The sequence below is a fragment of the Tenacibaculum piscium genome, from assembly GCF_021390715.1.
In the GTDB taxonomy this organism is placed as follows: domain Bacteria; phylum Bacteroidota; class Bacteroidia; order Flavobacteriales; family Flavobacteriaceae; genus Polaribacter; species Polaribacter piscius.
Genome location: NZ_JAJGWT010000007.1, coordinates 57,967 through 115,637 on the forward strand (window position 1 = coordinate 57,967; position 57,671 = coordinate 115,637).

Below are 57,671 nucleotides of genomic sequence, written 5' to 3' on the forward strand. Positions count from 1 at the left end.
TACAAAAATTACGTGTACTTCAACAACAAGTACGATAACACCAACAGCAAGTGGCGGAAATGGTGGAACTTATACTTATACTGTTGAATCTTTGGATAATTTAGGAAATTCATTAAGTCCTAAAGTTATAAGCTCAACTCTTACAGGTTTATCCGCAGGAAAATATAATGTTGTAGCAAAAGATAAATTAGGATGTCCATCAGAAGCTCTTGAAGTTGTTATTGCTGATAAAGAAGATGTTGAATTTACAGCAACAGCATCAGCTTGTCATACAGGAAGTGATGCGTCAATTAAAGTTACAAATATTACAGGAAATGACACGAATTTTACTTTTAGTATAAATGATGGAGTAACAACAAAAACACAATCATCAAATGAATTTAAAAATTTATCCGCAGGAGATTATAAAATAACAGTTTTTGATGGTTTTGGTTGTAAATTAGAAAAAGATGTTACAATTAAAGAAAAAATTACAGCAACAGTAACTCAAATAGATGAAACTTGTACTAAAGGAAGTTTAACAATATCAAATGCAAAAGGCGGAAGCGGTTCGGGTTATGTTTATGCCGTTGTAAAAGATGGAAATACACTTGGTGCTTTCACTCTAATAACAAATCCAATAACAAAAATTGAAAATTTAGATGCAGGAAAATATCATATTTATGTAAGAGATAATAACGGAACAGGAACTTTAGGAACTGATTATTGTGAATATCCAGAAACAAAAGAAATAACTAAAATTGCAGAATTAAAAGCAACAGCAAAAACGCCAATACAACCAAAATGTAATGGTAAAACTGGTAGTGTTGTTTTTGAAATATCAGGAGGAAAAACGCCTACTTATGTTTTAAAGAAAGGAACAACTGTAATAAATTTAGTATCACCAATATCAGTAAATATAACAGGAAATACACATACAATTTCTGGTTTAGCTGATGGAAATTATACAATTACTGTAAAAGATGAAAATAATTGTTCTAAAACTATAACTCAAATAATTGAAGCTCCAGATAAATTAACTGGCGGTTCAGCAACACCGATAGATTTTACTTGTAAAACACTAAAAGGAGGAATTGATTTTGTGAATCCTAACGGAGGAACAGGCGTTTATACTTTTTCTTATAAATTAGACACAGCACCTGTTACAGATTTTCAACCAGTTGTAGGAAATCAGCAGTTAGGTCTAGATGCAGGAACTTATAATATTAAAGTAAAAGATGCTAATAATTGTGAAATATCTTTAAACGATGTTACAATTAATCCAGAACCAATAGCACCAACATTAACAAAATCGGTAGCTTATAATTGTGATGGAAAAGGAACGATTACAGTAACAGCAACGCCATCGGCAGTATTGCCAATAATATATACGTATAGTTTAGACGGAGCAACGCCACAAACAGGAGCTAATCCAAATGTTTTTGCTGATTTAGATGCAGGTTCTTATACGGTATCTGTAGGTTATGGAAGTGATTGTTTTACAGATATTGATGTAATTGTAGCGGTAAATCAAGAATTTACGGCAAGCATAACAGGGCAAACAAATCCTGTGTGTAAAGATAAAACGAACGGTAAAATTGAAGTAACGGCTTCTTTTCCATCAGTAACACCAACATCTTTTGAATATTCTACGGATAATGGAACAAATTGGAATACAGCAACTATAAACCCATTTATAATTGATGGATTTAATGGAGGAACTCACACAATAAAAGTTCGCCCAACAGGAGAAACATCAACAGCTTGTGATGTTACTTTAACTAAAACATTATCAAACCCAACAGCGGTAGTTGTAAGTCTATTAACAAAAGTAACTAAAGAAATTACTTGTGATCCAGCAACAGGTGCTACCATAACATTATTCGCGGGTGGTGGAAACGGAACTCCTTATACTTTTGAATTGTTTGATGGAGCTACTTTAAAAGAAACGACATTAGCAGGTGTAAATACATTTACTGATGTTGCAGTCGGAAATTATACGATTAAAGCAAAAGATTCAGCAGGTTGTAAATCAGATGCTTTCCCGATAGAAGTTAAAGCTAAAAAAGACATCGAATTTACATTAAAACCACAATATTGTTATGATGCAACTATCGGAAACGGAACTATCATTGTTGAAATAACTAATGGAAATGGCAATTATCAAATTAAAACAAATACAGGTACTTGGCAAAATTTAACGCCAACATCAACTACGCCTTTACAATACACACTTACAGGTTTATCGCCAAAAGAACATACAATTACAGTAAGAGATAAATCGAATTGTGAAGTAGAAAAAAAGGTAACTATTTATCCTGAATTATCGGCTAAGGCAACACCAACAAATATTAGTTGTAACGATGGTAAAATTACAATTACAGCAAAAGGCGGTGATGGAAATTATCAATATACGGTAACATCAGCAACAACGACAGATATTGTAAGTAATACTAATGAAATAACAATAACAAAGCCAGAAACTTATACGGTTACTGTAAAAGATAAAAATGGCGGTACAAATGCGTGTTCAGTTTTTTTATCAATACCTATAAAAAATATAACGCCTGTTGCAATTACAACAACAGCAAATCAACCACAATGTAACGGAAATAAAGGAAGTATTGATGGTAAAATTACTGCAAATACTGGGCAAGCTCCTTTTACAATTACATTAAAAGATAATTTAAATGCTGTAATAGAAACTTTAACCAATCACACGTTACCAGAATTTAGTTTTAATAATATTCCTGCGGGAACAGGTTACAAAGTAGAAATTACAGATAATCTTACTTGTACAGATATTAAAACATTTGATTTAATAGAATTACCATCAATAGTTCTTAATATTGAACCTGTCTTACCAGATAATTGTACTACAGATATAGCAAATACAGGTTTTGACTTTAATTTTGGAAGTTTAACTTTAGCTGATTACGCTCCTTATACTTTACAATACACTTTAGATGGAGATAACGGTACAGGTTGGACAAATATGAATACGCTTACGTCTTCATTAAGTGTAGCACCACATCCAACACCTGGAGATAATTTATATAGTATAAGAAATTTAGCCCCAGGTTCACAACATACACCAGCAATTAGAATTTTAAATGCAGATGCTACTGTACGTTGTGAATTAAAAAACGGTGTTTTTGTGATGCCTTATAGTGTAAATGGTGTAAAAATAGATATTCAAGTGGTTGCGGGTGATTGTACAACAGGATATACTATAACAGTTGAAGCAATTGATGGAGTTGGTCCTTTTGAGTTCTCTTTAACGCCAGACCCTATTTATCCATCAACACTTCCAGGTGATTTAACTTGGTATGATGCTGAAGACACTACTTTATCACCAACTAATACAAATGCCCCTGGTTCTAATTATAGAAGAAAAATATTTACAAATATAATTCCAGAAGTCGAGTATGATTTTTATGTAAGAGATAAAAGTACTAGTTGTATTGCTGAAGCAAAAGATCAGGCAATGACTCCTGCATCAGATTTTGATGTTGCTATAACACCAATAGTTACAAGTCAATCATGTCCTGGAATTACTAATAACGGTGAATTATCATTTAAAATAGAAGATACTGATGGCGTTTTAAATGGTAAAGAATTAAATTGGCAATTATATGATGGTCTTAATGATATTCCTTTAACAGGAATAAATGGTACAATATCAAATACACAAGGATATCCTTTTACATTAAATACAGTATTAGCACCAGAGCCTTTATTACAAGGGTTGTCATCTGGTTTATATTTTATTGTTATTGAAGATGCAAATAACGGTACAGCTCCTAATGTTTGTAAGTGGGGAAGTAAAGATGTCCAAATATTTAAAGGAACTCCTTTTGTTGGTAACTTAAATAAACTAAAAGATATTACCTGTGCTTCACCTGGTCAAATCAGAATTGATGGCGTAACAGGAGGTTTTGGAGATTATACTTATACCGTTACAGGAATTACAAATTCAACACAAGTAACGCCAATAACAATTCCAACAGGAAAAAGTACTTTTGATGTTACTTATGCCGATGTAACAGATAAATCTTTAGATGTTGAAGTTACTATTTTAGTTACTGATAAAAATCAATGTTCTTTTGAATTACCTAAAGTAACCTTAAAAGTAAGCGAAAACCCAACAATTAATTCTGTAACGGTAAATAGTTGTGGAGCTGTAAATTCTATTGATATTAATACAACAGGCGGATTAGCTCCTTATCAATATTCATTAGATGGAATTAATTTTCAAGCACCAGTAAGCACAGCAGACCATACAATGAATGTTGTTGATGGAAATCAAACATTAACAGTAAAAGACGCAAACGGTTGTATTGCTACTGCTACATTTAATGTTCATCCTGATATTACTTTTGATATTGATAACATAACAGTACCAGATTGTAATACTATCAATAATTCAGCGGATAATGCAACAGCAACGATAACCGTAAATACAGGTTCAGGAGATTATCAATATAGTTTAGATGGTGTTTTACCGGCTGTAGATATTACAGGAACTACGGTTACTTTTCCTACAACTTTAACACCAGGGAATCATACTATTAAAATTATTGATAAACTGAATATTGCTTGTACATTAGAGAAAACATTTACAGTATCAGAACCGATAAAACCTAGTTTTAAAGCGAATATCACAAAAAATAACAGTTGTAATGGAGCTAATGGCGGGGAAATAACGGTAACAAGTACTGAAGCTTTAACATATACTATAAATCCAGCAGTAGTAGGAAGTTTTGATAATATAACAAATATATTCTCAGCTTTACCACCAAATACCTACACTGTAACAGGAACAGGAACTAACGGTTGTACAACTGAAATTAAAGATATAATAATAACAGAATTTAAAGCAATAAAAGTACCTACACCAACAGTAGCAAATGGAGGTATAACAGAGTTTGCGTGTACAACAGGAAACACAAGAAACAGTGCAATTGTAAAAGTTGATAAAACAGCCATAACAGAAGGAAGTGGAACTTATACAAAAGCAGAATTTGTATTTACGCCAAACGGTGGAGGAGCAGTAGTAACACCACCCGCTTCATCAAACTTTGAATTTACTACGGATAATGTTTTAGGTGGAACAGTTGATATTACTGTTTATGATGACCAAGGGTGTAAAGGAAAAACATCAGCAACAATAGCTGCTTTTACACCGATTGCAGATTTATTAGCAATACCAAAAACAGCAATCACTTGTTCAACAAATGAAAGTATTGAAGTAACATTTACAGGAATTGCAACGGAAATTAAAGTCGTAGATGCTAATGGAATTAATTATGATTCAACGCCAGCAACAGCAACAGCAACAGCATCAGTATTTACAAATTTACCAGTAGGAAAATACACGATAACTATTAAAAATGATAAAGGTTGTGAATTAACTACTTATCATACAGTAACGGCAATTCCTGCTTATACTATTCTTCTTTCAGATAAAATAGATACATCTTGTATAAATTCAAGTACAGGAAGTATTAAGTTTGATGTTAAAGATTATGTAGGGAATTATGATTATACAATAACAGGAGCTACATTAGGAACTGCAATTACAGGAACAGGAACAGGGACAATACCAGCAGGAACACCAAAAGAAATTACAGGTTTAAAAGCTGGAGATTATACTGTTAATATAACAACAGGAACTATAAACTGTACAGTTACTCCAATAGATTTTAAAATTGAAGATGCTCCAGCAGTTTTAAGTGTAGAAGCAGAAGAAACATCAGCAGTACAATGTAAAGATGATGCAAATGCAACAATTACTGTAACCGAAACAAAAGGCGGTTGGGGTCGTTATGAATATCAATTAGAAGATGCTTCGGGAATAGTTTTAGGTTATGATTTCACAACAAATACAACGAATAAAATATTTACAGGTTTATCTCATGGAACTTATAAAGTTAGCGTAAGAGATGCTTTAGGTTGTATTGTTCCTTCTAATGATATAATAATTACAAACCCAACAGAAGTTAAGTTTACAGTAACCAAAGATGATACGGTTTGTGATGTAAATATCGCAGGAAGTATTACTGTTGATTTAAAAGATGCAGTATCAGGATTAGCAGGCGGAAAAGCTCCTTATACTTATACTTTAACAGATGATGCCTCAACGCCAAATGTAAAAACAGTAACTATAACCGATACAGAATACACATTTACAGGTTTATCAAAAGCAAATTATACGGTAAGCGTAAAAGATGCGAATTTATGTAAAGGAACAGGTGCGGATATAAAAATCTTTGATGATATTGTATTTACATTAGAAGAAACAAAGAAAATTGATTGTTCAGTATCGACTGACGCAGTTTACAATATAAATGTAAGTGGCGGAAGTGGAAACTTTACCTATGAAATTAAAAAAGGTACTGATGTAAAAGTAAAAGCAGGAACAACTTTATCAACATCAACAACAAATCCTCCAACTTTTAAAACAAGCGTAGCGGGAGATTATACGATAACAATTACAGATACAGACGCAGCACCAAACTGTACAATAACAAGAGATTTTACAGTTCAAGAATCTGTTAAGCCAAAATTTACAGCAACTCCTTCAGATAAAATCTGTAACGGAACTGCAACAGGTGTAATTACAATTAATGAATTACCTAAAGTTGGAATTAATTCTGTAACATACGTAATCAATAATGTAGCGAATACATTTACAGCAACACCAGTAGGAACAGAGTTTAAAAATTTACCTGCGGATGATTATATTATTACAGCAACAGGAGATAACGGTTGTACATCAACTCAAAATGTAACAATTGGGGAATTAGATGAAGTTAAAATTGGATTAGATGCAATTGATGTTGCATATAGTTGTACAAATCCAATGGCAAAGATAACTGTTGATAAAGATAGTATATCAGGTGGAAATCTAAATAAAAATTATAATGTAGCATTTGTGTTTACGCCAACAAGCGGAACAGGAAAAACTCAACCCGCTTCATCAAACTTTACATTTACTACGGATAACACTTCAGGAGGAAAAGTTAAAATTATCGTTTCTGATGACCAAGGATGTTCATCTGCGGAAGAAGAAGTAACAATTCCAGCTTTTGCACCGATTGGAGATTTAAAAGTAACTCAGAAAACTCCAATAACTTGTTCAGTAAATGAAAGTATTGAAGTAACATTTACAGGAACTGCAACGGAAATAAAAGTTGAGCAAATTCCAACAATAGGAACTGGTTATTCACAAACAAAAACTCCAGTAAGTCCTGCAACATCATTAACATCACCAATAGAATTTACAGGTTTACCAGTAGGAAATTATACCATATCAGTAACCGATGCAGTAACAAATTGTGTTGCAACAACATTCCATACGGTAAGTAAAATACCAGTTTATGATGTTGTTCTTTCTGATAAAAAAGATATAGCTTGTTTCAATGGTAAAGGAAGTATCAAAATTGATGTTAAAGATTATACAGGAAATTATAATTATGAAGTTGTAGATTCTGTAACAGAGAGTTCATTGAATACTTCAAAAACAGGAACAGGAACATCAGGAACATCAGAAGAAATTACAGGTTTAGAAGCAGGAAAATATAAAGTTAAAATAACTTTAATAGATTCTAATGACAAAAATTGTAGCGTTAATTTATCTGCAGAATTTGAAATTATAAAACCTGCAATTGCTTTAAGTGTAACAGCAGATGTTACAACAAAAATTAGTTGTACTGATGAAGCAGATGGAACAATTACTGCAACAGCAACAGGCGGTTGGAAAAATTATGAATATCAATTAGAAGATACTTCGGGAACTGCTATTACAGTAAAAGATGCTTTAGGAGCTGATGTTATTTATGATTTTGCAAATAACGGAAGCAACAACATCTTTAAAAACTTACCTGAGGGAACTTATAAAGTTAGCGTAAAAGATGCTTTAGGTTGTGTTTTTGAATCTGCTGAGGTAAAAGTAGAAAATCCAAAGAAAGTAGAATTTACAGTATCAAAAGATGATACTGCTTGTGATAATAAAATCGGTGGAGAAATTACGGTAACAGGTTCTGGCGGAACAGGAACTTATACCTATACCTTAACAGATGATTCAAATCCTGTAAAAGTAACAACACAAACAGGAGTTACAGGAGCTTACACATTTACAAATTTACCAGCAGCAGTATATACGGTAAGCGTAACAGATACTAATTTATGTGTAGGAAAAGAAAACCCAACAAGTATAAATCCAATAACAATTAATCCTGATATTGAATTTACATTAGTAGAAACAAAGAAAGTTGATTGTTCAACATCTCCAAATGGAGAAGTTACTGTTACTTTAAAAAATTGGGTAAATGGAATATCAAATTATAAAGTTGTAGATTCAAATAGTAATGCGTTGAATATTGGAGGTAATATTATTAATGATGTTCCTAGTCAAATATTTACAATTTCAATTCCAACGGCAGAAACTTATACTGTAATTATTAGTGAAAAAGGTTCAACCTGTGGGATTTCAAATACAATAACAATAGCACCGAAATTAGAACCAATTTTTAAGGCAACTCCTTCAGATAAAATCTGTAACGGAACTGAAACAGGTGTAATTACAATTACGGATGAAGTTTTTAACGGAATTAAGAATGTAACTTATACAATAAGTTTAAATGGTGGAGCTTTAACTCCAGCTCAAGAAACTTTTGATGCAGCAACAAAAACTTTCTCAGGTTTACCAGTAGGAACTTATACAATAACAGGAACAGGAGATAATAAATGTCCGACATCTAAAAAAGATGTGAAAATTGAGCAATTAGATAAAGTTACAATTGGAGCAAATGCAATACAGAACGTTACTTATACTTGTGATGTAGCAAACCCAAAGGCAACGATAACTGTTGATAAAACAGATATTAAAGGCGGAAACGGAGATGTAAATAAAAATTATAATGTAGAGTTTGTATATGATAATGGAACGCCAACGGATAATACAGATGATGTAACACAAATCGCTTCATCAACCTTTACGTTTACTACGTATAATGTTTTAGGAGGAACAGTTGAAATTAAAGTTACAGATGACCAAGGTTGTGATTCAGATACAAAAACAGTTACTATCCCTGCTTTTACACCGATATTACCAAGCGATATTCAAATATCACATACACCAACTTGTGAATTTGAAAAGCAAAGTGTTACTGTTAAATTAGATAATTTAGACGCTTCAATAGCTCCTGTTATTTTTATTGAAATAACAAAGCTTGATGGAAGTATTTTGTCTAAAAAATTACCAAGACCACAAGATGGTAGTGGAGTAGTTTTTGATAAATTACCTTTAGGAGATTATGAAGTTTCAATTACACATCCAATAACAAACTGTATAATAACAAAAACCTATACAATTAAAGAACCAGTTTATAATGTTCTTTCTTCTAGTGTTGAAAACACAACTTGTGTAGGTTCGCCAACAGGAAGCGTGGTTATAGATGTTCAAAAAGGAAACGCATTTACATCAGCATTTTATACAGGAAAGTATGATTATGAAGTTTTCAACTCGATTGGAAATTCATTAACACCTGTAAAATCAGGAAATGTACAACCAGCAACAGGAACAACAAACCCGCTTACAATTTCAGGTTTAAAAGCGGGAAGTTATGTTGTGAAAATTACAGATATTGATAATGCTACAGCGTGTAGTTTTACATCCGCAGTATTTAAAATTGAAGATGCTCCAGATGGAAAATTAGAAGTAACAGCAGATATTTCATCAGAAATAACTTGTACTAACGATAACAATGCAACAATTACTGCAACAGCAATTGGCGGTTGGGGAGCTACTTTGTATCAATTAGAATATGCTGTTACCAAAACAGGAACTTATACGATTGTAAAATCTTTTGAAACAAATAAATATAATAACAGATTTACAAACCTAAAAGAAGGATTCTATATCGTAAAAGCAAAAGATAGCCACGGTTGTAGTGATGCAATTTCTGATGTAAAAGAAATTATAAACCCAAAACCTGTTACTTTTGAAACGGAAATGATTGCCAATATTTGTTCAGATACAAAACCAGCAATTAAAGTAACCGCAAAAGGAGGTTCAGGAACGTATATTTATATTTTAACAGACAAGGATGGAAACGAAATAGAAAATATCAAAAAAACTTCTTTAACACATACTTTTGAAAATTTATCTGTAAATAATAACGAAGATTATACGGTAAGCGTAAACGATGTAAAAGGTTGTATCGGAACTCCTGAAACAGGAAGTACAGCTGTCGTAACAATTTATCCTGAACTTCAGTTTTATTTAACTCCAGATAAATTAAGCTGTCAATCTGATGGAACAACTACTGAAAGTGCCGTGTATAAAATAAATGTAACAGGCGGAAGTGGTGATTTCAGTTATTCAGTTGTTGATAAAAATGATGCGACTAACATAGTTGCAGTTATAAAAACAACAAATCCACCAACTTTTAGCATCGCAGATGCAGGAACGTATATTCTGAAAATCACAGACAATAAAGCAGAAATTACCTGTAATTCAATTGAATCATCAGAGATTGTAGTTGGAGAACCGATAAAACCAGCTTTTGAACCAGAAGCAATTGTAAATAATATTTGTTTCGGAAGTTCTGATGGTGTTATTTATATTCCAAACGGAGCTAATCCTTTAACATATACGATAAATTCAAATCCAGTAATAGGTTTCAATTCAACAACAAATAAATTTGAAGGTTTATCAGCAGGAACTTATACTATTACAGGAAAAGGAACAAACGGCTGTACAACAACTAAAGATGTAACGATTATTCAAAAATCAGAAATTAAAATTAATCCTGATGATATTAAAGATAAAATAACCGTTACTGATTTTACTTGTACAACAGGAAATACAACAAATACCGCTTCTGTAAAAATTGATAAAGAAGCAATTCTTGGTGGAATTGTAGGAACAACAAAACCTAACTTTAATAGAGTCGTTTTTGTGTACGATAACGGAACAACAGATACTGCAGACGATATCAAACAAGATTCAGAAAGTTTTGATTTCTTTATTTATGATGAAAATAACAATACATCAGGCGGAAAAGTTGCAATTACCATTTATGATGCACAAAATTGTTCGTCAGCAAAAACAACAATTATTAAAACAATAAAAGGTTTTGAGAAAATAACAGATGCAACAATTACACAAACTCAAAAATTAGATTGTAGCAATAAAGAAACAATTACGGTAAAAGCAAATCTTGATATTGCAAATTTAAAATATACCATAATAGGAACTGATAAAACATCAAACTATACTGATGAAAAAACAATTCCTTTAGGAACAGATTCTGCAATATTTACTGGTTTAAAACCTGATAATTATATCATAAAAATTACAAACCCGATAACAGGTTGTGTGTATCCTACTTATAATACTGTAAAAGATGTACCATTATTTTTAGTGGAAATTGATAGTCAAAGAACTTGTTTTGACCAAGCAACAAGAAAAGAAACAGCATCGGCACCTTTAAATGTGAAAACTATAATTAGAGATGCTTTAGATGTTCCATATACAGGAAATTATACTTATGAAGTTGTAGATGCTATAACAGAAAGTTCATTAACAGCTCCGATAACAGGAACAGGAATTGGCGGAACTCAAAATATAATTTCAGGTTTAGAGAAAGGAACTTATAAAGTGAAAATAATTATGACGGATTCTCCAGAATGTGAAGTTTTATCTGAAGAATTTAGTATAACATCGCAACCTGAATTAACTTTAGAGGAGAATAGTATTGTAAATCATATCAGTTGTAATTCTAGTGAAGGAAGTGTTATTTTAAAAGCCGATGGCGGTTGGGGTAATTATGAATATCAATTAGAAAAAACCAAAAATAATATAACAACAATAGAACAAGTCTTTGGTAAAAATTCTAAATTTGAGGAACTAGAAGAAGGAAGCTATACCGCAACGGTAAGAGATATCAATAATTGTGAAGCTACGCTTAGTTTTGTGTTAGTGAAAGGAATAAAATTAACTGCGGAAACTAAAGTAAATAAAAATGTTTGTGAAGGCGAACAAAATGCGAGTATTGAAATTATAAACGTAACAGGCGGACAAATACAAGATGCTGGAGTAACCTATAGTTATATTTTAAAATATCCGACGGAATTAGGCGGATTAGAAGTAGAACAATCGTCAAATATTTTTGATGGCTTATTAGCAGGAAATTATCAAGTAAGAGTTATTGATAATAAATATGGTTGTAACACGGGTAATTTTAAAAATGTTAAAGTTACAATTGAAGATCCAATTAAAGTAGAAGCATCTGCAAATATTACAGCAGATATTACTTGTGATATTACAACAGCAAGCGTTGAGGTTACAGCAAAAGGCGGAAAAGCACCATACGAATTTAGTATCGATGGAATTACTTATAATCCATCTAATACATCAACAAGTACTATGTATGAATTTACAGGGCTTACCGCAGGATTACAAACATTTTATGTAAGAGATGTTGAACAATGTGTAACAACGACAACCGCTACAATTGGAGCTTATGTGGCTTTAGATGCAACTTTAAATGTAGTTTCAGGATTTATTACGTGTAAAGATGATAGTAATGGTGTGTTATCTGCGGATGTAACAGGTGGTTTTGGAACTTATGAATATCAATTATTAAATGAAGCTGAAACTCCAATTACGGGAGATTGGCAAACATCAAATACTTTTGGAGGTTTAAATATCGGAACCTATAAAATAAAAGTAAAAAGTACGAATAGATTTAGTGAAGTTTGTGAAACAATAACCACAAATAAACATACCATAAAAGAACCAACAGTTTTAATTCCTGATGCAAAGGTAACTCAACATGTAACCTGTGCTGGAGGTGATACAGGAATTATTCAAGCATCGGCAACAGGTGGAAATGGACAATATGAATACAATATTTTCACGATTCCATCAAACCCTGAATATCCAGAGAATAAATTTATTCAAAATGGCGAGTTTACAAACTTACCTGCAGGAACATATTATATTATGGTAAAAGATGTCGTTGGTTGTATTTCACCAGATACCGATAAAGCACCGATAAAAGTTGTTATTAAAGAACCAAATGGATTAACCATGAACTTAACAAAAGTTGTTGAACAAACCTGTATCAATGATGATACGCCAACAATTACAGTTGATGTTCAAGGAGGAACACAGCCATATTATATCAGTATTAACAATGTGGAATTACCGAATCCGTATTCTTTAAATGAAATTAAATTAGGAGCATCCGAAGGAATTAAAGCTGGGGGAGTTTACTTAATAAGTGTTCGAGGAAAAGATAAAGGTTGTTCATCAGTAGCGTTGCCATCGGTTATAAAAATAGTAGAACCGATTGATTTACAATTAACAGTCGATTTTGAATATACTTGTGAATCAGGAAATATTATCAAAGCAATTGTTGATGATTTATATAAAGATGCCGTAAGTTTTACGTTATTTAATGAATCGGGAATTGCCATAGCAACCAACACAACAGGAGAATTTATCGATATAGAAGCAGGTGATGGATATAGCGTAACAGCAACGAATACGGCTTCTGGTTGTTCGGAAAGTTCTACGGATGTATTTGATATTCAAGATATCCGAGCTTTAGAAATGACCATTGATGATACGGAGAAAAATAAAATAATCGCTAATGTAGCTTTCGGTTTACCGCCATATAATTTTACGCTTGATGGCATAGATTATGGAACAGATAATGAGTTTACCTTGTTACAAACCAAAGATTATGAAATTAAAGTAACCGATGCAAGAGGTTGTGAAGTAACTTTAACTGTAACAGGTGAATACATCACGATAACTGTGTTAAATTTATTTACACCAGATGGCGATGGAATTAATGATTTCTGGTATCCATTAGAGGTGGAAGGTTACCATAAAATAAAAGTGTATATTTATGATAGATATGCTCGTAAAATAGCAAATTACCAAGGACAAAACCAAGGTTGGGACGGAACGTATGATGGTAAACCATTACCAGCAGGAGATTATTGGTATACTATTTATTACAGTGAGTTATCAGGAGAACAGAAGAAAATAATGGGTCATTTTACATTATATAGGTAAATTGTAAACAGAATGTAAGATAAGTTTACAAGTAAAATAATAGGAAAATGATAAGTAAGATGACAGGTAATTAAAGAATGAGAAACAGCATGAAAAAAATAATTATAACAATATGTTTACTGATACTTAGTAGCGTAAAATTAGTGGCTCAAGAGATTAATTTACCTCAGTATATAACTCATATGGCGGATAATCCTTTTTTAATATCGCCAAGTTATGCGGGAATTGGAGCAGGTTTTCAGGTTCGATTAAATGGCGTGAGTCAATGGGTTGGCGTTAAAGACACACCTGATACACAATCTTTAGTAGTAGAGGCACGTATTGCTGATAGATTTGGAGGAGGAATTACCGTTTTTAATGATAAAAATGGCTATACCAGTCAAAAAGGAGCAAAATTTTCGTTAGCAAGTCATTTAACGTTAAGCCAATTTCATGATAGTTTTTTATCCTTAGGAATGAGTTTTAAATTTGTTCAATTCGGAATTGATACTTCTGAAAATAATTCAGGACAAACTGTTGAAAATAGATCTTTAACAAGTTCAAATTTTGATGTAGGTTTGCTGTATCGTTACGAACGCTTTAGTTTTAGTGTAAATGCCAATAATATTTTAGATAAAAAAATAGAAAATTTTTCAACCAATGAGCCAGAAGGTTTAGGACGTTTTACATTGTATACATCTTATGTTTTAGCAAGAATTAGTAATATGATAGAGGTAGAACCGTCTCTTTTTGTAGAATATTATGCCGAAGATGGGCGTTCAAGAACCGATTTAAACATCAAAGTTAGAAAAGGAATTGATAACGGATATATGTGGGCAGGATTGAGTTATACCTTTTTAAATGACCAATTTTTTGTGCCCAATGCGATTGCGCCATTGGTCGGAATTAAAAAAGATAATATTTATATGTCGTATGGTTTTAGCGTAAATTTAAACGAATTACAAGATTTTAATTACGGAACTCACATGATAACACTCGGTTTAGATTACGACAGAAGACCAAGTTTAGCACGTTGTACACAGGATATGATTATCTTTTAAAAATCAAAAATACTCAAGAGTAATTAAGAGTAACCCTGAATAATTAAATTAAGAATAAACAAATATAATTAAACGAAATAATTAAAAAAGAAGAATCAAGAATCATAAAATAAAAGTATCCTCAAGCTATAACTTGAGGATTTTCTTTTTTCTTTACAGCATCAGCAATGGAAAATAAAAGCAATAAAAATACCCAAAATACGCAAAGTAAAACGAATAGCAAATCGATAAATCTTAATAAATTTATCAGTAGTACAGGGATTTGTTCTCGTAGAGATGCCGAAAAATTTATAAATTCAGGAAGAGTAACGATTAATAAAAATATCGCGCAATTAGGAAATAGAGTTTTTAAAGGTGATAAAGTTCGAGTTGATGGACGCTTATTAACAGTCAAAGAAACGACACTTTACATCGCATTATACAAACCTGTTGGAATCGTTTCTACAACCGATAGTAGAGAAAAAAATAACATCGTAAAGTTTGTCGGACATCCTGAAAGATTATTTCCAATAGGACGCTTAGATAAACCATCCGAAGGCTTAATTTTTTTAACCAATGATGGCGATATTGTTAATAAAATTTTACGCGCAGGAAATAATCATCAAAAAGAATACAGCGTTACTGTTGATAAAAAAATTACCGATGAATTTATAACCAAAATGAGTAACGGAATCCCGATTTTAGGAACGGTAACCCAAAAATGTAAGGTCGAAAAGATTACTGATTTTAGTTTTAAAATTATTTTAACACAAGGTTTAAATCGTCAAATCCGTAGAATGTGCGAATATTTAGAATACGAAGTTACCAAGCTAAAACGTGACCGTATTATGAATGTTTCTTTAGGAAATTTAAAATCGGGCGATTGGAGAGAATTAACCGAAGAGGAAATGAAAGAAATTAATGAAATGATTTCAAGTTCTTCTAAAACCGAAGAAGCATCAGAAACAGCTTTTAAAAACAATTCTAAAAAAACAGTAAACGCTACTAAATCAACCAACAAATCAACAAGTAAGTCAACAAATTCAAGAAAAAAAACAGCTGAAAAACCAGACAGCTTTAATAGAAAAAGTGCTGCTTTTAGAAAAAATTCACCCAAAACAAAACGAAACGCAACTTCTTCAAAATTTGGAAGAAAACGTACCTAAAAACTTATTTTTGATGCGATGTTTAAAATAAACTCAGCATGGCCGATACCTAAATTGATTGTATCTGTAGAAAAAATAGTAAAGAAAAAGTAGTAAATAAATGTATCTTTGCCAATTATGGAATTTGACTTAAAAATAACCGACCCAAAAAGTAAAGCTCGAGCAGGAGTTATTACTACCGATCACGGAACTATTGAAACACCAATTTTTATGCCCGTAGGTACTGTGGGTACTGTAAAAGGGGTGCATCAATCTGAACTAAAAGACGAAATAAATCCTGATATCATTTTAGGAAATACCTATCATTTATACTTGCGTCCGAAATTAGAAACCCTAGAGGCTGCCGGAGGTTTGCATAAATTTATGAACTGGGATCGTAATATTTTAACCGATAGTGGCGGATATCAAGTATATTCATTATCTGGAAGAAGAAAAATTAACGAACAAGGCGTAAAGTTTAAAAGTCATATTGATGGCTCAATGCACTTTTTTACGCCCGAAAATGTTATGGAAACACAACGTACCATTGGAGCTGATATTATCATGGCTTTTGATGAATGTACGCCTTATCCATGTGATTATAACTACGCAAAACGCTCGATGCACATGACGCATCGTTGGTTAACACGTTGTATAAATCATCTGGAAAAGTTGCCTTTTAAATACGGACACGAACAAACTTTTTTCCCGATTGTACAAGGAAGTACGTATAAAGATTTAAGACAGCAATCTGCAGAATATATAGCATCCGTAGGAGCGCAAGGAAATGCTATCGGTGGATTATCCGTAGGAGAACCCGCTGAAGAATTATACGCAATGACCGAAATTGTAACCGCTATTTTGCCTGAAGATAAACCTCGTTATTTAATGGGCGTTGGTACGCCAATTAATATCCTAGAAAATATCGCATTAGGTATTGATATGTTCGACTGTGTAATGCCAACTCGAAATGCTCGTAACGGAATGCTATTTACAGCACACGGTTCTATCAATATTAAAAATAAAAAGTGGGAACAAGATTTTTCGCCTATCGATGAAATGGGAATTACCTATGTTGATACGATGTATTCTAAAGCATATTTACGTCATTTATTTGCCGCTAAAGAAATGTTAGGAAAACAAATTGCGTCGATTCATAATCTAGGATTTTACCTGTGGCTGACAAGAGAAGCCCGAAAGCATATTATTGCTGGAGATTTTACGCAATGGAAAGATAAAATGGTCAAACAAATGGACAATCGTTTATAAAATTTTATAAAACATATTTTTTGAAAATACTTGATTGGTACATACTAAAACGTTTTTTGGTAACATTTTTGTTTACCTTATTAATATTGATACCCATTGCGGTAGCAATCGATATTGCCGAAAAAATAGATAAATTTTTACGTGAAGAAACCTTAACTTTTTTTGAAATTGTTAATGATTATTATGTAAATTTTATTATCTATTATGCCAATACTTTTATGCCGTTGGCATTGTTTATAGCGGTGATATTATTTACCTCAAAATTAGCAGGAAATACCGAAATTATCGCTATTAACGGCGCACAAATATCGTTTACACGTTTTTTATATCCGTATTTTATAGGAGCGACGATTGTTTGTTCGGTTGCTTTATTGATGAATCATTTTTTTGTGCCATCAAGCAGTAAAACACGTAAAACTTTTGAAAGAACCTATCTGAAAAAACGAAAATATTCAGATACAACCATTAGAGAATTTAGTTTACAACTAAATGATAGTACGTATATTTATGTTCAAAGTTTTGATTTGAAAAGAAATACAGGCTATAATTTCACCACAGAAATTTATGACGGAATCCAATTGAAACAACAATTAACCGCAGATAATATCAATTGGAGTGAAAAAGATAGTACTTTTAAACTCTATAATTGGAAAATTAGAAAAATTTTTAAAAATCGAGATAGTATTTTTTCAGGGAATAATATCGATACCACTTTTGCTTTTACGCCTAAAGATTTTAATTACAAAAATGTAATGGCACAAGAAATGAAAACACCTGAATTAATAAAATTCATAGAGATTTCTAAAACACGAGGAATTAAAAACTTAAATATTTACTTGGTAGAATTGTATAAACGTACGAGTTTGCCAATTGCTTGTTATTTTTTAACCTTAATTGCCGTCGCATTGGCGTATAAGAAAAAACGTGGAGGTGTAGGAATAAACTTAACTTTAGGTATTTTCTTAATGTTTTTATATGTTTTCTTTTTAAAAGTAGCAGAAGTTTTAGGAGCAGTTGCTGGTGCAAATGCGTTATTAAATGTATGGGTTCCGAATATTGTCTTTGGATTATTTTCATTTTATTTATATTTTAATGCAAGAAAATAAATTAAAAAACTATCTTCATTTACATCTTATTGTATTTATTTGGGGATTTACTGCCATATTAGGTGCGTTAATTTCGATAGATTCCGTACCATTAGTTTGGTATCGAATGTGTTTGGCGGTGGTTTTTATAGTTATTTATTTTTTATTTCGAAAAATATCGTTTAAAGTTGATAAAAAAGGACTTCTGAAATTTGCTGTTTCAGGAGTCATTATAGCAGTGCATTGGGTTACTTTTTTTGAAGCCATAAAAATATCAAATGTTTCGGTAGCCTTAGTAACGATGAGTACCGGTGCTTTTTTTGCCGCACTTATTGAACCGCTATTTTTTAAAAGAAAAATTGCATTCACAGAAATCATCTTAGGATTGCTAATTATAGGCGGTTTATACCTAATTTTTAATTTCGAAAGTCAGTATACTTTAGGAATTATCTATGCCTTGATATCGTCTTTTTTATCAGCATTATTTGCGGTTTTAAATGGACTTTTTATCAAAAAATATGATGCTAATATTATTTCATTTTATCAATTATTATTCGGAGCTTTAGGCATTACGCTATACTTGATTTTTGCACAAAAATTTACCGTTCAGTTTTTTCAAATAACAACAAACGATTGGGGCTATTTAATACTATTGAGTAGTATCTGTACGGCGTACGCCTTTATTGCATCTGTAAAAGTGATGAAGTATATAACGCCTTATACCGTAATGCTAACGATCAACTTAGAACCTGTTTACGCAATTATTTTAGCCTTATTTATATTTGGAGAAAAAGAACAAATGAGTCCCGAGTTTTATTACGGTGCTTTTATTATTTTAATAATCGTTTTGTTAAACGGAATTTTGAAAAATAAGACCATCATAAAAAACAAAATCAGTAAAAAATAGTATTTTAAGAAAAAGTAGCACACTAAAGAATACATTTTTTTAGTATGTTTGCCTCTACAAAGAACTAAATGATATAATCAAACTATATATAATGGAATATTTAGATTTTGAATTGCCAATAAAAGAATTAGAAGATCAGTTGGTAAAATGTGTTGCTATAGGAGAAGAAAGTGAAGTTGATGTAACAGAAACCTGTAGTAAACTAGAAAAAAAATTAGAAAAAGCTAAAAAAGAAATATACAAAAATTTAACTCCTTGGCAACGTGTACAATTATCGCGTCATCCGAATCGCCCATATACGTTAGATTATATTAACGCTATTTGTGGAGATACCTTTATGGAGTTGCACGGAGATCGTAGTGTAAAAGATGATAAAGCAATGATTGGTGGATTAGGTAAAATAGGCGATCAATCGTTTATGTTTATCGGTCAGCAAAAAGGATATAATACTAAAACACGTCAATATCGTAATTTCGGAATGGCGAATCCAGAAGGATATCGCAAGGCATTACGATTGATGAAAATGGCGGAAAAATTTGGTATTCCTGTAGTAACTTTAGTTGATACGCCAGGTGCATATCCAGGTTTAGAAGCTGAAGAGCGTGGGCAAGGAGAAGCAATTGCACGTAATATCTTGGAAATGACTCGTTTAAAAGTACCTGTTATTACTATTATTATTGGTGAAGGAGCATCAGGAGGAGCTGTTGGTATTGGTGTTGGAAACAGCGTGTATATGATGGAAAATACTTGGTATACGGTAATTTCACCAGAATCATGTTCTTCTATTTTATGGCGTAGTTGGGAATATAAAGAACAAGCTGCTGAAGCTTTGAAATTAACTGCAGAAGACATGAACCGTTTAAAATTAATTGACGGAATAATTAAAGAACCAATCGGTGGTGCTCATGCTGATAGAGCAGGAGCTTTTAAAGCAGTAGAAACTCATATCATAAATACTTTTGATGCTTTAAAAGATTTAACTGAAGCAGCATTAATCACTCAGCGTATGGAGAAATATGAAAATATGGGGATTTATAAAGAATAATAAAATCGTTATTTTCTAGATTTAGAGAACAAAAAAAGCAATCAAATTTGATTGCTTTTTTTGTTTTACTATGTGAATACTAAGGAATATTTAAAAATTTATGCGTTTGCAATGAAATTCGCCATTTTGGATTTTTCATTACATAATCAATAATTAAAGGCGTCATTTCTTCTTTTTTACTCCATTCAGGTTGTAAAAATAGTTGACATTTTTTTCCTACTTTTTCCGCTTGTTCTTCTGCAAATTGAAAATCATGTTTATTATGAACAATCATTTTCAACTCATCTGCTTCTTTATAACATTCCTTTGTAGGTAATTTTGTTTTTTTAGGAGATAAGCAAAACCAATCCCAAACACCAGAAAAAGCATACGCTCCTGAAGTTTCAATATGCGTTTTCATACCGTTATCTTGCAGTTCTTTCGTAATATAATCTAAAGACCACATTAAAGGCTCTCCACCCGTAATTACTACAGTTTTAGCTTGTTCTTTAGCATTAGAAACAATAATGTCGGTTTTAGTTGGCGGATGTAAACTAGCATTCCAGCTTTCTTTCACATCGCACCAATGACAACCCACATCGCAACCTCCAATTCTAATAAAATAAGCCGCAGTACCTGTGTGCGATCCTTCTCCCTGAATAGTATAAAATTCCTCCATTAATGGAAGCATTTCACCTTTATCAATTAATTCTTGTACTTCTTTTTTCAACATAAGATTGCAAAGATAGTCAACATTAAAATTTTATGAATCATTTTTGTTACTTTTACGTTATTTATCAAGAAAAAAGAAAAAAATAAAAAAGAAAAAAAAAGCGATAATAATGAATAAAGCGAACGATTTTTTCAATTACATTAACCAAGGATATAAAAGTAACGGAGATTTTATCACCTTAGGAGCAGGAATGTTAGGGGAACAAACCATTATAGATGCTCTGGTGAAAATTCCTTTAAAAACGTTAAATCGTCACGGATTAATCGCAGGAGCTACTGGTACAGGAAAAACAAAAACCTTACAAATACTGGCAGAAAATATGTCTGAAAAAGGAATTCCCGTACTATTAATGGATATTAAAGGTGATTTAAGCGGATTAGCAGAACTAAGTCTTGGGCATCCAAAAATTGAGGAACGTCATCAAAAAATAGGAATTCCTTTTAATCCAACGAAGTTTCCTGTTGAAATTTTATCTATTTCGGAACAAGAAGGAGTCCGTTTACGTGCAACAGTATCGGAGTTTGGTCCTATTTTACTATCTCGTATTTTAGATCTAACTGAAACACAATCGGGAATTGTAGCTATTATTTTTAAATATTGCGATGATCATAAATTACCATTATTAGATTTAAAAGATTTTAAAAAATTACTTCAGTTTATAACCAACGAAGGAAAAGAAGAACTTCAAGCAGAATACGGACGTATTTCGAGCGCAAGTACAGGCGCTATTTTAAGAAAAATAGTAGCCATAGAACAACAAGGAGGTGATTTGTTTTTTGGTGAAAAATCTTTTGAAGTAGATGATTTAACTCGTGTCGATAAAAACGGACGTGGCGTAATATCAATATTACGTTTAACCGATATTCAAGATAAACCTCAATTATTTTCTACTTTTATGATGCAATTGCTAGCCGAAGTTTATGAAACTTTTCCAGAGCAAGGCGATAGCGATAAACCTGAACTAATTATCTTTATTGATGAAGCACATTTGGTTTTTGAACAAGCATCAAAAGCCTTATTAAATCAGATTGAAAGTATTGTAAAATTAATCCGTTCAAAAGGAGTTGGATTGTATTTTGTAACCCAAAATCCGAAAGATGTTCCAGAAGATATTTTAGCACAATTAGGAATGAAAATTCAGCATGCTTTACGAGCATTTACAGCAAAAGATAGAAAGGCAATTAAATTAGCTTCTGAGAATTATCCCGATTCGGAATATTACGATACTAAAGAGGTATTAACACAATTAGGAATTGGTGAAGCATTGGTATCGGTATTAAATGAAAAAGGAATTCCAACGCCCTTAGCTAGAACAATGTTGCGTGCTCCCATGAGTAGAATGGGCGTGCTTACTGATGCAGAAATTAAAGCAGTTTTAAATAAATCAGCTTTAATAAAAAAGTATAATAATACTGTTGATAGAGAAAGTGCTTATGAGTTATTAAATCAAAAAATTGACGTAATTAATACCCAAAAAAATACGGAAGCTCATCAGCAAGAAACTAAAAAAATAAGCCAAAAAGCAACAACAAGAACCAGTACACGTCAAAATCCACTAATTAAAGTACTAACAAGTGCTACTTTTATCCGTAGCGTATTTGGTATTTTAAAAAAAGTATTGAAATAAAATAAAACAAATACCCTCTTAAAACGTTTTGTAAAAAATAACTAACTAAAATCAGAATAAACAACTAATCCAAATTAAAAAGTAAATTAAAAAGTAAATGAAAAACATAATTAAACCATTAATAATCGCTTTAATCTCCGTAGTATTTATACAATGTGAAAATAGTAAATATGATATTTCGAAAGGAAAAATAGGTGAATTAACCACCAAAACAACCATGCAACAAGTAGAGGCAATTTTTAAAAATGATTCAATTGTAAAAGTTTTAAGCGAAGGAGCAAAGGGAAATAACTTTTTTCAAGAAGATGATAAATACTTAGTTTTTGAAAAAGGAGGAAAGCATTTAATAACGATTGTTCCAAAAGAACAATTAGATTCGATATCAACTATTAAAAGTGTTGAGGTTTTTGACGCCCGTTTTAAAACCAATACAGGGTTGAATATTAATTCTTCATTTCAAGAAATTAACTCGAATAATACGATTAGTAAAATTGAATCGTCATTTTTATCCGTAACCTTATTTATTGATGATTTAAACGCAACAATCTCTTTAGATAAAGAAGATTTAGGATTAAAAGATTTCAGTACTCAAAAAGTAACTATCGAGCAAATTCCTGATTTAGCAAAAATTAAATCATTCACAATTTGGTTTAATTAAATCTTGATATCAAGCAAAAAAACAAGGAGTTTAAACGTTTAAACTCCTTGTTTTTTATTTTATATAATCTTTACATCAAAATTAAACCGTAAAAATGGTGAGCAAAACACCTAAAAGAATTGCGGTAAATTTCTTTACATTAAATTTATGATTTTCAGAACTTTCAAAAAGTATAATCGTTGAAATATGAAGAAATACTCCGATAATTAAAGCGGTAATTTCTGTATGATATTCAGTAAAAAAAGGAACTTTATCAGAAACTAAAACGCCTAACGGACTCATTATCGCAAAAATACTTAAAAATAAAATTATTTTAAGGTTACTATAATTCGTTTGTAATAAAAAAGTAGTTAGCACAATTGCAATCGGAATTTTATGGACAATAATTGCACCAAGTAAATTGTCGCCAGCATGATGTATCGGCAAACCTTCCGAAAATGCGTGAATACATAAACTTATAAATAACAACCACGGAAATTGTGATTCATCTGAATGTAGATGAATATGTCCGTGTTCCGCTCCTTTCGAAAAAGACTCTAATATCGATTGAATAATAATTCCAACTAAAATTAAAATCCCTATTTTTTTAGCATTTTGAGTGTGCATATAAACCTCAGGAAGCAAATGTAAAATTGTTACTGATAATAAATAAGCGCCACTAAAAGCAAGTAATAAACGTACGTGTTTATTGTTCGGTTTTAACAGTAAAACGAGTAAAGCGCCAACTAAAACCGCAATAATTAATAATATATAACTCATTTTATAATTATTCTATAATTATTCTGCAATTAAAATTAATCTATCCGAAGTGTTTTTATCAAAGTCATTTAAAGCATAATCACCAAAAACATGCTTGATTTCTAAACCAGCTTTTTCAAAATAAACTTCCATTTTATCAAGCGTTAAAAATTTTACTTGTTCGGTATAATTATGTTGTTTTTCATCTGCAAAAAAAGAAATATGCTTTAAAATAAAACCGTCTTTAAGTTCTCTTTTTATATGAAATTCAATGCCATCGATCGTTTTTATTTCATCAGTAACTAATGAATTTTTAACTTTTTCAACATTTAAAAAATCGAGAACACAAACGCCTTTTTCTTGTAAGCCATTTTTGATGTTTTTTAAAATAGCAATATCTTCTGAATCATCATCAAAATAACCAAAACTCGTAAATAAATTAAAAATAGCGTCGTATTTTTTGGATAAAGGCGTTCGCATATCCCAAACTTCAAAATGAAGGGTTTCATTTTCAAATTTTTGGGCATATTCGATGCTATTTTTACTTAAATCTCCTCCAGTAACCTTGTATCCTAGCGAATTTAAATAGACCGAATGTCGTCCTTTTCCACAAGGCAAATCAGCAATATGACTGTGTTTTGGTAGTTTTAAAAATGAGGTGATATTTCGCATGAAAAATTGCGCATCAGCATCATTTCTATGTTTGTATAAGGTGTGATAATAAGTTGTGTCGAACCAAGCGGTAAACCAGTTTGTTGTTTTCATAAGTATAAGGTCTGCAAAAATACATAAATCTTACGTTTTTTAGATTGAAACAAGAAAAGATTCCTATCAACCCAAAATAAGCTGTACTTTTGCAATGAAATTTTACAATTATATGGAGAAAGATTTTAAAATGACCGCCATTACCATGGCAGGTTTAGAAGGCGTATTAGCAGATGAACTAAGAAAACTAGGGGCTCAAGACGTTAAAGAAGGAATACGTAATGTTTCTTTTAAAGGAGATACAGGATTTATGTACAAAGCGAATATTGCGTTGCGTACGGCAATTCGTATTTTAAAACCAATTAAAAAAAGTAAAATTTTTGATGAAGAAGATTTATACGAAGCAATTCAGCGTGTAAAATGGGATAAATATATTGATGTTGATGGAACTTTTGCTATCGGTGCAGTGGTAAATTCTAAAAATTTTACGACCAATTCACATTATATTAGTTTAAAATCGAAAGATGCCATTGCTGATTATTTTGTCAATAAATATAAAAAACGTCCGAATGTTGATTTAAAATATCCAGATGTTAAAGTTCATATTCATATTCATAATGAATGGCTAACAATTTCCCTAGATTCTTCAGGAGATTCTCTACATAAAAGAGGCTACAGAAGTGCTACGAATATTGCCCCAATTAATGAGGTTTTAGCCGCAGGATTGGTGTTATTATCAGGATATAAAGGCGAAGAAAATTTTATCGATCCAATGTGTGGTTCAGGTACAATTTTAATTGAAGCCGCTATGATTGCTAATAATATTCCTGCAAATATCAATCGAAAACATTTTGCGTTTGAAAATTGGAAAGATTATGATGAAGAATTATATTTCGTAATTCAAGATGCTTTGTTGAAAAAAATTACCAGTTCACATTTTAAAATAATGGGATTTGATAAAGCACCTTCAGCTGTTACCAAGGCGAAACAGAATGTTATTAATGCGAATTTAGAAGAATTTATAGGAATACATCATGTAAACTTTTTCAACTCTAAAAAAGAGGTATTTGGTAACACGACTATTTTATTTAATCCGCCTTATGGTGAGCGTTTAAATATTGATGTTGAAGAATTTTATACCAAAATTGGAGATACCTTAAAACATAATTATCCGAATTCAACAGCTTGGTTAATTACTTCGGATATGTTAGCGTTAAAACACGTTGGATTACGAACTTCAAAAAGAATACCGCTTAAAAATGCCGATTTAGATTGTCGTTTTGTAAAATATGAACTTTACGAAGGAAGTAAAAGAGTCAAAAATGATTTTGTTGATGAAACAACAAAAGAAAGAGATGATGAATAATCTTAAAATTATATAAAAAAATCCGCTGAAAATTTCAGCGGATTTTTTTGTTATTTACTTAAAAAGTAAAACTTGATTAAATGTAAATTATGAGTTTTTATTATTTTTGTTCTTTGTTAAAAAGTAAATTATCTCGGGTGTTTTTTTGAACGGTAATTGCTCCGAAAATACCTAATAAAAATGCAAATGCATAAAAACCTTTTTCACTAGGTAATAAAGTGGCATTATAGAGTCCAACGATTAATAGTGTGATTGATAAAATAGTTCCAAACCAACAAATTCCATAGTAAATGTCAGTAACAGGGTATCCTTCAATTTTATCTCGAACACTTTTTTGAAGAGAAACAACGGCAAAAAGACCAAACATTAATACTGTAAAATAATATCCTTTTTCATTTAATGGCATTTCAGCCCTAGATAATCCAATTAAATAACCAATGATACCTGTACTTAATGCAACCCAAGAAGCTATGACAAATGCTTTTGATGTTTTTTCCATTTTTTTAGTTTAATTTATTTTAAAAAAAAACAGCATTTAGTTTCCTAAATGCTGTTTTAAATATATTTAATAAAAAATATTAGTTGTTTACAGAATCGCTTAAACCAGCACCTGCTTTAAACTTTACTACATTTTTAGCAGCAATTTGAATTTCTTTTCCTGTTTGAGGGTTTCTACCTGTTCTAGCAGCTCTTTCAGAAACAGACCAAGTTCCCCATCCAACTAATGCTACTTTATCTCCACTTTTTAAAGAATTAGTAACGTTAGACGTTAAAGAGTCTAATGCAAGTTTCGCAGAAGCTTTAGAAATTCCTGCATCAGCAGCCATTGCATCGATTAAATCTGATTTGTTCATAATTTGAATACGTTTTAAAATTAACTTTTGTTTTTTGCTTTATAGCTCAACAAATATAGTAGGAATGCGGTATTGTACAAGTTTTTAGCTTAAAAAAACATCAGATTGTTAATAAAATATCATAAAATGTTAATAACCTTGGTTCTTTTTTCTGATAATCTATAAAACCTTATAAATAAAGGGTTACAGGGCTTTTGCATCTTCATTAAAATGAAAGCCATTTAATAAACTTTTAGCGTCCATTAATTTTTTCCCTGAAATTTTAAGTTGTTCAATAATAAGGTATCCATCTTTCACGGCAATTTTAAGTTCTTTTTTGGAGGCTACAATTTTTCCGTTTGCTAAATTATGTGATGTAAATTCTTTCGTAACGCCATATATTTTAGCAGAAATTTCAGTTTCTCCATTTTGAATAGTGGTCCAAGCAGCAGGATACGGATTCAATCCACGGATATGATTGTAAATATCAGTTAATGATTTTGACCAATCTATTTTACAAGTATCAGTAAATAATTTATAAGCTGTTTTTTCTTCTAATTCGGGTTGTTTGGTCGTTTTTACAGTTCCTTTAGCAATTAAATCTAAGGTTTTAGCAACTAAATTTGCACCGAGATACATTAATTTATCATGTAATTCGCCTACAATTTCATCTTCTTTAATTTCCACGGATTCTTGTAAAATAATTTCACCAGTATCAATTTTATCATCAATAAAAAAAGTACTAACGCCTGTTTTTGTTTCGCCGTTGATAATTGCCCAATTAATCGGTGCCGCACCACGATAATCAGGTAATAAAGAAGCGTGTAGGTTAAAAGTTCCAAATTCAGGCATTGCCCAAACCGATTTTGGCAACATTCTAAAAGCGACCACAATTTGTAAATTAGCATTCCAATTTTTTAACGCAGTTTGAAATGCCTCATTTTTTAAATTTGTTGGCTGTAAAATGGGTAAATCTTGAGAAAGTGCATATTTTTTTACCGCCGATTCATTTAATTTACGACCTCTTCCAGCAGGTTTATCAGGAGCGGTAATAACGCCTACAACGGTATAATTATGTTCAATAAGATGTTTTAAAATGGTTACTGCAAAATCGGGCGTTCCCATAAAAACGATGCGTAAATCTCTCATTTCTTAAATTTTAGTAAGTTTTAGTTAATTTTTTAGTAATTTATGCTGATTTTTTTGAAAAAAATAAATTAACATAAAGAATAATGATTATTTGAAATCGTTATTTTTTCCTCGGATATTAATGCTTGTAAAAGTATTAAAATCTGTGCTTCTTTTTGAGCGAGATGCAGGGCGATTTCAGAAACTGTTAAGGTATTTTGTTGCGATAAAAGTTTGATAATATCCGTAGAATTTACTGTAAAAGTACGTTTTTCTTGTAGGCAAACATCACAAATACCACATTTTTCAGTGCTATTTTCATCAAAATAGGCTAATAATTGAATACTTCGACAACGTGTATTGTTTTTAATAAAACGAATTAATTCTTTATTTTTCCGTTTTTTTTGATTCAAATATGCCTTTATATTTTTAGAAACTCGATTAATTGTAGTGTCATCTTCCCGTGGATGCAGAAAATATAATTCAGTCGTATCGGTTTTTTTATGATATTCTAATAAATTATCAGCAACCATTCGTTCGAGTTCTTCGCTTACTTTATCCGAGGTAATTCCTGCTTTTTTGGCGATAAAAAACTCATCAATTTTTATTGGATTTTCAAAAACACCTGTGTATAAACGTAAAAGTGTTTGTATAAAATTTTTACTTGCCAGATTTTTGTGTGTTTTCTGTACGTGTAAAATTTGTTGGCTAGTCACGGTAAACAAAATACTTGATTTCTGATTAAAGTTAGTATTTAATTCAATAATTCCGTGGCTATTTAAAATTTGTAGAGCGTTGTAGGTTTTTTTGGGTGCTATTTGATATTTATCACAAAATTCGAGTAGGTTAAAACCGAAAGGTGTTTCAATAAGTTCGCCATTGGTAATTTGAAAATGTTGGTATAATTGTCGATGAATACTCTTTATTTCCTTGATTGTTGGTAATGATTTCTCTAATAAAATTTGACTGTCTGTAAGTTCATTTTTATTGGTTAAAACCACTGAAAATGCTTTATTTCCATCACGTCCGCCACGTCCTGCTTCTTGAATATAATTTTCTATCGATGCGGGAAGATTTACATGAACCACGACTTTTACATTCGGTTTATCGATTCCCATTCCAAAGGCATTGGTCGCAACGATAATAGGTGTTTTTTCGGTCATCCAATTATCAAAAGCCCGTTGTTTATCTAAAACAGATAATCCTGCATGATAAAAACTACTTTTAAAACCATTGGCATTTAAATATGCCGAAATATTTTTGGTTCGAGCTCTCGAATTGGCATATACAATCGCAGGAGCTTTTGTTTTGATGAAAATCTGTTTTAATTGATGAAGCGTATCTTGGGTATCAAAAATTTGATACGCTAAATTTTTTCGATAAAAAGATTTTTTAAAAATTTTGGGCTTGTCTAACGTTAAAGAAATAACAATATCTTCAAGTACTTTTTGAGTTGCCGTAGCTGTTAATGCGATAAAAGGAACATTTGGTTGTAGTTCTTTTAAAAGTGCTATTTTTTGATAGGAAGGACGAAAATCATGCCCCCATTCTGAAATACAATGCGCTTCATCAATAGCAATTAAATTGACGTGTAACTGTTTTATTTTATCCTGAATAAATCGAGATTGTAAGCGTTCGGGAGAAATATATAAGAATTTTATATGCCCAAATCGGATATTATCAAAAAGGGTAATAATAGCATCTTGAGAACTTCCAGAAGCAATTGAAGTTGCTTTAATACCTTTAGCAACAAGACTTTTTACTTGGTCTTGCATCAAAGCAATTAAGGGCGAAATAACAATACAAACACCATCACTCATTAAAGCAGGAACTTGAAAACAAATCGATTTTCCACCGCCAGTAGGCAATAAAGCAACCGTATCTTCGCCCGCTAAAACAGCCTCGATAATTTCTTGTTGTGGCGTTCTAAAAGAGTCGTGTTTCCAATACTGTTGTAGTATCGCTGTTGATTTTTCAGACATCAATCTAAGTTATAACTTATAAGATTTAAAGACATTAGAACAATTATAACGATTGTAAAATAAAATCACATCGCTCTTTTACAGGTGCAAAAGGTACTTGAATAATATCGTAGCCAACCTCTAGATACGTTTCTTTTAAAAAGTTATCGATTTTAACGGCTTGATCAAAAGTTTCATATCGTTCATTATCCGAAGTATAAATACTTTTCCAAGGTGAACACATAAAAACTTTGTTATACACATATTGTTGACTTTTCTGCTTATAAATAGGCGGATATTCACTACCTAAATAATTCATATATGCATGTATATCAGGGATTCCTCTATCAAAAAAAACAAGATCAGTATTGTATTTTTCAGCCTCTAAATATTGTTGTTCTCTGCCTTGTAATAACATTTCACTAAAAAGTAAGGGTTGCTCTAAAAACAATTGGTCAATGCCTTCTTTTTGTGCTTTTTGTATTACTTCTCTTGAAATTTCAGGCATACAATTATAGCCGAGGTTTATAAACTCGTTTAAAATTGAAGACTTACCGGTACCAGGACCTCCTATTAAAACTATTTTTTGTTGCATGATGCAAAAATATACGTTTCAATTTATAAATGTAACAAATACTGCAATAAATAAGCAATTAATAATGTAATTTTGTGATAAATCATTTTTAAAAACTACTTTTCAGCTATTTTAATTGATTTTATTCTGATTTCTAAATTTTAGAATTAAACAAGTAGAAATAAGCATAAACAAGTACAAAACAAACAATATTATGTCAGATAGAGACGCATTTTACATCAAATTAAAAGGACAATTAGAAGATACGACCAAATTTCCAAGTAAATACTTATTCAAATTTATTGTACCTACCGATGAAAATCAGGAAGAAGAAGTAAAAGAAATCTTCGATACAGCAGGCGCTGTTATTGAAACAAAAATGTCAAAAACAGGAAAATATCATAGTATTTCTATCTTCTTAAATGTTAAAACTTCCGAAGAAGTAATTGAATACTACAAAAAAGCAGACGTTATTAAAGGAATAATCTCTTTATAAATACCAAATAAAATAGATTCATAAAGAAAATTATATCATCAATAAAAAATGAACAATATTCAAAAAATTGAGAAAATAATCCTTTTATTTATCAGTGTTTTTATCGTTTCCTGCGATTTTATTAGCCTGAAAACACAAAAACAAACACAACATACACCGATTGCAACCGTTTATAATAAAAATCTTTATAAAAAAGATATTCAAGAATTAGTTCCTAAAAATATCAGTAAAAAAGATAGCTTAATCGTCGTAAAAGGACTTATTTATTCATGGGCAAAACAAGAACTATTACTCACCAAAGCTGTTGAAAATATCTCCGATGTTAATACCGAAAAAATAGAAAATTTAGTAAATAGTTACAAAAAAAGTCTATACATAAACGGCTACAAAGAACGATTGATTAAACAACAATTAGATACGGTCGTATCTGAAGAAGCAATAACATTATATTATCAAAAAAATAAAGAAAATTTTAAACTAAATCAAGAACTATTACAATTCGAATATGTGTATTTTGGAAAAGATTTCTTAGATAAAAAAGAAACTATCAAAAATTTTAAATCGACCAAAGAAGAAGATCGAGAAGAATTAGAACGCCATTTATTAAACTTTAAATCGTACCGATTGCAAGATACTACTTGGGTGCCTTTTTCTACTTTGAAAAAAATGATTCCGCCTTTTAGAACAAAAACAAAAGAGGGTTTGTTAAAAATTTCTAAATTCGTACAAAAAGAAGATAGTTTAGGAGTATATTTGGTGGCTGTAAAAAATAGGTTGCCAATAAACGCAACCGCACCATTAACTTTTGTAAGCCCACGGATTAAACAAATAATCTTACACAAAAGAAAATTAGAATTAATAAGAGACATAGAAAAAACGCTGATAAATGATGCCATTCAAAACAAAAATTTTAAAGAATACTAGTATTTTATGTGCCTTTCTTTTAGCAAATTTAACTGCTATAAATGCCCAAGAAAATACACAACAAACCAAAATAGACGGCGTAGCAGTAGTAATCGGTAAAAATATTGTTTTAGATTCTGATATCGATAAATTTAAACAAGAAGTTGAGGTTAGAAGCGAAGGGAAAATAAAAATTACCGACTGTGAAATGTTAGAGGAATTAATGCAACAAAAATTACTCGCACATCACGGTGTAATTGATAGTGTCGTAGTTGCTCAAGCAGATATTGATAGCAGAGTAAAACGAAGTATCGCTTACTTTACCAATGAATACGGAAGTGAAGAAAAAGTAATTAAAGCATACGGTTTTAACGATATTGAAGATCTTAAAAAAGAATTATCAAGAGTACAAAAAGAAAATCTTCTTATTGAAAAAGAACAGTTGAAAATCACCGAAAAAATAGCCGTAACTCCAGAAGAAATACGTGTTTATTTTAAAGGATTACAAGATAAAAATGAATTGCCAGAAATTCCTGCAGAAGTAGAAATTGCACAATTAGTGTTAAAAGCAAGTCCTACAGCACAAGAAATAACACGTGTTATCGATAAACTTACCGAAATTAAAAAACAAGTCGAAGCAGGTGCAAGTTTTAAATTAAAAGCAATTATAAATTCTGATGATCCTAGTGCCGCACAAAATAGCGGAAATATGGGAATTATCACCAAAGAAACAAATTTTGTAAAAGAGTTTAAAGAAGTCGCTTTCTCCTTAGAAGAAGGACAAGTTTCTGAACCTTTTAAATCACCTTTCGGATACCATATTATTTTATTGAACAAAATAAGAGGGAATGGACGTGAAGTTTCTCATATTTTATTGCAGCCAGAAATTGCCGATGAAAAATTAAAAGAAACAAAAGAAACGATTCAAAAAGTGGTAAAAGAAATTAAAGATGGTACGCTAACTTTTGAACAAGCCGTTAAAAAATATTCCGAAGAAGAAGAAACTAAAAGTAATGGCGGATTAATTATCAATCCATATACCCAAGAAACAACCTTCGAATTAACTAGAATGGCTCCCGATTTATTTGGTAGAATTAGCGAACTTAATCAAGGAGATTTATCTGATATTTTTTACGATGAAACTCGTGAAGGTGAAAAAATGTACAAAGTAATTCACTTGAAAACAAAAACAAAAACGCATAAAGCAAACATTATTGACGATTACGTACGAATGCAAAAATTTGCGCTAGCAAAAAAGAAAGAAGAACAAATTACGAAATGGTCAAAAGAAAAAATTAAAGAAACGTACATTAAATTAGCCAAAGATTATAAAAAATGTACCTTCAAAAAAGATTGGAAAAAAGAAATAAATACCAAATAATAAATTCTTTTACGAAATAGTATTCTTTTTTTTTAAGATTATTCAAGATTCCTGCTTTTTAGCGGGAATCTTAGTTTTATAATAAATTTTATTAATTTGTAAATCACTATTTTTGAAATTATTCAAAATTATTTAAACATATTTATCTAAAACTTAAAAAATACTATGTCTGATGTAATCGCTGTAAATAATTTAGTAAAACAATTCAACCAATTACAACAAGAAATAGGTAAAGTGATAATCGGTCAGCAAGAAGCGGTTAATTATACCTTAGTTTCCATTTTTTGTGGCGGACATTCGCTTTTAATTGGCGTGCCTGGTTTGGCAAAAACATTATTAGTAAATACGATTTCAGAAGTACTTGGCTTGGAATTTAACCGTATTCAATTTACACCCGATTTAATGCCTTCGGATATTTTAGGAAGTGAAATTTTAGATGAAAATCGTCAATTTAAATTTATAAAAGGTCCTATTTTTTCAAATATTATTTTAGCTGATGAAATTAACCGAACGCCTCCGAAAACACAGGCAGCATTACTTGAAGCAATGCAAGAAAAATCAGTAACTATTTCAGGAAATCAGTATAAATTAGATACGCCTTTCTTTGTATTAGCTACTCAAAATCCGATAGAACAAGAAGGAACGTATCCGTTGCCAGAAGCGCAGTTAGACCGATTCATGTTTTCGATTCATTTAGAATATCCAACATTTGAACAGGAAGTTCAGGTGGTTAAAAATACGACATCAACAAAAAATCAAAAAATAAAAACAATTCTTTCTTCACAAGAAATTTTAGAAATTCAACAATTAATTCGAAAAATTCCTGTTGCCGATAATGTAATTGAATATGCGGTAGGTTTAGTAGCTAAAACACGTCCGAAATCAGCAAAAGCAACCACACTTATTAAAAAATATATCGATTGGGGAGCAGGACCAAGAGCGTCGCAAAACCTCATTTTAGCCGCAAAAGCATATGCCGCTATAAATGGTAAATTTTCTCCAGATATTGAAGATGTTCAAGCAGTTGCAATCCCGATATTATCGCACAGAATTGTTAAAAATTATAAAGCCGAAGCCGAAGGAATTCATATTAAAGAAATTATTAAATCGTTATTTTAATACTTTAAATCAAAACTAAAATATATAATTATGAAAAAAATACTGCTATATACCATCTTATTCGTAAGTATGATTTCTTGTCAAGTGGCATCAGAAAAACAAGAAGAAAAACAAGAAGAAAGTGATAAAAATAACAAAAAAGACATTCTAAATGTTTTGAAAATGCAAGAAAAAGCATGGTCAAAACATGATTTAGAAGGCTATATGCAAGGATATTGGAAAAATGATTCCCTAAAGTTTTACGGAAGTAACGGACTTACTTACGGCTGGAATAAAACATTGGAAAATTATAAAAAAGGCTATCCAACAAAAGAAGATACAGGAATTTTGAAATTTAAAATCAATGATGTTTCTAAAATTAATGATAATTCATATTTTGTAATGGGAGCATATTATTTGACTAGAAAAACAGGAAATGCAAACGGTGTTTTTATGATTATTTTCAAGAAAATAAACGAAGAATGGAAAATTATTGCCGATACTTCTTGCTAATTAAAAACCCCCACTTTTAAAGTGGGGGTTTTTGGTAAGCGTCAGATAAACCTGAAAAAATTATCAAAATAAATTATTAGATTGATTATTGTTTACTTTCTTCTTTTCTTGAAAGTATCAAATTTACTTGTTTTCTGCTTTGGCCAATGATTGTTAGTAGTATCAATATCGGCTGTTTCTAAATCTGGATCTACAACAAAACTCTTTATTTCTTTATCCGAAGTGAAAACACGAAACACTTTAGTATCATCTTTCATCCATATTTTTGCAGGAAATTTTTCTCGTTTTTTGCTACCATCAGCATAGGTTAATTCTACAATAATTGGCATTGGCAAACCTCCTGGTTTTTCAAATTCAACCTGATATATATAGTCAGGAATCGTTTTTAAACTTGCTTTTTTATCCGAAGATAATGAATTAACATATCTTTTTACAGAATAAGAATTCGCATCATTTTTATTGGTCGTTAAAAAAACTAACTTTCCTAAACCTGCAAAATAAGAAGGATATTGTTCTTGTAATTTCTTTGTTTGTTCGTTCGGTTTATCGCTTAAATATAAAATTTTAACATCTTTGATACCAATATCAACATAATCAGTTGCGTAAAACCAACCTCTCCAAAACCAGTCTAAATCCATTCCTGAAGCATCTTCCATTGTTCTGAAAAAATCAGCAGGAGTAGGGTGTTTAAACATCCACCTTTTAGCGTAGGTTCTAAAGGCAAAATCAAATAATTCTGGTCCCATGATGGTTTTACGTAACAAATACAAGCCCGCCGCTGGTTTGGTATAAGCGTTAGGTCCGAAGTTTTTTACGTAATCGCCTTGCGACATAATCGGTGTTAATTTATCCTGATCTAAACTCATATAACGCACAATATCTTTGGGTAATTTTTTAGTATTGAAGTTCGGATCATAGTCTAATTCAGCTAATATTTCAACAAAAGAATTTAAACCTTCATCCATCCAAGTCCATTGACGCTCATCAGAATTTACAATCATTGGAAAGAAATTATGCCCAACTTCATGTGTAATTACGCCAATCATTCCATTTTTAACTCTATCAGAATATGTTCCATCAGGGTTTGGTCGTCCGTAGTTAAAGCAAATCATCGGATATTCCATTCCTTGGTCTTTTGCGTGTATCGATATCGCTTTTGAGTACGGATAATCAAAAGTCATTTTAGAATATTCTTCCAATGTATTGGCAACAACTCGGGTAGAATGCTCTTCCCATAACGGATTTCCTTCCTTAGGATATAACGACACCGCCATCACATTTTTACCGTTAATATTTACTGCCATTTCGTCCCAAATATATTTTCTTGAAGATGCAAAGGCATAATCACGCACATTAATTGCTTTAAAATGCCATGTTTTTGTTTTGGTACTTTGTTCTTTTTCATTTTCTTCTGCTTCTTCTTGCGTAACAATAAAAACAGGATCTTTATAAGATGTTTTTGCTTTCTCTAAACGGTTTCGTTGTTGTTTGGTCAGTACATTTTTTGCGTTTTGTAATTCACCAGTTGCCGCTACAATATGATCGGCAGGTACGGTTAATTTAACATCGTAATCACCAAATTCTAACGCCCATTCACTGCGTCCGTAAAACTGCATATTTTGCCAACCCTCTACGTTATCATAGACTGCCAATCGAGGAAAAAATTGTGCAATGGTATAATTTTTATTGCCATCAGGAAATAATTCAAAACCAGAACGTCCGCCATCAATTACCGAATTATTAATTAAATAATTCCATTTGATTCTAAATTTAAAAATTTCACCAGAAGCAATCGCTTTTGATAAATTGATACGCATCATCGTATTGTTGATAGTGTACGATAATTCGGTACCATCGCCATTTTTTACGGCTTCTATTTTAAAACCAAAATCTTTTGGTTTGCTCATGTTGGTCGCAACGAATTTTTCAGGAGTTTGAAAAGCACTTGCACTTGTCGATTCAATTAAAGGACTTTGAGAATCGGGCGCACGCATATTTTGATCCAATTGTATCCATAAATATTCCAATTTATCTTTAGAATTATTATGATATGTAATTGTCTGATCACCGTATAATTTATCGTTTTTTTCGTCTAAATGCAACACCATTGCATAATCCACTTTTTGTTGCGTGTATTGATGCCCAGGAGCTCCAGATGCGGTGCGTTGGTCATTTGGAGTTGGTAATAGGTCTTTTAATTGACGAAATTTATTTTGATCCGTATGACCTTTTTGAGGTGTTTTTTGTGCAAATATTGTCGATGAAGCAAAAATAGCCACCACCAACAGGGTATAATATTTTCTCATTTTTTATTTTGAGTTTAATTAAGTTTGATTTTTAGACTTTTAGTTTGATATTAAGTTTGATTTTTTATAATTTATGATAAATTCTATGATTTTTTAAATGAGTTTTTAAAATATTCCGAAAGTTACTAAATTTGCGCTTTACAAAATAAATTTGTTCCATAATTAACATAGCTTTATAAAATTTAAAAGATGTTAATTAAAAATTTAAGATATCGGTATCCTTTTTTTTAGTTAAAAATAAACTTTTACGTTCTTTATTTACAGATGCTTTAATTAAATTTTGTTGTTCCGAAAAATGCCTCATTAATACATTATTTTGTATTTCGATGGTTTTAAAATCAGCAATATTTTCTATTTCTAAGTAAAAAAAGACAATATCACCATCATATTCTTTACCGATAAAATTATAATGTACTTCTTTTTGATTGATTTTTAGTTTAAAATGTTTTTTTAAATACTTGAAAAACAAAGTATCAGAATTTTTTAATTCATTTTTTGATACGAGCTGTAAATCTACATTATATTCTTTATTGATGGCATTTTCGATATCATCAATAAAAACATTCATAATTATTTGTACCGATTTCGTTTCTGGTTTATAGTCGATTTCTGTCAGTGAAATATAATATTTATGAACGCTAAAAGAGAGTAGCGGAAGTATCAATAGTAGAATTATAAATTTTTTCATGGTTGTTGTTTTATTTCGTTTTAGAAGCTGTTATAATTGATAATCGGCTGGATATTGTTTTTTAAATAATTCGGCTTTGTTTTTTAAAAATCGAATCATTGTTATCGCTGTTGAATTATAAATTTGATTGAATTTTTCATCAGTAGTGCAAAAGTAAATGAATTTATAAACGTGCGTTTCTTTGATGTTATATTCTTTTATAATCGATAAAGTATAGGTGTTTTTTATTTTTTTGACTTTTTTTTCTAAATTTTCAATAGTTTGTAATTTTTGTAATTTTTTTATTCTTCCAGAAGCACTATTAAGTAAATAATCTAGAGAAAGTATATTTTTTGCACCCATAGCGGTATATAATTTTCTTTCTGTGGATGTTAAAATTTTAGAACCTGCGTAGGGTAAATTTAGTGTTTTTGCGTTTATGATTTGCGTGTTCTTAATGTTTTTGATATCCGAAGTTAAAGAACCTGTTAAAGAATGTTTTTTTAGATATACTTCATCTAATTTATATTTTTTTTTATTTAGGATAAATATGTTTTTTTGCATTCCGAAATGTATGTTTTTCACTTCAAAAATAATTGTTTTATAACCGATACATGATATTTTTAAAGAATCTGTTGGTTTGGCTAAAATTTTAAATTCGCCATTTATAGTGGTGAAAGTCCCTTGTTTTGTGTTTAAATTAATGATGTTTACATTTTCTAAAAGAGTTGTTTTATTACGAACATCGGCATATAAAAATTTTCGATATGTGTTGTTTTCTTGAGCTTGAATCTTAAAAAAAACTCCAGAAAAAAATACTAGAAAAAATCTTATAATTAGTAATTGTTTATTTTTCATGATTTTTTATTTTTTAGTAATTTTTAATACATCAAGAAATAAAATAAGTGTAAAACAAAGAACTTTTAATTTTCGTTAAAAAATCTTAAAAATAATTTAAAGTAATGATAAATTTTGTTAATTTGACCTATGAAAAAATTAATAATCGCAAGTACATCAACAGTTCACGGGAGTGAATATTTAGGATATTTATTGCCAACATTAGCTGTTTTCTTTGAAAAAGCACACACTATTTTGTTTATTCCCTACGCAAGACCTAGCGGGATTAGTTACGATACATATACCGAAATTGCCCAAAAAGCATTTGCTAAAATTGATAAAAAAGTGAAAGGAATTCATGAATTTGAAAATCCGAAGCAAGCATTACAACAAGCCGATGCTATTTTTACAGGAGGCGGAAATACGTTTGAATTAGTCAATCAACTGTATAAAAAAGATGTAATTGACACGCTGAAAAATGTGGTCGAAAACGGAACTCCCTATTTAGGAACAAGCGCAGGAAGTAATATTTGTGGCGTTACCATGATGAATACTAATGATATGCCAATTGTATATCCGCCAAGTTTTAAAACCTTAGCATTTATTCCTTTTAATATCAATGCACATTATTTAGATCCGATTAAAAATTCGAAACACATGGGCGAAACTCGTGAAACCAGAATAAAAGAATATCATATTTTCAATGAAACGCCCGTTTTAGGCTTACGAGAAGGAAGTTGGTTAGCTGTAACAGGAAATCAAATCGTTTTAAAAGGAAATTTACCAGCACGGTTATTTCAAAAAGATAAAGAACCTATCGAATTAGCCATGAAAACGGAACTAAATGTATTGCTAAACTAAAATAGGTGTCAATTTTTAATGGTTTTTAATGGTTTTTGATAGTTTTAACAAGATAAATTCAAATGAGTTACAATCTAAATCATATGAGCAAAAACGAAACGTAATAGCCTTGTATTTTTGTGGTGTACTAATTAATTAAAAGATGTTAAAACGGTAAGCATCTAAAAAATAATTTGCCACTAACTATTAAATTAAAAAATTATGTACAATTACACAGAAGAAGTAGCAAATCAATTAAACAGTTTATTAGAAAAAAATTATGATGCAGAAAAAGGATACAGAACTGCCTCAGAAAATGCTAAAAATAATAATCTGACGCTTTATTTTGAACAAAAAGCGAATGAACGTAAAAATTTTACTCAAGATTTAAAAGCTGAAATTAAAAACTTTGGCAAAACTCCAGAGCAAAATGGTAGCTTAACAGGTTCTGTTCATAGAGTTTGGATGAATACAAAATCTTTTTTATCACCTGAAACAGATGAAGCAATGCTTGAAGAAGCATTAAGAGGTGAAAAATCAGCACTTGAAGAGTATGACCAAGTAATTAATTCGAAAGAAGTATTGCCTAAATCGACAACACTTATTTTAGAAAATCAGCGTAATATGATTTTAAAAGATGCCGTAAATATCAAAAGATTAGAAGATCTAAAATAAAATTCCGGATCAATTTTTAATTTAAAAAACTCAAATCATCTGATTTGAGTTTTTTTTTTGAACTTTTTTGAACTTTTTTAAACTGATATCATGACTCTTTAATTTTTTAGATGAAAAACAATAGAATATTTATCAAACATAGTATTTTTGTTGGATGAATAAGAAATTTTTATATATCAGTTTATTGTTTATTTTTATCATTTTTGGAAGTTGTAAAACATCACAAAAAATAGTAGAAGAAACAAAAACATCCGAAATACGCCTGAAGTTTTTAAATGAATTTATTGTGAAAGATTCCTTGAATTTTAAAAATACCATCATCGGAGGAATTTCAGGAATTGATTTTGCGAATAATCAATATTATATGGTCGTGGATGATGCCAAAAATCCACGAGTTTTAATTGGTGATATTATCATCAAAAATGACAGTATCAAAAATGTAAACTTTAAAAATTGTATTCAAATAAATAAAAATAGCCACTTCTATAAAAACAATATTTTAGATTTAGAATCGGTTTTTGTAACCCAAAATAAACTCAATTTAGTAAGTGAAGGAAGTATTCGTAATGGCAAAAACCCAACAATTTTTACCGTGGATACGGTAGGAAATTTTCAAGGAAAAATAACAATTCCCGATTATTTTAACGCAAATTCAAACGCAAAACCAAAACATAATGGCACGTTTGAAAGCTCGTCAAAAAGTTTCGATAAAAAAGGATTTTGGGTCGCTATGGAGGCGCCACTAGAAACAGATGGCGAAGAACCGACATTTCATAAAACACAATCGCCAATACGAATTACGTATTTCGATAATCAAACCAAAAAAGCAACCAAACAATTTGCGTATCAGCTAGAAAAAATTGATAAACCCGCAAAAGGAAACGTCAATTTAAACGGCGTTACCGCAATTCTGGCATACAAAAAAAATACCTTTCTTATTGTGGAAAGAAGCTATCAAAGCGGTTATGGAACTCTCGGAAATACCATCAGAATTTTTAAAGCAACAATCAATGAAAACTCAACAAATACCTTAGAAATTCAATCGCTGAAAAAAGAAAAATATATCCCACTTAAAAAAGAATTAGTGTTCGATTTTAAATCAATTCAACATCAATTAACCCATGAAATTATCGATAATATTGAAGGAATTACCCTCGGAGAAAAATTGTCGAATGGAAATAATTCGCTAATTTTAGTTGCTGATGATAATTTTCAAGTATATGGAAAGCAATTAAATCAGTTTTTATTGCTCGAAATTCAAGAAAAATAAGACCAACATGATAAGCAAACTTAAAGAAAAATCAATCCAAAAATTTTATAATAAAACGATTCTAAAAGCACAGAATAAAGAACAACAACAATATAAAATTAAAAAAATCGCTGTTTTGCTGGATAATCCATCCATAGAAAATAAAATTATTGCTGATTTAACAACTAAATTTCCCTTTCAAAAAGAAAATATAACCGTACTTATTTACAAACCTTTTGAAAAAAAAGACAAAAATAAAGAAGAAAGTCAAGAAGAAAGTCAAGAAGAAAATCAACAAGAAAATATAAAAATTTTTACAGAAAAAGATATTGGCTTTAAAGCAAGTTTGAAATCAGACAATTTAAAAAATTTCGTTAAAATTGACTATGACGCACTGATTAATTACATAAAAACACCAAACTTATATACCAATACAATAACTTTGCTATCGCAAGCCCGTTTAAAAACTGGTTTTGCAAATATTGATGAACGATTATATAATCTCATAATTGCCGATGATGGCTTTGATGAAACGATTTTAAATCAGGAACTAAAAAAATATTTAACCATATTAAATAAAATATAATGCAAAAATTTGTTGGTACAGGAGTGGCTTTGGTAACGCCTTTTAGCGAAGATTTAAGTGTCGATTTCGACGCACTTAAAAAATTAGTAAATTATAATATCGATAACGGAACAACTTATTTAGTTATCAACGGAACTACGGGCGAAAGTGGTACGATAACAAAACAAGAAAAAAATGAAATTATTAATACTATTGTAAATGAAAATAAAAATCGTTTGCCATTAGTATTAGGCGTTGGAGGAAATAATACGCAAACCGTAATTGAGGAGTTAAAATCATTAGACTTATCAGCTATTGATGGAATATTATCCGTCGCTCCGTATTACTCGAAACCAACACAAGAAGGATTTTATCAGCATTTTAAAGCCATCGCTTTAGCTACAAAAAAACCAATTATTTTGTACAACGTGCCTGGTAGAACCGCTAAAAATATGGAACCAGCAACCATTTTACGATTAGCAAACGATTTTAACAACATAATAGGCGTTAAAGAAGCAGGAAATAATCAGCAACAATATTTAGAATTACTAAAAAATAAACCCAACGATTTTTTAATAATATCTGGTGATGATGATTTAGCATTAGGTGTTGTTTTAGCAGGTGGAGCTGGCGTAATATCCGTAATAGGACAGGCATTACCAAAAGAATTTTCAACCATGATTCAGTTAGGATTGGACGGAAAAAATAAAGAAGCCTATCAAATTCATTATCAATTAATGGATATTGTTAGTTATATTTTTGAAGAAAATAATCCCGCAGGAATTAAAGCCGTACTATTAAAAAAAGGTATTTGCGATGATGCCGTTCGTTTACCATTAGTAAAAGCATCCGAAGAATTACAAACAAAAATATCAGATTTTATAGACGCATTATAGTATTTTAGAGATAAATAGATGATAAATAATTGTTTATTTACATAAAATCTAAACAAAAATTACACTTATAATAGACTACAGTTTTTTAATTGTAGTCTTTTTTTTGCATCTTTGTATAAATAGTGCGTTATTTATAATCAATAAAAATAATCAAAATAAAAAATATGTTATCAAAAGTAATAGAAAGTGCCTTAAACAAACAAATTCAAATAGAAGCACAATCTTCACAAGTATATTTATCAATGGCTTGTTGGGCAGAAACACAAGGTTTTGAAGGAGTTGCACAATTTATGTACGCTCATTCTGATGAAGAACGTATGCATATGTTGAAATTAGTGAAGTTTGTAAACGAAAGAGGAGGACACGCAAAAGTTTCTGAATTGGTGGCGCCACCAAGTGAATTTGGCTCGTTTAAAGATATGTTTCAGACTTTATTTGACCACGAAGTAATGGTTTCGGAATCAATTAATGACCTCGTACATATTACATTACAAGAAAGAGATTATGCAACGCATAACTTTTTACAATGGTACGTATCAGAACAAATAGAAGAAGAAGCATTGGCAAGAAATATTTTAGATAAAATTAATTTAATTGGCGACGATAAAGGTGGTTTGTATTTGTTTGATAATGATGTAAAGTTAATCGTAGCGCAAGGAGCAGCCGCTAACAACGCGTAATAATCAACAAATAACATTAACAAACAATTAGTAGTTTTTTCAAAATTGTATAACTTTTTTATGCTTTATTGCAGTATGCTATACTTAGCGTAAAAAATCGTTTTAATAATCCATAATTAATCACTAATTTTGCAAGATGCAAAAAATTAAAAACTTAGCGTATTTAGTTCTAATGCTATTGATCTTATCTTCATGTGGAGAATATCATAATGTATTAAACAAAGGAAGTGTTCAAGATCAATATAAAATGGCAGTGAAAATGTACGAAGCACAAAAGTACAGCAAAGCTATCCGTTTATTTGAAAAAGCAACACCTGCATATCGAGGAAAACCGCAAATGGAACGTATTCAATATATGGTTTCTCAAGCTAATTTTAATGAGAAAAATTATAGTTTAGCAGGATATTATTTTGATAGATTCTCGAAAAATTATCCGAAAAGTTCTAAAAAAGAAGAAGCTGCTTTTTTATCAGCATTAAGTTATTATAAATCGTCACCAGGTTTTAGCCTAGATCCTACGGGAATAAACAAGGCATTAGAATCTTTTCAAGTATTTATTGATGCGTATCCTGATTCTGATAAATTGCCAGAAGCAAACAAATATTATACAGAATTACGTGGTAAATTAGAGAAAAAAGCATTTGAAATTGCTAAAACATATTATAATACAGCAGGGTATGATTCTCGAAATTATCGTGCAGCAATCGTAGCTTTTGATAATTTATTATCTGATTATTTAGGAACAAAATATAAAGAAGAAGCGCTATATTTTCGATTAAAGGCAGCGCACGATTTTGTGATGAAAAGCACGCAACGTAGAAAAGCTGAAAGAATTAAAGTAGCCATAAAAGCATACGACAAATTAAAAAGAAGTTTTCCTAAATCAAAATTTTTGGAAGATTCGAATGAAATGTTAGCCGCTTTAAATAAAGAACAAGAACAATTAGTTAAAAGTTAAAAAATGGATTATAAAGAAACGAAAGCACCCTTAAGTACTATTACTTATAATAAAGAAGCTATCGAAGCTCCAACAGAAAATATTTATGAAGCTATTTCAATTATAGCGAAAAGAGCGAATCAAATTAATGCAGATTTAAAAAGAGAATTAGTTGATAAGTTAGATGAATTTGCTACTTATAACGATAGCTTAGAAGAAGTTTTTGAAAACAAAGAACAAATAGAAGTTTCTAAGTTTTACGAGCGTTTACCAAAACCTCACGCTATTGCTGTCGATGAATGGTTGAACGGAAAAATTTATTACCGAACTCCAGAAGCAGAATAATATGCACGTACTAGGCGGTAAAAAAGTTTTACTTGGTATTACCGCAGGTATTGCGGCATATAAAACAGCGAACTTAGTTCGTTTATTTATAAAATCTGGCGCAGAAGTTAAAGTAATAATGACTCCTGCGTCTAAAGATTTTATAACACCACTTACACTTTCTACACTTTCTAAAAATCCTGTTCATTCTACTTTTTATGAAAAAGAAGCGGAAAATGAATTGTGGAATAATCATGTTGATTTAGGACTTTGGGCAGATATTATGCTCATTGCTCCAGCAACCGCAAATACCTTGTCGAAAATGACAAATGGTACTTGCGATAACTTGTTGTTAGCAACTTATTTATCTGCAAAATGTCCTGTGTATTTTGCTCCCGCGATGGATTTAGATATGTATCAACATCCATCAACCAAAAAAAGTTTAGCAACCCTACAAGACTTTGGAAACATTTTAATCCCAGCAACTTCTGGTGAATTAGCTAGCGGATTAATAGGCGAAGGACGCATGGCTGAACCTAAAGATATTGTTGCTTTTATCGAAAATGATTTTTTGTCGAAATTGCCATTGCGTGGAAAAAAAATACTAATTACCGCAGGACCAACCTATGAAGCTATCGATCCTGTACGTTTTATCGGAAACCATTCTTCAGGAAAAATGGGGTTTGAAATCGCTAAAACAGCCGCCAATTTAGGCGCTGAAGTTTTTTTAATCGCAGGACCTTCGCATCAAAAAGTAACACATTCTTTTATTGATAGAATTAATGTGAAATCAGCACAAGAAATGTATGATGCTTGTCATCAGTATTATAAAAATGTTGATGTCGCAATTCTAGCTGCTGCAGTTGCCGATTATCGACCAAAAAATATCGCTACGCAAAAAATAAAAAAGAAAGATGCTGCTTTAGTTATCGAATTAGAACCTACCAAAGATATCCTAAAATCTTTAGGACAAGAAAAAACAACACAATTATTAGTCGGTTTCGCCTTGGAAACAAATAATGAAATCGAAAATGCAAAAAGTAAAATCGTCAAAAAGAATTTAGACCTAATTATACTCAATTCATTACAAGATAAAGGCGCTGGTTTTGCTACCGATACCAATAAAATTACCATTATTGATGCCGATTTTAATCAAAAACCATTTGAATTAAAATCTAAAAAAGAAGTATCTGTCGATATTATAAACGAAATTCTTAAAAGAGTTTTGTAAATTGTCAGCTCAAGTGACGTTCAGTTAAATCACTTGACCTAACAAATTAAACTTATAATAAATGCGTATTTTTTTATTTTTAATGATGATTTTATCATCAATTTCTGGGCAATCGCAAGAATTAAATGCGTTGGTAACCGTAAATACCGATAAAGTTCAAAGCAGTAATAAACAAGTCTATGAAACACTTCAAAAATCATTAACCGAGTTTATTAACGAAAAACAATGGACAGATAAAAACGTTAAACAACAAGAACGTATTAATTGTGCTTTTACCATTATTATTAATGAACAAAAGGGAAATAATTTTAGTGCAAGTTTACAAGTACAATCCACACGACCTGTATATAATACAAGCTATGCAACGCCTATTTTAAATATTAATGATTCCAATTTTAATTTTAAATATACCCAATACGCTCCATTAATTTTTAATCCAAATAGCTATGATAGTAATTTAGTGTCTACAATCGCTTTTTATGTGTACACAATTTTAGGTGTTGATGCCGATACTTTTGCTTTAAAAGGTGGTACGGAATCGCTTAAAATAGCTGAAAATGTCCTATTACAAGCACAAGCTAATGGAGAAAAAGGATGGCAAAATAAGGTCGGAAAACAAAATCGTTTTGCGTTGATTGATAATTTATTATCTTCAAAATTTAGTGCTTTACGTAGTATTTATTACGGATATCATAGAAATGGACTTGATAATTTTGCTGATAAAGAACAAATAGCAAAACAAAAAATCGCTGAAAATATCATCAATTTACAAAAAACACATAATATCGCGATAGGAAATTATATGATTCGTGTCTTTTTAGATGCCAAAGGTGATGAAATATCAAGTGTTTTTACCGGTGGTACATCAGTAGAAAATACCCAGAAAATGCTCGCTGTTCTAAATAAAATTGCGCCTACCTATAAAAATAAATGGAAAAATATCAACTAATTTAGCTACAATAAATAAAAGAGTAGGTAGTTTTTTAAGTATCACAATTGCGTATTAATTACTACGGATTAGTGTTAAAATAGAATTCAAAATTTTATGCATTATTTATAATAAAACGCTAAAATGAAAAAAGAAACATCAAAAGAAGTATCAAAAGAAACTACAGAAAATACAGGATTAGAACATTATTTAGACAATCATTATATACATAGAAGTAATTGGTTGAGAGCCGCTGTTTTAGGGGCAAATGATGGAATTTTATCAACCGCAAGTATTGCAATTGGTGTGGCCGCAGCAAGTAATTTTAGAGAACCAATTGTATTGGCAACATTAGCAGGATTAGTTGCTGGAGCTTTGTCGATGGCAGCTGGAGAATATGTTTCGGTAAGTTCGCAAACAGATGTTGAAAATGCAGATATCGAACGTGAAAAACTAGAATTACAGGAAATGCCTGAAATTGAATTGCAACGACTTGCTGAAATATATCAAAAAAGAGGACTCAAAGTAGAAACAGCACAGATCGTAGCAAAAGAATTAACCGAACATGATGCATTAGGAGCACATATTAGAGATGAATTAGGAATTAACGAAATCAGTCAAGCCAAGCCGATGCAAGCCGCATTAGCATCTGGAGCCGCATTTACCATTGGAGGATTGCTCCCTTTTTTAGTAACAGTTTTTCTTCCATTAAAAAGTATGGAATATTCACTCTATGGTTTTGCATTGTTTTTTCTGATAATTCTAGGAGCATTAGCCGCTAGAGCAGGAGGTTCAAGTATTGTAAAAGCAGTTTTAAGAATTACCTTTTGGGGAACAATCGCTATGGGATTAACAGCCCTTGTTGGATACCTTTTTAATGTAAATATTAATTAATTTTTTACTTATTTCGTAGTCTTTCTAGTAAAATTAAATATGTCTTTTTTTAGAGCCTGTTTAAATTTTATCTAAAAAAATAGATGCAAAAAATTACGGAAAGGCGTTAAAGTTTCTTGTTAAAAGGAACTAAAAATAATACTCAAAATAAATTTACAGAATATCTAAAATATTTAGCATAAATAATTGATGCTTTTTAATAATTTAATTTATTAAAATTACATACAAAATCCGTACTTTTAGTTCTTATAAATCAAGAAATTTGCTTACACACTTATCTATACATAATTACGCACTAATCAATCAGTTATCGATTGATTTTAATAAAGGGTTATCAATAATAACAGGAGAAACAGGTGCAGGGAAATCAATATTATTGGGCGCTTTAGGCTTGGTGATGGGAAATCGTGCCGATTTATCATCCTTGAAAAATACCGAAAAAAAATGTATTATCGAAGCCAAGTTTGAAGTCGGAGAATATGATTTGAAAAACATATTTCAAGAATTTGATATTGATTATGAACAAGAAACAATCATAAGACGGGAGATTCTTCCTTCTGGAAAATCAAGAGCTTTTGTAAATGATACGCCTGTTCGATTATCAATTCTAACAACCTTAAAAACAAGATTAATCGATATTCATTCGCAACATCAAACAGCCGAATTATCCGATACAAGTTTCCAGTTTTCCGTTATTGATGCCTTGGCTAAAAATAAATCAGCAATAATTGCCTATAAAAAAAATCTGAAAATTTATACCCAATTAAAAAAAGAACGTAAAATTTTAGAGGAAGAAACCTTAAAATCAAAAGAACAATACGCTTATAATTTACATCTTTTCAATGAATTTGAACAAACAGCATTAGTTGCTGGCGAACAACAAATCATCGAAGAAAAATTAGAGAAACTAAATAATATTGAAGAAATAAAAGTTAGCTTATCCGAAGCACTAGAAATTGCTGTAAACGATGAAATTGGATTGCAAAATCTATTGTATTTATTAGAAAATAATCTGCAAAAAATAAGCGAATATTCAAAAAGTTATCAAGAAATAACAAGTAGAGTTACCAGCATCAAACTAGAATTAGACGATGTTGTTACCGAATTAGAAAACGCTAATGAAGATATAGGTTTCAATCCCAATGAAATAGAAGAATTAAATGACCGATTACAAGTAATTTATAATCTTCAGAAAAAACATTCGGTAGCATCTATCGAAGAATTACTCGTTATTTATGAAGCATTGGCGAAAAAGGTAGCTCAAGTGGAAGATTCTGGTACTTTAATTGACGCTAAAAATGCTGAAATACATAAAATCGCTCAAAAATTAGACGAAATTGGACTTGTAATCACAAAAGCTAGAAATAAAGCAATTCCAAAATTACAAAAAGAATTAGAAGGTTTGCTTTCAGAATTAGGAATGCCAAATGCTCGTTTTTCAATAACATTAAATCAGTCGAATCAGTATTTTTCAAATGGAAAAGATAGCCTAGATTTTCTGTTTTCAGCAAATAAAGGTGGGAATTTTGGCGAACTTAAAAAAGTCGCTTCTGGTGGAGAATTATCGAGAATTATGCTATCAGTAAAGAAAATTTTATCAGAAAATATACAACTTCCAACCATTATTTTTGATGAAATTGATACAGGAGTTTCTGGTGAAGTTTCCAATAAAATTGCCAAAATAATGCAAGATATGAGCCGAGAAATGCAAGTAATAACCATTACGCATTTACCGCAAATTGCCAGTAAAGGATTGCAACATTATAAAGTGTATAAAGGTGAAGAAAATGGCGTAACAACTTCTAATTTAAAATTACTTTCTGATAAAGAACGGATTATCGAAATTGCAGAAATGTTAAGTGGAAAAGAGGTGTCTGAAAGTGCGTTAATTCACGCAAAAGAATTGTTGAATTAGAAAAACAATTTTAAGAAAAATATTATAAAAGCATAAAATAATAGCATATAAAAGTATAAAATAAATATGTACAATTTATTAAAAGGTAAAAAAGGTATTATTTTTGGGGCTTTAGATGAAAATTCTATCGCTTGGAAAGTTGCCGAACGTGCTTGTGAAGAAGGAGCAGAATTTGTATTAACTAATTCTCCGTCAGCAATACGTTTAGGAAATATTGAAGCATTAGCCGAAAAAACAGGTGCATCACTTATTCCTGCTGATGCAACTTCAATCGATGATTTAACCCATTTAATTGAAAAAGCAACCCAAATTTTAGGCGGAAAAATAGATTTCGTTTTGCATTCCATAGGAATGTCGGTAAACGTGCGTAAAAAGCGTCCTTATACCGATCCAAATTATGATTTTACCGCAAAAGGTGCCGATGTTTCTGCGGTTTCATTTCATAAATTAATGAATGTTTTATATCATAAAAAAGCCATGAATCAGTGGGGAAGTATCGTTGCGTTAAGCTATATGGCGGCACAACGTGTGTTTCCAGATTATAACGATATGGCGGATAATAAAGCGTATTTAGAATCAATTGCTCGTAGTTTTGGCTACTTTTTTGGACGAGATTATAAAGTACGTGTCAATACGATTTCGCAATCGCCAACGCCAACTAGAGCAGGACAAGGTGTAAAAGGTTTCGATGGATTTATTGCCTATTCCGACAAAATGTCGCCACTAGGAAATGCAACCGCTTTAGAATGTGCCGATTATACCATATCATTATTTTCTGATCTAACAAAAAAAGTAACGTTACAAAATCTATTTCATGATGGCGGATTCTCTAACATGGGCGTAAGTACTGCCGTTATGGAAAAATTTACAGAAGAATAATTCTAATAACTTTAACAATCCTTAAAAATAAGATTAAAAGGCAAATCGTTAAATTTGCATTTTAATATTTTAATATGAAGCATATTTTAGACATAGCACAAATAGAACAGGAATTAACAACTCTAAGAACCCAATTAAAAGAACATTCTTTATATCATTCCTTAAAAAATATTAATGATGTAAAAACATTTATGGAATCACACGTTTTTGCAGTTTGGGATTTTATGTCGCTATTAAAAGCGTTACAACGCAACTTAACGTGTACAACTTTGCCGTGGCTTCCTGTTGAAAATCCTAAAACAGCACGGTTTATTAATGAAATAGTTTTAGGTGAAGAAACCGATGTAAATGAACTAGGCGAACCTAAAAGTCATTTTGAAATGTATATTGATGCCATGAATCAAGCAGGCGCAAGTACGCAAGAAATAGCTGTTTTTATCGACCAAATTATCGAAGGAAAATCCATAGAAAAAGCATTAGATAAAACATCAATATTACAAGAAGTAAAAGATTTTGTCTTATTTTCTTTTGAAGTTATTCAAACCAATGCACCGCATATTATTGCCTCGAGTTTTACCTTCGGACGAGAAGATGTAATTCCTGATATGTTTCTTGAAATTGTTAAAAATACTCAAGAAAATGAAAATTCAAATTATACAAAATTAAGCTATTATTTAAACAGACACATCGAATTAGATGGCGATGAACACGGTCCTTTGTCCTTAAAAATGATTGAAGAATTATGCGGAAATGATGCCCAAAAATGGCAAGATGTTTTATTTTATGCTAAAGAATCGTTACAAAAACGTGTAAATCTTTGGGACGGAATTACAAGACAAATCAATCAAATCAATCAAAATTCGTTGCATTAATTTTTTAAGTACATTTAAGATGTAAATTAAGTTTAAAATATCAAATGACGTTGAAATTTTCCATAATAGTTCCTGTTTATAATCGCCCAAAAGAAATTAAAGAATTATTAGAAAGTCTGACAAAACAAACGTTTTTAGAGGATACTTTAAAAGAGACTCTAAAAGAAAATTTTGAAATAATTATTGTTGAAGATGGTTCTGAAAAATCATCTGAAAAAATTGTAGCGAAATATAAATCAATATTAAATATTGCCTATTTTTATAAAGAAAATAGTGGGGCAGGAGCAAGCCGAAATTACGGAATGCAACGGGCTTCAGGAAATTATTTTATCATTTTAGATAGCGATGTAATTCTTCCCGTACAATATTTATCCGAAGTAAAAAAAGGCTTAACAAAAAAATATACCGATGCTTTTGGAGGTGCCGATACCGCACATGAAAATTTTACAGCTTTGCAAAAAGCGATTAATTATTCGATGACATCGGTGCTGACAACAGGCGGAATTAGAGGCAAAAAAAAAGGAATTGGAAAGTTTCAGCCACGGAGTTTTAATTTTGGAATATCAAAAAAAGCCTTTCTAAAAACTGCTGGATTTTCAAAAATGAAAGCAGGTGAAGATATTGATTTGACTTTTCGTTTGTGGGAAAATGGTTTTGAAACACAGTTTCTAGAAAACGCTTTTGTGTATCATAAACGCCGAAGTACGATTCGTCAATTTTTTAAACAAACCTTTGCTTTTGGAACAGCTCGTCCTATTTTAAATGCAAAATATCCCGAAACAGCCAAAATAACGTATTGGTTTCCGAGTTTGTTTATGGTCGGTTTTCTGATGAGTATTTTGTTTCTTTTCTTCGGATTTTGGCAATTTTGTGTTTTTTATGTAGGCTATTTTACGGCTATTTTTATAGATGCTTATCTGAAAAATAAAAATTTATATATTGCTAGTTTAAGTAAATTAACAACATTTGTACAATTTCTAGGCTATGGATTGGGGTTTTTACAATCTGAATTTAGGTCATTTATGTCAATATTTATAAAAAAATAAAGCACTCAATTTAGTTTGAAATATTCTTTGTTAAATTTTCTTTTGAGTGCTTTTATGTTGAGTTTAAAAATCACTTTGTTCAATAATATATTCCATTAGAGAATTATAATTTTCTTTTGTGTGGGTTACTTTTTCAAAGTTTTTAGAACTATTAAAATAATAAGTTTCTTGATTTTTTGTAGCCACAGACCAAAAATTTTGACCTTGATATTCAACGCCTTTATTAAAAGAAAAATTAGATATTTCTTTGTTAGAAATTTTTTCTTTGCTGATTTTCAGAGCAGCTGTTATTTGTGAGGCAGAAAATTCAAGATACGAATCATTATTGTCATTATTTTGAGCACTTAATTTAAAAGTTGTAGCTAAGAAAAAAAGAGCAAGTAGGTATATTTTAATCATTTTACTTATTTTTACTCGTGTTTATGTATTGTTTTTTTATTTAAATTATTGTCAAAATATTTTCTGTTGGACGTCCGATTACAGCCTTGTTTTCTTCTTTATTGATAACAATTGGACGTTCAATTAGTTTTGGATTTTCTACCATTATTTTGATAAGTTGTGTGTCTGATAATTCGTTGTTTTCAAATTGTTTTTTGAAGTTCTCTTTCCAGATTTTTTCATTTTTACGAACCAATTCAATCGGATTTATATTTAAAAGTCCTATAATTTCTGATAATTCTTTTTCAGAGGGAACATTTTCTAAATATTTAATAATTTCGAATTCTTTTTTTGAATTTTCTAGTACTTCAACGCCTTGGCGAGATTTTGAACAACGTGGATTGTGGTATATTTTAATCATTTTATTTAAAGTGATTTTGAGAGGTTTCGTGTAGTTATATTTATTTTTTTTGTCCGTTTAGCATTAAATATGATTTTAAAAACGGATTAATATTTCCATCCATAACGGCATCAACATTTCCTGTTTCGTGTGCTGTTCGTACGTCTTTGACTAATTTATACGGATGCATTACATAGTTTCTAATTTGGCTTCCCCATTCGGTTTTTAGTTTTCCTGCTTCGATATTTTCTCTAGTTGCTAATCTTTTTTGCAGTTCGATTTCGTATAATTGTGATTTCAGCATTTTTAAAGCGGTTGCTCTATTATCGTGTTGCGAGCGAGAATTGGAACATTGAATTTGAATACCGCTAGGTTTGTGAGTCAATTGTACTTTTGTTTCTACTTTATTCACATTTTGTCCACCAGCTCCGCTAGAACGTGCGGTAACAATTTCGATATCCGCAGGATTAATATCAATTTCAATAGTGTCATCAGCCACAGGATACACGTACACCGAGCCAAAAGTGGTGTGTCGTTTTCCGTTGCTATCGAAGGGGGAAATTCGTACCAAACGATGTACGCCATTTTCTCCTTTCAACCATCCGAAGGCATAATCGCCAATAACTTCAAAAGTAACTGTTTTTATGCCAGCAACATCGCCTGCCTGATAGTTTAATGTTTTTAAGGTAAATCCTTGTTTTTCAGCCCACATCGAGTACATTCTCATCAGCATTGCTACCCAATCGCAACTTTCCGTACCGCCAGCACCTGCGGTAATTTGAATAGTTGCACTTAAATTATCACCTTCATCAGATAGCATATTTTTAAACTCGATATCTTCTAAAAAAGTACTTGTTTTATCAAATTGTTCGATAACTTCTGAGGCATCTACGGCATCTTCTTTGTAGAAATCGTATAATACAGCGAGGTCTTCATTCATTGAAATAACTGATTGATAATCACTTACCCATTTTTTTTTAAAACGGAGTGATTTCATTACCTCTTCAGCTTCTTTTGGATTACTCCAGAAATTAGGATTGGCTGTTTTTTCTTCTTCGTTATTAATTTCAATCAATTTTTTATCAATATCTAAATATTTTTTTAGTTTGCTGATGCGTGTTGTTATATTTTTAAGCTGTTCTTGTGTAATCATACGGCAAAAATACATTTTAAAATGATAGTTAAAAACAGTAATTAGGTAATAAATAATTTGATTTGGAGCTATTTCCCGCTTTCCGCACTCGCTTTTTTTTTGAAGAAAAATCAAAAAAAAGAGCTCAAACAGTTGCTTCAATCGGGGCTAAGCTTCTTTATGGTATTTTTTTTTAGCTATAAAATTATTTTTAATCAAGAATATTTATGACAAAAAAAAATCAAATACAATTGAATGTATTTGATTTTCATTAATTATTTAAAATTCAGGAAAAATTTAGAAAAATACTCTTACAAATGGCGAAAATGCATTTGCGTAAATACTTTTATTTTCTTTGTGTAACACATTATATTGAACGCCAAAGGTAATTTTTCCTTGAATATAGGCAACGCCTAAATTTAAAGCAGGATAGCTATATTTTTCATCATTATTATTTTTGATGGTATTATTATTAAAATTTTTATTGATATAAGATTGTGATAATTCCGAAGAAAATTCGATATAATTGATAGGTCTGTATAAACCGATAATACTTACCGAATACATATTTGCAGTATAATTATTGCTTTTATTGTGTAAATATCCAAGGCTACCACCGATTGAAAACTCTTCATTAAAATCGTACACAGCACTTGGTGAAACACCAACAGAAGTATTATTACCTCCTAAACTTAAATCGAAGCTTCCTCCAAATCGTACCGTATCCCAGAAGCTATCTTCTTGAGAAAAGCTAGTCATTGCGAATAAAAAAAGAGCAATTGTTATTATTTTTTTCATAAAACTTAATTTTTTAATTTTTCAAATTTTCAATTTTAGTTATTCAAACTTAGTTAATTCTTTATAATTTTTATTTAATTTTCGGATTAATGTTCCGTAAATTATTCGATAAAAAATCCATAAAAACCCAAACATAACACTTAATAAAGTTACTGCTCCTATTATTAAAGTCATTGATAGCTGATTTTTATTGGTCGGAGGTGTTATTCCTTGATTTTTATAGTAAGCGATTAAGACATCTAAATCTGTAATAATACAATACAAGAGTACAATATAAACTAAAATCATATAGATTAAATTAAAATATACGTAGTATTTTACTGTTTTTCTGGTGTTTAAAATTTTCTTGATAAGAATTTTTGTAGTATCAGATATTGAAATAGAGGCATAATTTTTATAAAAAGCGTATAAAAAAATAGCGATAACGGTGTAATGAATATAATATGTAATATCAATTATCGTGGTTAAACCTAGTTCTTGATAAATTTTCAGGTATTTACTATTGGCAGTAAAAAGGTTTAAAATCAGCCAAAATAAAAACTCTAAAATTCCAATAATAAAAATCCATTTTACAATAGAAGACGACCTAGCATGTGCCATTTTATAAATAGCCGTTTTAGAAACGTTATTTGTTTCTTTCGACTGATTCCTCCACGCTTTTTTATATTTATCTAACTCCATTTGTTATGGGTTTAATACTTTTTTTAATTTATCTTTCGCTCTGTTCATTTTTACACGCGCGTTTACCTCACTAATTCCTAATGTTATCGATATTTCTTTGTAGGGTTTGTTTTCTAAATACAAGAATATAAGCGCTTTATCAATATCATTTAATTGATGAATTGCTTTATATAATTTTTCTAATTGTAATTCTTGGGTATCGTCATAATCTATCGCTTTGATTTTAAAATTATAGTCGGCAATATTTTGTGTTTTAACCGTTCTTGTAGATTTTCGATATAAAGAAATAGCAGTATTTAAAGCAACTCGATACATCCAAGTACTAAATTTAGCATCTCCTCTAAAAGTATTGTAGTTTTTCCATAGCTGAATAGTTATTTCTTGAAACAAATCGTTATGCGCTTCTTTATCTGTAGTGTATAATCTACATATTTTATGCACAATATTTTGATTTGCTTCAAAATCAGCTAAAAAATGATGTTCCTGTTCCTTTTTCACTAACGTGGATGCTTGGCTTATAAAATGTTAGTAGCTCAAAAATAAAATATGTTACAATTTTGTTACAATTTGTTGCCGTTTATTAGAGTTTGTTGCAAATTATCAGAAGTTATAATAAATTATTTTATAAAAAACCAACCATGACTTCCTGCAACAGCCCCTGCAGTTGTTAGTAGGCTTAGTATCAGTAAAAACCAATGGGCTTTATGAATAAAAGAAAATGTTTTCGTAGGATTTTTTTCAACATATTCTTTAAATATTTTATGTAAAATAAGCGGTTCGAGCACATATAAAATAAGTGTGAAAAGTACCCAAACGAGTGTCATTGCGTGTATCCACCAAAATTGATATTCTAAATATCGTTCCCATCCTTCTAGGGCGTATAACATATAAAATCCTGATAATCCAGTTAATAATGTTGTTACTTTTGCCTGTGTTGCAAAACGACCTTCGATTTGTTCGAATGTTTTTATTTGAGCATCTTTAGTTGTTAAATTTTTAACAGCAGGAATTATAACCGTAGTTACCATAGCGACTCCACCAATCCATAAAATAACAGAAATTACGTGAATTATTCGTGCAAATGTGAAGTATTCCATTTTTTTAAGAATAAAAATTGTTTATAGTTTTGTTTTATTATTGGTAAAATAATTATACTAAATTAAAAGATTCTTTAATTCCATCAATAATATTAGCAACTGCAACTGCTGTTAAAATCAATCCCATTACCCGACTAATTATACTAGCACCAGCATCACCAATTATTTTATGCACTTTTCCTGCTAATAATAATAGAATAAGCA

49 protein-coding genes (2 of these 49 only partly in view) are annotated in these 57,671 nt (G+C 30.7%); 30 read left to right on the forward strand and 19 right to left on the reverse strand.

Features of this window, described 5'->3' with window-relative positions; translation table 11 throughout:
- From L0U77_RS08180 to L0U77_RS08210, 7 genes are all read left to right on the forward strand, one after another.
- Positions 1-14,077, forward strand: the 3' portion of a protein-coding gene (locus L0U77_RS08180) for a T9SS type B sorting domain-containing protein (RefSeq protein ID WP_233901005.1). It extends 8,642 nt beyond the left edge of the window; only the last 14,077 of its 22,719 coding nucleotides appear in the window; its start codon lies beyond the left edge, outside the window; its stop codon occupies positions 14,075-14,077.
- Between the two features lie 89 nt (positions 14,078-14,166).
- The gene (locus tag L0U77_RS08185) at positions 14,167-15,117 is read left to right on the forward strand and encodes a PorP/SprF family type IX secretion system membrane protein (protein WP_233861885.1); all 951 of its coding nucleotides are present in this window, start codon (positions 14,167-14,169) and stop codon (positions 15,115-15,117) included.
- A 167-nt stretch (positions 15,118-15,284) separates the two neighbouring features.
- Positions 15,285-16,262, forward strand: coding sequence for a 23S rRNA pseudouridine(2604) synthase RluF (gene rluF / locus L0U77_RS08190; RefSeq protein WP_233861883.1), 978 nt, complete (start codon positions 15,285-15,287; stop codon positions 16,260-16,262).
- Positions 16,263-16,379: 117 nt separating this feature from the next.
- Complete coding sequence (tgt, locus tag L0U77_RS08195) at positions 16,380-17,510, forward strand: tRNA guanosine(34) transglycosylase Tgt (protein ID WP_101917127.1); 1,131 nt, start codon at positions 16,380-16,382, stop codon at positions 17,508-17,510.
- A 20-nt stretch (positions 17,511-17,530) separates the two neighbouring features.
- Complete coding sequence (locus L0U77_RS08200) at positions 17,531-18,616, forward strand: LptF/LptG family permease (RefSeq protein WP_193706492.1); 1,086 nt, start codon at positions 17,531-17,533, stop codon at positions 18,614-18,616.
- Positions 18,603-19,502 (forward strand): DMT family transporter, encoded by a 900-nt coding sequence (locus tag L0U77_RS08205; protein WP_193706493.1) that lies wholly within the window; start codon positions 18,603-18,605, stop codon positions 19,500-19,502. Before L0U77_RS08200 ends, L0U77_RS08205 begins: the two co-directional genes overlap by 14 nt.
- Before the next feature lie 91 nt (positions 19,503-19,593).
- Positions 19,594-20,547, forward strand: coding sequence for an acetyl-CoA carboxylase carboxyltransferase subunit alpha (locus L0U77_RS08210; RefSeq protein WP_233897187.1), 954 nt, complete (start codon positions 19,594-19,596; stop codon positions 20,545-20,547).
- Positions 20,548-20,626: 79 nt separating this feature from the next.
- On the opposite strand, the gene L0U77_RS08215 is transcribed toward L0U77_RS08210, so the two are convergent.
- Positions 20,627-21,259 (reverse strand): 7-carboxy-7-deazaguanine synthase QueE, encoded by a 633-nt coding sequence (locus L0U77_RS08215; protein WP_193700022.1) that lies wholly within the window; start codon positions 21,257-21,259, stop codon positions 20,627-20,629.
- 109 nt (positions 21,260-21,368) lie between these two features.
- Here L0U77_RS08215 and L0U77_RS08220 point away from each other — a divergent pair, with 109 nt between their 5' ends.
- Positions 21,369-22,886: a helicase HerA-like domain-containing protein gene (locus L0U77_RS08220; protein ID WP_233901006.1), complete on the forward strand. Its 1,518-nt coding sequence runs from the start codon at positions 21,369-21,371 to the stop codon at positions 22,884-22,886.
- 97 nt (positions 22,887-22,983) lie between these two features.
- Positions 22,984-23,544 (forward strand): hypothetical protein, encoded by a 561-nt coding sequence (locus tag L0U77_RS08225; RefSeq protein WP_233884938.1) that lies wholly within the window; start codon positions 22,984-22,986, stop codon positions 23,542-23,544.
- Positions 23,545-23,625: 81 nt separating this feature from the next.
- Here L0U77_RS08225 and L0U77_RS08230 read toward each other — a convergent pair whose 3' ends face one another.
- Complete coding sequence (locus L0U77_RS08230; RefSeq protein ID WP_233884939.1) at positions 23,626-24,303, reverse strand: ZIP family metal transporter; 678 nt, start codon at positions 24,301-24,303, stop codon at positions 23,626-23,628.
- Positions 24,304-24,321: 18 nt separating this feature from the next.
- Entirely contained in the window at positions 24,322-25,047 is a 726-nt protein-coding gene (locus L0U77_RS08235; RefSeq protein ID WP_101917121.1) for a class I SAM-dependent methyltransferase, read from the reverse strand.
- A gap of 112 nt (positions 25,048-25,159) precedes the next feature.
- Between L0U77_RS08235 and L0U77_RS08240 the strand changes: the two genes are divergently transcribed.
- Positions 25,160-26,353, forward strand: coding sequence for a THUMP domain-containing class I SAM-dependent RNA methyltransferase (locus L0U77_RS08240; RefSeq protein WP_233897309.1), 1,194 nt, complete (start codon positions 25,160-25,162; stop codon positions 26,351-26,353).
- Positions 26,354-26,453: 100 nt separating this feature from the next.
- On the opposite strand, the gene yiaA is transcribed toward L0U77_RS08240, so the two are convergent.
- The 5 genes from yiaA to L0U77_RS08265 all read right to left on the reverse strand — a co-directional run bounded on the left by yiaA (position 26,454) and on the right by L0U77_RS08265 (position 30,870).
- Positions 26,454-26,852: an inner membrane protein YiaA gene (gene yiaA, locus L0U77_RS08245; RefSeq protein WP_233898990.1), complete on the reverse strand. Its 399-nt coding sequence runs from the start codon at positions 26,850-26,852 to the stop codon at positions 26,454-26,456.
- 79 nt (positions 26,853-26,931) lie between these two features.
- Complete coding sequence (locus L0U77_RS08250) at positions 26,932-27,207, reverse strand: HU family DNA-binding protein (protein ID WP_101917119.1); 276 nt, start codon at positions 27,205-27,207, stop codon at positions 26,932-26,934.
- A gap of 183 nt (positions 27,208-27,390) precedes the next feature.
- Entirely contained in the window at positions 27,391-28,335 is a 945-nt protein-coding gene (gene fmt / locus L0U77_RS08255; RefSeq protein ID WP_233901007.1) for a methionyl-tRNA formyltransferase, read from the reverse strand.
- A gap of 68 nt (positions 28,336-28,403) precedes the next feature.
- The gene (locus L0U77_RS08260; protein ID WP_233901008.1) at positions 28,404-30,296 is read right to left on the reverse strand and encodes a RecQ family ATP-dependent DNA helicase; all 1,893 of its coding nucleotides are present in this window, start codon (positions 30,294-30,296) and stop codon (positions 28,404-28,406) included.
- A 43-nt stretch (positions 30,297-30,339) separates the two neighbouring features.
- On the reverse strand, positions 30,340-30,870 hold the full coding sequence (locus tag L0U77_RS08265; RefSeq protein ID WP_233884950.1) for an AAA family ATPase: 531 nt from the start codon (positions 30,868-30,870) through the stop codon (positions 30,340-30,342).
- A 193-nt stretch (positions 30,871-31,063) separates the two neighbouring features.
- Here L0U77_RS08265 and L0U77_RS08270 point away from each other — a divergent pair, with 193 nt between their 5' ends.
- From L0U77_RS08270 to L0U77_RS08290, 5 genes are all read left to right on the forward strand, one after another.
- Positions 31,064-31,345: a DUF493 family protein gene (locus tag L0U77_RS08270; protein WP_101917115.1), complete on the forward strand. Its 282-nt coding sequence runs from the start codon at positions 31,064-31,066 to the stop codon at positions 31,343-31,345.
- A gap of 48 nt (positions 31,346-31,393) precedes the next feature.
- Complete coding sequence (locus L0U77_RS08275) at positions 31,394-32,269, forward strand: hypothetical protein (RefSeq protein ID WP_101917114.1); 876 nt, start codon at positions 31,394-31,396, stop codon at positions 32,267-32,269.
- The gene (locus tag L0U77_RS08280; RefSeq protein ID WP_233901009.1) at positions 32,232-33,629 is read left to right on the forward strand and encodes a peptidylprolyl isomerase; all 1,398 of its coding nucleotides are present in this window, start codon (positions 32,232-32,234) and stop codon (positions 33,627-33,629) included. The genes L0U77_RS08275 and L0U77_RS08280 overlap by 38 nt, the downstream gene beginning before the upstream one ends.
- 165 nt (positions 33,630-33,794) lie before the next feature.
- A complete protein-coding gene (locus tag L0U77_RS08285; RefSeq protein ID WP_101917113.1) occupies positions 33,795-34,748 on the forward strand; it encodes an AAA family ATPase in 954 nt (317 codons plus the stop codon).
- A 30-nt stretch (positions 34,749-34,778) separates the two neighbouring features.
- Positions 34,779-35,240, forward strand: a complete 462-nt coding sequence (locus tag L0U77_RS08290) for a Cif family virulence factor (protein ID WP_101917112.1) — start codon at positions 34,779-34,781, stop codon at positions 35,238-35,240.
- A 92-nt stretch (positions 35,241-35,332) separates the two neighbouring features.
- Here L0U77_RS08290 and L0U77_RS08295 read toward each other — a convergent pair whose 3' ends face one another.
- The 3 genes from L0U77_RS08295 to L0U77_RS08305 form a co-directional block, all read right to left on the reverse strand.
- Complete coding sequence (locus L0U77_RS08295; protein ID WP_233901010.1) at positions 35,333-37,546, reverse strand: M1 family metallopeptidase; 2,214 nt, start codon at positions 37,544-37,546, stop codon at positions 35,333-35,335.
- A 196-nt stretch (positions 37,547-37,742) separates the two neighbouring features.
- Positions 37,743-38,234 (reverse strand): DUF6702 family protein, encoded by a 492-nt coding sequence (locus L0U77_RS08300; protein ID WP_233884958.1) that lies wholly within the window; start codon positions 38,232-38,234, stop codon positions 37,743-37,745.
- Between the two features lie 30 nt (positions 38,235-38,264).
- Complete coding sequence (locus tag L0U77_RS08305) at positions 38,265-39,071, reverse strand: carboxypeptidase-like regulatory domain-containing protein (protein ID WP_233901011.1); 807 nt, start codon at positions 39,069-39,071, stop codon at positions 38,265-38,267.
- Between the two features lie 129 nt (positions 39,072-39,200).
- On the opposite strand from L0U77_RS08305, the gene pepE reads away from it, so the two are divergent.
- The 15 genes from pepE to L0U77_RS08380 all read left to right on the forward strand — a co-directional run bounded on the left by pepE (position 39,201) and on the right by L0U77_RS08380 (position 52,981).
- Positions 39,201-39,911 (forward strand): dipeptidase PepE, encoded by a 711-nt coding sequence (gene pepE, locus L0U77_RS08310; RefSeq protein WP_233901012.1) that lies wholly within the window; start codon positions 39,201-39,203, stop codon positions 39,909-39,911.
- 201 nt (positions 39,912-40,112) lie between these two features.
- Positions 40,113-40,565 carry a ferritin-like domain-containing protein gene (locus L0U77_RS08315; RefSeq protein WP_101917107.1) on the forward strand — a complete coding sequence of 151 codons (453 nt, stop codon included), beginning with the start codon at positions 40,113-40,115 and terminating at the stop codon, positions 40,563-40,565.
- 154 nt (positions 40,566-40,719) lie between these two features.
- A complete protein-coding gene (locus L0U77_RS08320; RefSeq protein WP_233901013.1) occupies positions 40,720-41,835 on the forward strand; it encodes an esterase-like activity of phytase family protein in 1,116 nt (371 codons plus the stop codon).
- Positions 41,836-41,842: 7 nt separating this feature from the next.
- Positions 41,843-42,400, forward strand: coding sequence for a DUF6913 domain-containing protein (locus tag L0U77_RS08325; RefSeq protein WP_233901014.1), 558 nt, complete (start codon positions 41,843-41,845; stop codon positions 42,398-42,400).
- Positions 42,400-43,275 (forward strand): 4-hydroxy-tetrahydrodipicolinate synthase, encoded by an 876-nt coding sequence (dapA, locus tag L0U77_RS08330; protein WP_101917104.1) that lies wholly within the window; start codon positions 42,400-42,402, stop codon positions 43,273-43,275. Before L0U77_RS08325 ends, dapA begins: the two co-directional genes overlap by 1 nt.
- Before the next feature lie 164 nt (positions 43,276-43,439).
- Positions 43,440-43,955 (forward strand): ferritin, encoded by a 516-nt coding sequence (locus tag L0U77_RS08335; protein ID WP_101917103.1) that lies wholly within the window; start codon positions 43,440-43,442, stop codon positions 43,953-43,955.
- A 136-nt stretch (positions 43,956-44,091) separates the two neighbouring features.
- Complete coding sequence (locus L0U77_RS08340; RefSeq protein WP_101917102.1) at positions 44,092-44,913, forward strand: outer membrane protein assembly factor BamD; 822 nt, start codon at positions 44,092-44,094, stop codon at positions 44,911-44,913.
- 3 nt (positions 44,914-44,916) lie between these two features.
- The gene (locus tag L0U77_RS08345; RefSeq protein WP_101917101.1) at positions 44,917-45,237 is read left to right on the forward strand and encodes a DNA-directed RNA polymerase subunit omega; all 321 of its coding nucleotides are present in this window, start codon (positions 44,917-44,919) and stop codon (positions 45,235-45,237) included.
- 1 nt (position 45,238) lies between these two features.
- The gene (coaBC, locus tag L0U77_RS08350; protein ID WP_233884966.1) at positions 45,239-46,447 is read left to right on the forward strand and encodes a bifunctional phosphopantothenoylcysteine decarboxylase/phosphopantothenate--cysteine ligase CoaBC; all 1,209 of its coding nucleotides are present in this window, start codon (positions 45,239-45,241) and stop codon (positions 46,445-46,447) included.
- 61 nt (positions 46,448-46,508) lie between these two features.
- Positions 46,509-47,396 carry a type IX secretion system protein PorD gene (porD, locus tag L0U77_RS08355; RefSeq protein ID WP_233898979.1) on the forward strand — a complete coding sequence of 296 codons (888 nt, stop codon included), beginning with the start codon at positions 46,509-46,511 and terminating at the stop codon, positions 47,394-47,396.
- Between the two features lie 123 nt (positions 47,397-47,519).
- Positions 47,520-48,269 carry a VIT1/CCC1 transporter family protein gene (locus tag L0U77_RS08360; RefSeq protein ID WP_233901015.1) on the forward strand — a complete coding sequence of 250 codons (750 nt, stop codon included), beginning with the start codon at positions 47,520-47,522 and terminating at the stop codon, positions 48,267-48,269.
- 262 nt (positions 48,270-48,531) lie between these two features.
- Complete coding sequence (recN, locus tag L0U77_RS08365; RefSeq protein WP_233861852.1) at positions 48,532-50,184, forward strand: DNA repair protein RecN; 1,653 nt, start codon at positions 48,532-48,534, stop codon at positions 50,182-50,184.
- Between the two features lie 66 nt (positions 50,185-50,250).
- Entirely contained in the window at positions 50,251-51,063 is an 813-nt protein-coding gene (locus L0U77_RS08370; protein ID WP_101917095.1) for an enoyl-ACP reductase FabI, read from the forward strand.
- Positions 51,064-51,137: 74 nt separating this feature from the next.
- A complete protein-coding gene (locus L0U77_RS08375; protein ID WP_233901016.1) occupies positions 51,138-51,935 on the forward strand; it encodes a DUF3050 domain-containing protein in 798 nt (265 codons plus the stop codon).
- Between the two features lie 44 nt (positions 51,936-51,979).
- A complete protein-coding gene (locus tag L0U77_RS08380) occupies positions 51,980-52,981 on the forward strand; it encodes a glycosyltransferase family 2 protein (RefSeq protein ID WP_233901017.1) in 1,002 nt (333 codons plus the stop codon).
- 63 nt (positions 52,982-53,044) lie between these two features.
- Here the strand turns inward: L0U77_RS08380 and L0U77_RS08385 are convergent, their stop codons facing one another.
- The 8 genes from L0U77_RS08385 to L0U77_RS08420 form a co-directional block, all read right to left on the reverse strand.
- Entirely contained in the window at positions 53,045-53,380 is a 336-nt protein-coding gene (locus tag L0U77_RS08385) for a hypothetical protein (protein WP_233901018.1), read from the reverse strand.
- 40 nt (positions 53,381-53,420) lie between these two features.
- A complete protein-coding gene (arsC, locus tag L0U77_RS08390) occupies positions 53,421-53,780 on the reverse strand; it encodes an arsenate reductase (glutaredoxin) (protein WP_233897197.1) in 360 nt (119 codons plus the stop codon).
- Between the two features lie 40 nt (positions 53,781-53,820).
- Entirely contained in the window at positions 53,821-54,912 is a 1,092-nt protein-coding gene (gene prfB / locus L0U77_RS08395) for a peptide chain release factor 2 (RefSeq protein WP_193700010.1), read from the reverse strand.
- A 276-nt stretch (positions 54,913-55,188) separates the two neighbouring features.
- Positions 55,189-55,689, reverse strand: coding sequence for a hypothetical protein (locus L0U77_RS08400; protein WP_233861842.1), 501 nt, complete (start codon positions 55,687-55,689; stop codon positions 55,189-55,191).
- 39 nt (positions 55,690-55,728) lie between these two features.
- Positions 55,729-56,370, reverse strand: a complete 642-nt coding sequence (locus L0U77_RS08405; RefSeq protein WP_233884982.1) for a hypothetical protein — start codon at positions 56,368-56,370, stop codon at positions 55,729-55,731.
- Between the two features lie 3 nt (positions 56,371-56,373).
- Entirely contained in the window at positions 56,374-56,868 is a 495-nt protein-coding gene (locus L0U77_RS08410) for an RNA polymerase sigma factor (protein WP_101917088.1), read from the reverse strand.
- A gap of 119 nt (positions 56,869-56,987) precedes the next feature.
- On the reverse strand, positions 56,988-57,467 hold the full coding sequence (locus tag L0U77_RS08415) for a hypothetical protein (protein WP_233897198.1): 480 nt from the start codon (positions 57,465-57,467) through the stop codon (positions 56,988-56,990).
- Positions 57,468-57,519: 52 nt separating this feature from the next.
- Positions 57,520-57,671, reverse strand: partial view of a MarC family protein gene (locus tag L0U77_RS08420; protein ID WP_101917087.1) — the final stretch only. It continues 460 nt past the right edge of the window; 152 of the gene's 612 nt are visible here — the last part of the coding sequence; its start codon lies off the right edge, out of view; the stop codon is at positions 57,520-57,522.

Coding starts and splice junctions, on each gene's coding strand:
- L0U77_RS08185 (WP_233861885.1), top strand. CDS start 14,167: ATGAAAAAAATAATTATAACAATATGTTTACTGATACTTAGTAGCGTA.
- rluF (WP_233861883.1), top strand. CDS start 15,285: ATGGAAAATAAAAGCAATAAAAATACCCAAAATACGCAAAGTAAAACG.
- tgt (WP_101917127.1), top strand. CDS start 16,380: ATGGAATTTGACTTAAAAATAACCGACCCAAAAAGTAAAGCTCGAGCA.
- L0U77_RS08205 (WP_193706493.1), top strand. CDS start 18,603: ATGCAAGAAAATAAATTAAAAAACTATCTTCATTTACATCTTATTGTA.
- L0U77_RS08210 (WP_233897187.1), top strand. CDS start 19,594: ATGGAATATTTAGATTTTGAATTGCCAATAAAAGAATTAGAAGATCAG.
- L0U77_RS08215 (WP_193700022.1), bottom strand. CDS start 21,259: ATGTTGAAAAAAGAAGTACAAGAATTAATTGATAAAGGTGAAATGCTT.
- L0U77_RS08220 (WP_233901006.1), top strand. CDS start 21,369: ATGAATAAAGCGAACGATTTTTTCAATTACATTAACCAAGGATATAAA.
- L0U77_RS08225 (WP_233884938.1), top strand. CDS start 22,984: ATGAAAAACATAATTAAACCATTAATAATCGCTTTAATCTCCGTAGTA.
- L0U77_RS08230 (WP_233884939.1), bottom strand. CDS start 24,303: ATGAGTTATATATTATTAATTATTGCGGTTTTAGTTGGCGCTTTACTC.
- L0U77_RS08235 (WP_101917121.1), bottom strand. CDS start 25,047: ATGAAAACAACAAACTGGTTTACCGCTTGGTTCGACACAACTTATTAT.
- L0U77_RS08240 (WP_233897309.1), top strand. CDS start 25,160: ATGGAGAAAGATTTTAAAATGACCGCCATTACCATGGCAGGTTTAGAA.
- yiaA (WP_233898990.1), bottom strand. CDS start 26,852: ATGGAAAAAACATCAAAAGCATTTGTCATAGCTTCTTGGGTTGCATTA.
- L0U77_RS08250 (WP_101917119.1), bottom strand. CDS start 27,207: ATGAACAAATCAGATTTAATCGATGCAATGGCTGCTGATGCAGGAATT.
- fmt (WP_233901007.1), bottom strand. CDS start 28,335: ATGAGAGATTTACGCATCGTTTTTATGGGAACGCCCGATTTTGCAGTA.
- L0U77_RS08260 (WP_233901008.1), bottom strand. CDS start 30,296: ATGTCTGAAAAATCAACAGCGATACTACAACAGTATTGGAAACACGAC.
- L0U77_RS08265 (WP_233884950.1), bottom strand. CDS start 30,870: ATGCAACAAAAAATAGTTTTAATAGGAGGTCCTGGTACCGGTAAGTCT.
- L0U77_RS08270 (WP_101917115.1), top strand. CDS start 31,064: ATGTCAGATAGAGACGCATTTTACATCAAATTAAAAGGACAATTAGAA.
- L0U77_RS08275 (WP_101917114.1), top strand. CDS start 31,394: ATGAACAATATTCAAAAAATTGAGAAAATAATCCTTTTATTTATCAGT.
- L0U77_RS08280 (WP_233901009.1), top strand. CDS start 32,232: ATGATGCCATTCAAAACAAAAATTTTAAAGAATACTAGTATTTTATGT.
- L0U77_RS08285 (WP_101917113.1), top strand. CDS start 33,795: ATGTCTGATGTAATCGCTGTAAATAATTTAGTAAAACAATTCAACCAA.
- L0U77_RS08290 (WP_101917112.1), top strand. CDS start 34,779: ATGAAAAAAATACTGCTATATACCATCTTATTCGTAAGTATGATTTCT.
- L0U77_RS08295 (WP_233901010.1), bottom strand. CDS start 37,546: ATGAGAAAATATTATACCCTGTTGGTGGTGGCTATTTTTGCTTCATCG.
- L0U77_RS08300 (WP_233884958.1), bottom strand. CDS start 38,234: ATGAAAAAATTTATAATTCTACTATTGATACTTCCGCTACTCTCTTTT.
- L0U77_RS08305 (WP_233901011.1), bottom strand. CDS start 39,071: ATGAAAAATAAACAATTACTAATTATAAGATTTTTTCTAGTATTTTTT.
- pepE (WP_233901012.1), top strand. CDS start 39,201: ATGAAAAAATTAATAATCGCAAGTACATCAACAGTTCACGGGAGTGAA.
- L0U77_RS08315 (WP_101917107.1), top strand. CDS start 40,113: ATGTACAATTACACAGAAGAAGTAGCAAATCAATTAAACAGTTTATTA.
- L0U77_RS08320 (WP_233901013.1), top strand. CDS start 40,720: ATGAATAAGAAATTTTTATATATCAGTTTATTGTTTATTTTTATCATT.
- L0U77_RS08325 (WP_233901014.1), top strand. CDS start 41,843: ATGATAAGCAAACTTAAAGAAAAATCAATCCAAAAATTTTATAATAAA.
- dapA (WP_101917104.1), top strand. CDS start 42,400: ATGCAAAAATTTGTTGGTACAGGAGTGGCTTTGGTAACGCCTTTTAGC.
- L0U77_RS08335 (WP_101917103.1), top strand. CDS start 43,440: ATGTTATCAAAAGTAATAGAAAGTGCCTTAAACAAACAAATTCAAATA.
- L0U77_RS08340 (WP_101917102.1), top strand. CDS start 44,092: ATGCAAAAAATTAAAAACTTAGCGTATTTAGTTCTAATGCTATTGATC.
- L0U77_RS08345 (WP_101917101.1), top strand. CDS start 44,917: ATGGATTATAAAGAAACGAAAGCACCCTTAAGTACTATTACTTATAAT.
- coaBC (WP_233884966.1), top strand. CDS start 45,239: ATGCACGTACTAGGCGGTAAAAAAGTTTTACTTGGTATTACCGCAGGT.
- porD (WP_233898979.1), top strand. CDS start 46,509: ATGCGTATTTTTTTATTTTTAATGATGATTTTATCATCAATTTCTGGG.
- L0U77_RS08360 (WP_233901015.1), top strand. CDS start 47,520: ATGAAAAAAGAAACATCAAAAGAAGTATCAAAAGAAACTACAGAAAAT.
- L0U77_RS08370 (WP_101917095.1), top strand. CDS start 50,251: ATGTACAATTTATTAAAAGGTAAAAAAGGTATTATTTTTGGGGCTTTA.
- L0U77_RS08375 (WP_233901016.1), top strand. CDS start 51,138: ATGAAGCATATTTTAGACATAGCACAAATAGAACAGGAATTAACAACT.
- L0U77_RS08380 (WP_233901017.1), top strand. CDS start 51,980: ATGACGTTGAAATTTTCCATAATAGTTCCTGTTTATAATCGCCCAAAA.
- L0U77_RS08385 (WP_233901018.1), bottom strand. CDS start 53,380: ATGATTAAAATATACCTACTTGCTCTTTTTTTCTTAGCTACAACTTTT.
- arsC (WP_233897197.1), bottom strand. CDS start 53,780: ATGATTAAAATATACCACAATCCACGTTGTTCAAAATCTCGCCAAGGC.
- prfB (WP_193700010.1), bottom strand. CDS start 54,912: ATGATTACACAAGAACAGCTTAAAAATATAACAACACGCATCAGCAAA.
- L0U77_RS08400 (WP_233861842.1), bottom strand. CDS start 55,689: ATGAAAAAAATAATAACAATTGCTCTTTTTTTATTCGCAATGACTAGC.
- L0U77_RS08405 (WP_233884982.1), bottom strand. CDS start 56,370: ATGGAGTTAGATAAATATAAAAAAGCGTGGAGGAATCAGTCGAAAGAA.
- L0U77_RS08415 (WP_233897198.1), bottom strand. CDS start 57,467: ATGGAATACTTCACATTTGCACGAATAATTCACGTAATTTCTGTTATT.